Here is a 52,231-nt window from a genome sequence, read left to right on the forward strand (position 1 = left end):
TCCCCTTTGGGGGCCGTACGATCCTTTATCGACGTTCGTGTGCGGGATGGGGATCGCTCGACTCGTCTGTCGGCTAGTATCCGCAGATGCATGCTTGACGGTCCCTCCACCCTGGCTCCTACATACCGCGTAGGAGCCGGGAGGAACATACAAGCCATGCTCCACTGCTTTACGCGCCAGAGCAAAAGCAGCCGAGCATGGCTCGGCTCTACAACGGCCGCCTGTCGGCCAGCAGCAGCTCGATTTCCTCCACCTGCACCACCGGCACCTGCCACGGGTGATGCGGCACGATGCCCTGTTCGAAGATGCGCTGCAGCCGCTGCGGATTCCGAGGCAGGCAGAATTCCAGACGCACGCTGTCGACCACTTCGGTGCGGCCCGCCTCACCCTGCACGGGCGACGCACCCACGCGCGGGCGGAACTGCTCGAACCCCGGCGCCGACCACCACATCCCGTGCTCGTAGTCGCCGGCCGCCAGCGCGTCCACCGCGAGGATGCCCTGCTTCACTACATCCAGTGCTGCCGACGGCACGAACACCACCACACGGTACAGCGGCAGGCGTTGCATCAGGTTGCCTTACGGATACAGCAGGCGCTTGCTCCAGCGCCCTTCGGCACCGGCTTCATAGCACCAGCGTTCGTGCAGGCGGAACTGCGCGCCGTACCAGAACTCGATGCGGTCGGGTACCACGCGCAGGCCGCTCCAGCCGTCCGGGCGCGGCACGTCCTTGCCCTCGAAGCTGGCTTCGATCTCGGCCACGCGCGCGTCGAATTCCTCGCGCGTCGCCAGCGTCTTCGACTGCTGCGAGGCCCAGGCGCCGATCTGGCTCATGCGCGGGCGGCTGGCGAAGTAGGCGTCGGCTTCAGCATCGGCAACCTGCTCGACACGGCCTTCGATGCGCACCTGGATACCCGCCTCGCGCAGGCTGCGCCACAGGAACAACAGCGCGGCCTGCGGATTGGCCTGCAGCTCCTGGCCCTTGTGGCTGTCCAGGTGGGTGTAGAAGACGAAGCCACGCTCGTCGAAGGCCTTCAGCAGCACGGTACGCGCCGAGGGACGGCCCTGCGTATCGGCGGTGGCCACGGTCATCGCATTCGGCTCGACCTCGCGGCTCTGCCTGGCCTCGTCGAACAGGCCGGCAAACGTGGACAGGGCTTCGGCGTACAGGTCGCTCATGATTGCGTTCTTCTCACACGGATTGGGCTATTGTGGCTGCATGGCCGCTGCTGCGTATATGCCCCAGGTGAAAGGATTCCCCGAAACATTGGCCGAACAGACGCTGGATGATGCGCTGGGCAGCGGCGCAGCGGTTCCAGTATTGGCGATCAGCGGCCTGCAGGGGAGCGGCAAATCGACGCTGGCCGCGCAGGTGGTGGCGCGCGCCCAGGCACGCGGCCTGAACGCGGCCACGCTGTCGATCGATGACGTCTACCTCACCCGTGCGCAGCGCCAGCGACTGGCCCGCCAGGTGCATCCGCTGCTGATCACCCGCGGGCCGCCCGGCACCCACGACCTGCCGCTGGCCCACGCCGTGCTGGACGCGGTGGCCGCACGCCAGCCCTTCGCGATGCCACGATTCGACAAGCTGGCCGATGAACGCCTGCCCGAGGCTCAGTGGCCGCAGCTGCAGCAGCCATTGGACCTGCTGGTGTTCGAAGGCTGGTTCCTCGGCACACCGGCGCAGGATGACAACGCACTGGACAGCCCGCTGAACGCACTGGAGCGCGAGGCCGACGCCGATGGCCGTTGGCGTCGCTGGTGTAACCAGGCGCTGGCCCGCGACTACCCGGCACTGTGGCAGCGCTGCGACCGCCTGTGGTTCCTGCAGCCGCCGGATTTCTCGGTGGTGCCACGCTGGCGCTGGCAGCAGGAACAGAACCTGGAGGCCGCGCAGCCGGGCCGGCACGGCATGAGCCGGCCACAGCTGGAGCGTTTCGTGCAGTACTACGAGCGGGTCAGCCGGCAGGCGCTGCACGCCCTGCCCGCCCTCGCCGACCACGTGGTGGTGCTGGATGGCCAGCGCCAGGTGCAGGACGTGCGCTGAGCGCGCCTACTCCACCAGGAATGTCACCCGCAGGTTGACCCGCCATTCGGTGATCTCGCCGCTGCCGTTGGTGACCACCTTGGTCTCGTTCACCCAGGCGCCCTGGATGCCCTTGACCGTCTCGGAAACCTTCTTCAGCCCGCTGCGCACGGCGTCTTCCACGCTTTTGGGCGAGGAGGCGGTGATTTCGATGACCTTGGCGACCGTCATGGCCTGTACTCCGGTTGGCGCGGGAGACCCCGCAGGAACGCCTACCCTGACGTGAAGGACGTAAAGGCAAGGGCATGGAGGTGTTAGCATCGGAGGGCATGAATCCTGCTCCGAACCTGATCCTGATCGGCCCGATGGGCGCCGGCAAAACCTGCATCGGCCGCCGCCTGGCCGAGCGCTTCACGCTGGACTTCGTCGATGTCGACCAGGCCATCGTCGATGCCGCCGGCGCCAGCATCCCGACCATCTTCGAGCACTCGGGTGAAACCGGCTTCCGCAGCCATGAGCGCGAAGCCTTGGCCCGTGTGCTGGAAGGCCGCGGCCAGCTGGTCTCCACCGGTGGCGGCGCCGTACTGGATCCGGACAACCGTGCGCTGATCGCCCAGCGCGGCTTCGTGGTCTACCTGCGGGTCAGCGTTACCGCGCAGCTGGAACGCCTGGCCCGCGACAAAGGCAGGCCACTGCTGCAGCGCCCGGACCGCGAGCAGGTGCTGCACGATCTGGCTGCTCACCGCGACCCGCTGTACCGCGAACTGGCCGACCTCACCCTCGATACCGACCCGTACACCGCTGCCGACGCGACCGCCCACCTGGTGGTCAAGCTGGCCACGCAATGGCAGCGCCAGGACCTGACCGCATGACTTCCCCCGCCCTGTTGCAGGTCGCCGTTGGCGGCGACCGCCCCTACTCCATCACCATCGGCGCTGGTGCCCAGGCCGACGGCACCGCGCTGGCCTCGCATGTGCGCGGCCGCCACGTGCTGCTGCTCAGCGACAGCGAAGTGGCTCCGCGCTACCTGGCCGCGGTGAAGCAGACGCTGCTGGCCGCACGCCCCGACCTGATCGTCGGCGAGCACGTACTGGCCGCCGGCGAAGCTTCCAAGACCCTGGCCGAGTTCGGTCGTGCGATCGAAGCGCTGGCCGCACTCGGCGCCACCCGCGACGCCTGCGTGTTCGCCCTCGGCGGCGGCGTGGTCGGTGATCTCGCTGGTTTTGCCGCGGCCTGCTGGATGCGCGGCGTGGACTGCGTGCAGCTTCCGACCACCCTGTTGGCGATGGTCGATTCGTCGGTGGGCGGCAAGACCGCGGTCGACATTCCCGCCGGCAAGAACCTGGTCGGCGCGTTCCATCCGCCGCGCGCGGTGATCGCCGATACCCGCGTGCTGGCCACCCTGCCGCCGCGCGAGCTGCGCGCCGGCCTGGCCGAAGTGGTGAAGTACGGCGCGCTGGGCGATGCGGTGTTCTTCGAATGGCTGCAGCAACACGCCGGGGCGCTGCTGGCCGGCGAGGATGCGGTGCTGGCCGAGGCAATTGCACGCAGCTGCCGGCACAAAGCCGCCATCGTCGAACGCGATCCGTTCGAGAAGGGGGAGCGTGCCCTGCTCAACCTGGGACACACCTTCGGCCACGCCATCGAGACCGAACAGGGCTATTCCGCCCCGGGCCGCGATGCGCTGAACCATGGCGAGGCCGTAGCGGTGGGCATGGTGCTGGCGGCGAAGCTGTCCACCGACCTGAGCCTGGCCGACGATGCCGACCGCGTGCGCCTGCAGGCATTGCTGGAACGCCTCGGCCTGCCGGTGGCGATCCCCGCAGGACTGGCCCCGCAGGCCCTGCTCGGCCGCATGCGGCTGGACAAGAAGAACGTGGCCGGCCGCCTGCGCCTGGTGCTGTGGCGTGGCATGGGCCGCGCCGAAGTGGTGCCGGACGTGGATGAGGCGGCGGTGCTGAAGGTACTGTCGGGCCGGGGGTGGGGGGGGGGGGGGGGGGGGGGGCGCGCGCCACCGCGGGGGGCGGCCGCGGGCGGCGGGGCGCCCCCCCCCCCCCCCCCCCCCCCCCCGCCGCCCCCCCCCCCCCCCCCCCCCACTACCGGGCTGCGCGGCAGGATTGCCGGCGAGCGGCCGGCACCACCGCGTTGCGGCCGGGGTCACCCTGGCCCCGCTACAATCGGCGCCATGCACGTCTACCTGCAACATCCCGACGCCGGTGCGCAGGCACCGCGCTTCCTGCGCCTGAGCCTGCAGCCGGATCTGTTCGGCGGCTGGGAACTGCTGCGCGAGAGCGGTCGCGTCGGCAGCCGCTCGCAGCTGCGGCGCGAGCTGTTCCTGCAGGCCGACGAAGCCCGCCACGCCTTCGAGAAGGCCCGCGATGCCGAGCTGCATCGCGGTTTCCAGATCCTCTCGCACGGCGACTGACGCCGCTGCCAACTTTCGTCCAAGGAATGCCCATCGTGACCAGCCCTCTCCGCAACGATCGCCTGCTGCGCGCCCTGCGCCGCGAACCGGTGGACTGCACCCCCGTCTGGCTGATGCGCCAGGCCGGACGCTACCTGCCGGAATACCGCGCGACCCGGGCCAAGGCCGGCAGCTTCCTGGCCATGGCCAAGAATCCGGAGATTGCCTGCGAGGTCACCCTGCAGCCGCTGCGTCGCTTCCCGCTGGATGCGGCCATCCTGTTCTCGGACATCCTCACCATTCCCGATGCGATGGGCCTGGAGCTGTACTTCGTCGAAGGCGAAGGCCCGAAGTTCCGCCACCCGGTGCGTGATGAAGCGGCCATCGCCAGGCTGGCGGTGCCGGACATGGAACAGGACCTGGGCTACGTGATGGACGCGGTGCGCCTGATCCGCCGTGAGCTGGACGGCCAGGTGCCGCTGATCGGTTTCTCCGGCAGCCCGTGGACGCTGGCCTGCTACATGGTGGAAGGCGGCGGCAGCAAGGACTTCGCGCGGATCAAGGCGATGGCACTGAACCATCCGCAGGCCCTGCACCGCCTGCTGGAGGTCACCACCGAGGCGGTGATCGCCTATCTCGGCGCGCAGCGCGCGGCCGGTGCACAGGCGCTGCAGGTATTCGATACCTGGGGTGGCGTGCTGTCGCCGTCGATGTACCGCGAGTTCTCGCTGCGCTACCTGCAGCGGATTGCCGAGGGCCTGGAGCGCGGCGAAGGCAACGAGCGCACCCCGCTGATCCTGTTCGGCAAGGGCACCGGCCTGCATCTGGAAGCGCTGTCGCAGACCGGTGCCGATGCGCTGGGCCTGGACTGGACGCTGGATCTGGACGAGGCGATGCGCCGCACCGGCGGCCGCGTCGCCCTGCAGGGCAACCTCGACCCGACCACCCTGTACGCCTCGCCGGATGCGATCGCAGCAGCCGCAGCACGCGTGCTCGACACCTATGCCGCCGGCAACGGTGGTTCGCGCGAGGGCCATGTGTTCAACCTCGGCCACGGCATGTCGCCGGACATGGACCCGGCGCACGTGCAGGTGCTGGTCGACGCGGTGCACGCGCACAGCCAGCGCTGAGCATTGCGCATGCGGTTGCGGTTGCGGCGCGATGTTGATCGCGCCGTGACCCGCAGTGCGCGATCATGGCGTCCCCCACGCTGCACCGGCCACACCCCATGTCTACATCGCCATCGACCTACAACCGCCAGCGCCCCCTGCTGTGGCTGGTTTCGTTGGCGATCTTCATGCAGATGCTGGACTCGACCATCGTCAACACGGCCTTGCCGGCGATGGCGGCCAGCCTGGGAGAAAGCCCGCTGCAGATGCAGTCGGTGGTGTTCAGCTACGCGCTGGCGGTGGCCACTTTCATCCCTGCCTCCGGCTGGATTGCCGACCGTTACGGCACGCGTCGTACCTTCCTGGTAGCGATCATCCTGTTCACCCTCGGCTCGCTGGCCTGCGCGCTGGCCCAGCACCTGCACCAGCTGGTTGGGGCACGTGTGCTGCAGGGTATCGGCGGTGCGATGCTGCTGCCGGTCGGCCGCCTGGCAGTGATGCGTTCGGTGCCACGCGAGGATTTCCTGCGCGCGATGAGCTTCATCGCCATTCCGGCACTGGTCGGCCCGTTGATCGGCCCGACACTGGGCGGCTGGCTGGTCGAAATCGCCTCGTGGCACTGGGTGTTCCTGATCAACCTGCCGATCGGCGTGATCGGTTTCATCGCCGCGATGAAGATCATGCCCGACCACTACGCCAGCCATCGCACCCGTTTCGACCTGCGCGGCTACATCATGCTGGCCTTTGCGATGGTGGTGCTGTCGCTGGCGCTGGACGGCATCTCCGGGCTCGGAACGCCACATGCGCTGGTGATGCTGATGACCGTGGCCGGCCTGGCCGCACTGGTCGGTTACTGGCTGCATGCCGCCAACTCCACCGCGCCCTTGTTCTCGCTGGCGCTGTTCCGCGTGCCCAGCTACCGCATCGGCATCCTTGGCAACCTGTTCTCGCGCATCGGCAGCAGCGCCATGCCGATGCTGATCCCGCTGCTGCTGCAGGTCGGCCTGGGCCTTGGCCCGATGAACGCCGGCCTGATGATGGTGCCGGTGGCGGCGGCCGGCATGGTGTCGAAGAAGCTGGCGGTGAAGCTGGTCGAGCGCTACGGCTACCGCCGCGTGCTGATGGTCAACACCGTGCTGGTGGGCCTGGCGATGGCCAGCTTCATCCTGATGACGCCCGGCCAGCACCTGGCCTGGCGCCTGCTGCAGCTGGCGTTCTTCGGTGCGGTCAATTCACTGCAGTTCACCGTGATGAACACCGTGACGCTGCGGGATCTGGACCGCGAGTTCGCCAGTTCCGGCAACAGCCTGCTGTCGATGGTGATGATGCTCGCCGCCGGTTTCGGTGCCGCGGCGGCCGGCAGCCTGCTGGCCGCGTTCGGCAATCACCTGGACAGCAACAGCGCCACCGCCGCGCTGCATGCCACGTTCCTGTGCGTGGGCGCGATCACCCTGACCTCGACGATGATCTTCTGGCAGCTGCCCGATACCAAGCCGGAGCCACGGCAGGTCGAGCACGTCGCGGAGTGAGGGGGTTCGGCAGGGTTGCACCCTGCACCCGCTAGAAGCCGCAGCAACAGCAAAAACCGGCTCGGTGAATGCTGTGCGCTGGGCGGTGCGGTGTGGGGCTTCAGGACACGCCGTAAACCCATCCTTGGGGGCTCGATGGCGCCATCCATGGCGCCAACGGTCCTGCAGCCCCACACCGCCCCACCCCCGATAGTTTCCCGGTGACGGTAAGTAGATCCACGCCATGCGTGGATGAAACTTCATCGAAATCGAATATTTCGATATCGGAAAGATCTGAGCCGAGCATGGCTCGGCTCTACAGAAAGCAACTGTCGGCACCTCGCGAGAATCTGTCGAAGGCGGGGTGGGTTCGGTTGTGGGGGCGTGAGCCGCATGGGCCCGAGGCATGCCTCGGGCGAGTTGGGCAGGAGGCCCAACCCCGGTCTTGCCGTGTGCGCAGGACAGCGCACACGAGCAAGCGGCGACCGAGCTTACATGGGTGAAGGCGCTTTGCTTGCGAAGCACCGCTTCGCAAGCGCCCGCACGCACAGCCGCCAGCGGCTGGGCCGGGCCCCGGAGGGGGACTTGCAGCGTCCCCCGCAACCGGACCCACCCCGCCATCCCACGGATTGCGCGCTTTTGACGTTGACGTTGCTTCTGCAGGTGCAGGGCTGCAAGCCCTGCAATAAACCCTACCTTCCCATCACCCGGGCGATCGCTTCCACCAGCAGTTCCCCGGTCACCGGCTTGCGCAGGAAGCCACCGATGCCGGCCGCCTCCACCTGCTGCTGCAGGTCCGGGTCAGTACGCGCGGTCACCGCCAGCAGTGGCAGCATGTAGCCCTGGTTGCGCAGATGCTGGGCCAGCTCGAAACCGCTCAGGCCCGGCAGGTCGAGATCCAGCAGGCCGACGTCGAAATCACCGGCACTGATCTCACGCAGTGCCGCCAGCGCATGGCCCGCATGTACCACCTCGTGCCCGCGCGCACTCAGCAGCCCGCGCACCACATCGGCCACAGTCGCGTCGTCCTCCACCAGCAGTACCCGCAATGGCGGCATGTTGGCCGCGTCCTCGCGGTGCGTTTCACCATCTGCTTCGGCATCGGCATCGACCACCATCGGCAACGGCAACGTCACGCCGAAGCAGGTGCCGCGACCGAGCTGGCTCTCCACCTGGATCCGCCCCTGCATCGCATGCGCCAGTTCGCGGCAGATCGCCAGGCCCAGGCCACTGCCGCCGTACTGCGCCGCGGTACGTGCACCATCGGCCTGCTCGAAGCGGCGGAACAGGCGTTGCTGTTGCTCCTGGCTGATGCCGGGGCCGGTGTCGCGCACTTCGAAATGCAGCGATCGCAGCTCGGCGTCGCTGCGCGCGTGCAGGGTGATGGTGCCGCGGCTGGTGAACTTGACCGCATTCGAGAGCAGGTTCAGCAGGATCTGCCGTACCCGCATCGCGTCGCCGGTGGCCTGCAGGCCGGGCGGCAACTGGTTGTCGAGGGTGAAGCGCAGGCCCTTCTGTGCAGCCAACGGGCCCATCAGCGCCGCCAGGTCCTGCAGCAGGCAGCTCAGCGCGAACGGCTTGGACTGCAACTCCAGACGGCCCGATTCGATCCGCGCCAGGTCCAGCGCATCGTTGACCAGATGCAGCAGGTGCTCGCCGGCGTGGCGGATTGATTGTGTATAGCCGCGCTGCTGCGGATCCAGCGGTGAGGACAGCAGCAGCTCGCTCATGCCGAGCACACCGGTCATCGGCGTGCGGATCTCATGACCAAGGTTGGCCAGGAAGCGGGTCTTGGCCGCCGACGCCTGCTCGGCCAGCTCCTGCTTGTGCAGCGCCAGCTGATAGGCGTGGCGACGCTGCAGGCGGCGACGGTACAGCCAGGCGAACCAGCTGGTCAGCAGCAGCGCGAACGAGGCCAGCACCAGCAGGCCGGACAGGCTGCGCCACCACGGTGGCTGCACGCGGAATTCCAGACTCTGCACCCGTGACCAGACATGGTCGGCCGACCGCGCCTGCACTTCCAGCCGATAGCTGCCCGGTGCCAGCCGCGAGAACAGGCGCTCACCGGCCGGTCCCACTTCCACCCAGTCCGGGTCATAGCCGGCCAACCGGTAACGATAGGTATTGGACGCCGAATCGGCGAACGACAACAGGCGCGCGACGATGCGCAGATCGCGGTCGCCATCGGCGATCTGCAACGGCGTGTCGTGGGTGAGGTCCAGCACCTGCTCGTTGCGGCGCACCTCCACCCGCTCGATCACCAGCGGCGCACGCCGCATCGAGGGCCGCACCTGCTCCGGGTCGAACACCACCACACCGGCCGGCGTACCCGCCACCAGATGGCCGTCTCCCGACATCACCAGCGTGTGCTCGCGGAATTCCTGGCTCGGCAGGCCGTCATGCACGCCATACAGGCGCACGCTCTGGCCATCGGCGCCGATGCGCACCAGGCCACGCGCGCTGGTTGCCCACGCCACCCCCTGTGCATCGACCACCAGCCCCGAAGCGGAGATCGCCGGGTAGCCCTGCTCGGCACCGATCACGGCCTGCCGCTCCAGCCGGCCCTGGCTCCAGCGGTAGCGCGACAGGCGGCCATCCTCGGACAGCCAGACCTGGCCATCGCTGCCCACGTGCAGTGCATGGATCGCGGTCGCCGGTGCGCCCGGCACCGGCTGGAAGCGCTCGCTTTCCGGCAGCCACTGCAGCAGGCCTCGGCTGCTGGCCAGCCAGATATGGTCCTGCGGCCCGCATTCCACATCGAGATTGAGCTGGCCCTGCTGCAATCCGCGCTGGCCATTGTCCAGCTGGCGCCGCAGGCGCCCTTCCAGATCGCGCTGCTGAAGACCCGACGGCAGCATCAGCCAGAGGCTGTCACCATCACAGGTCATCATCGATTCGATGACCCCTTCCATGGTCGCGTCGGCGCCGGCATCCCGGCCCCAGCGGCGCAGATCACGCCGCTTCGGGTCGTAGCGTAGCAGCGCGTCGTTGGAGCCGATCCAGACCTGGCCGCGGCGATCCTCGCGCACCGAGGTCAGCCAGTGCATGCCGTTGACCCAGGTGCGGTGCTGTTCGATGCGGCCGGTCTTCGGATCGAAGCGGTCCAGCGCGCCGTGGCTGCCGACCGTCCAGATGCCGCCGTTGCTGGACGGGCTGGTACCCAGCACGAAGGCATTGCGCAGCGAGCGGGGGTCGTCCTCCAGCCGCGACAGCACCGAGAACTGCCACCAGCGCGGCAGCAGGTGCCACAGGCCGGCGTTGGTGCTGGCCAGCCAGATGCCCCCCTCGCGATCCTCGTAGGCGCCGGTCCAGTTCGGGCGTACCGGGCCACGCGCCACCGCGCTGTACAGCGGCACGGCCTGGTACTGGCCATCGACCGCGCGGCCAAGGCCGGTGCGGGTGTCCAGCCAGTGCCCGCCCTGCTCGTCGCGCAGCATCATGCCCAGCACCTGTTCGCCTTCGGGCAGCTTCCAGGACGGTGCCTCGAAACGACCATCTGGACGACGCACGATGGCACCGGCCATCGTGCTGATCCAGAGGCTGCCATCGGGCTCGGCCGTCAGGCCATTGATCAGCAGGCTGGGAACGATGCCGGCACCAACCCGTTCAAAGTCCGTGCCGGTCCAGCGCGCGACACCATGCTTGGTGCCGATCCACAGGCTGCCATCGGCCAGGGTTGCCAGATAAGGCACCGATGCGGCCGGCAGGCTGCGTGGGTTGTTCGCTTCGGGCAGGAAGCGCTGCAGCCGGTCCTGGTTGTCCAGGCGGTACAGACCACCTTCGTGGGTGCCGAACCAGACCGAACCATCCGGCGTGGTGGCCAGGCTCCAGACCGTGTTGGTGCCCATCAACGGCTGGCTGCTGCGGTCGTAGAAATGCAGCTGGCGGCGATCGGCCGACATCCGTACCAGGCCCGCGTTCTCGGTGCCGATCCAGAGCTGGTTGCGGGCATCGACCAGCACCGTCCAGATGCGGTTGTCGCGCAGGCCGTCTTCCGAGCGCCAGATCCGGTAGTTGCGCCCGTCGTAGCGGGCCAGACCGTCGTTGGTGGCGATCCAGAGGTAACCGTAACGATCCTCGGCCATGCGGTTCACGGTATTGGACGGCAAGCCGTCGAACACCGTCACCTGGCGCGGGCTCGGTGGCACCGGCTGCGCCGCAGCGGGCGACAGGCAGCACAGGAGGACCAGCAGCAGCATCGCCGCCCGCAGATACACCACCGATTGCCTCCTCACGCTGCTTCTGATGATTCCCGCTCTACGGGCGTCGGCATGGTAAACCGAAAGTCGCGCCGTTCACGCCCGGCGCTGGCGCATTCAAAGGGCGGTTTGTCGTTTTGCGCGCGCCTGGGCAATGGCAGTCACCAGCATGTCACCGGTCACCGGCTTTCGCAGGAAGCCATCGAACCCGGCCGCCAGGACCTGGGTCTCGGCGTAGGCATCGGAGCGCGCGGTGACCGCCACCAGGGGGAGTTCATAGCCCATGGTACGCAGCTGGCGAGCGATGGCGGTGCCGTCCAGCGCGGGCAGATCGAGATCGAGCAGGCCCACGTCAAAACCATCGGTGGCAATCTCCGAAAGCGCGCCCAGGCCATGCAGCACGTGCACCACGTCGTGGCCACGGCCACGCAGCAGGCCGGCGATGACCTCGGCCACGGTCGCGTCATCTTCCACCAGCAGGATGCGCAGCGGCGGCAGCACCGGCAGCACCGGCGACTCGCCCGGCGCATTGGCGGCCTGCCGGATCCAGGGCAGCGGCAACCACACCCGGAATCGCGCGCCCTTGCCCGGCTGGCTGTCCACTTCGATGCGTCCGTTCATGGCCACGGCCAGCTCCTGGCAGATCGCCAGGCCCAACCCGCTGCCGCCATAGCGCGACGCGGTGCGCGGGCCGTCCGCCTGTTCGAAGCGATGGAACAGCCGGTCCTGCTGCTCGGCGTTGATGCCCGGGCCGGTGTCATGCACTTCGAAGCAGAGTCCGCCACCGTTCTCTTCCAGGCGCACGGCCAGGCCGACGTGCCCGCGCTCGGTGAACTTGATTGCATTGCCCAGCAGGTTGAGCAGGATCTGCCGCACGCGCATCTCGTCGCCGCTGACGCTGATCGGCCCCGGCGGATCGCCCCCACGCTGGAACTCCAGGTTGCGCTGCTTCGCCATCGGCTCCATCAACGCCTGCACCTGGTCCAGCAGGCCAGCCAGATCGAACGGGCGCAGGTCCAGCTCCAGCCGGCCGGCCTCGATGCGGGCCAGATCCAGCGCGTCATTGACCAGCCGCAGCAGGTGGCTGCCAGCCTGCTGGATCGAGCCTGCATAGCTGCGCTGCACCGCATCCAGCGGGGTGGCCAGCAGCAACTCGCTCATGCCGAGCACACCGGTCATCGGCGTGCGCACCTCATGGCCCAGCGTGGCCAGGAACCGGCTCTTGGCCTGGGAGGCCTGCTCTGCCAGTTGCTGCTTGTGCACGGTCAACTGCCATTGCTGGCGGCGGCGCAGGCGCGCACGGATCGACCACACCAGGATAAGCAGCAGCAGCGAGCCGATCAGCAGGTAGCCGAAGATTGCCATGCCGCTGCGCCACCAGGGTGGCAACACCTTCACCTGCAACCGCTGTGAAGGCGTCCACGTGCCACTGGCCGTTGCCGCCTGGACTTCAATGACGTAGCTGCCGGTCGGCAGCCGCGACAACGTGCGCTGGCCGTCACCGCCCTGCTCCACCCAGTTCTGGTCGTAGCCCTGCACCCGGAAGCGGTAACGGTTGCCCTGAGGATTGGCATAGGAAAGCAGTCGCGCATCGATCTGCAGATCACGATCATCCGGCCCCAGCAACAGCGTGCCGGTGGTCGGCAGCGGTTGCCAGCCGCGGGCATCATCACGCCGCACGCGGACCTCGGCGATCACCAGCGACGACGGCGGCAGCACCGCATCGGCAGCATTCACATCGAACACGACCAGGCCGGTCTGGGCCACCGCGAGCACGCGACCATCGGCATTCACCGCCGGCGGCCTGCTGGTGAACTCGGCGTCGGGCAGGCCATCGCGTTCGTTGAACTGCTGCAGGCGGCGCGTCTTCGGGTCCCACCGCAGCAGGCCACGTGGCGTGGTCGCCCACAGGCGGCCGTCTTCGGCCAGCGCCAGTCCGCCCATGCTGACCGAGGGTACGCCAGCACTGCCATCGATGCGCTGGATCAGGCGCAGGCTCATGCCATCCCATTGGTAGCGTTCCAGCGCCCCCTGCCGGGCCAGCCACAGCTGCTGCGGATCCACCCACACCAGATCGTAGATCAGCCCGCGCGAAACGCCCGGCACCGCTTCGAAGCGCCCGGCCTGTTCACGCCAGATCCCCATGTCGCCCATCACCCAGGCCTTGCCCTGGGCATCAAAGCGGATCTGCTCAACAGGTGAATCGGCGGTCTTGCGGAGATCCTCCAGCGGGTAACTACGCAGCACGCGGCCATCGGCGCTGCGCTGCTGCAGGCCCAGGTTCATCACCGACAGCCAGACCGTGCCATCGGGGGCCTGCCGCATCAGATCGATGCGCTGGCGCAGATCGGCTCCCCCATCGATATGCCAATCGTGCAGCGCGCGGGTGGCCGGGTCGTACACGCTGATGCGGCCGGCACGCCCCAGCCACAGGCGCCCGTCCGGCCGCGGCAGCACCGACCACACCGCCCCGCTGCCGATCTCGCGATCGCTGGCCAACAACTTCAGTACTCCCTGCGCGTCCAGCTGGTACACGCCATGCGCTGAGCCGACGTAGTAATTCCGGCCATCACTGGCTGCACTCAGCAGGTACTGGCTGTCCAGCGGCTTGCCGTCAAGCTGGTTCCAGATCGAAAACCGGCGCCAGTCCGGCGGCAGGTAGGCCAGGCCCTGGGTCAGCAGCGCCACCCACAATCCGCCCTCATGGTCCTGCATCAGATCAAGCACACCGCTCTGGGCAGTGAGGAAGCCACTGCCGCGGTCGCCGTCGAGCCGCCGCAGCATGCTGGCATCTCCACGCAACAGGCCATCGGAGGTGCCCGCCCAGTAACCGCCCTGGCGATCGGCCAGCACCAGTGCCGAACGCAGGCGCGCACTGTCGGCCCAGCGCGGACGGCTGACCCGGTCCTGCGCGTCGATACGGTAGAGGCCGTCATTCTGGCTGCCGGCCCAGATCGAGCCATCGGGGTCGCGGCTCAGGCGCAACACACTCAGCGCCCCCAGTTCGCGCGGCGCGACAGCCTCGAATCCAGTCCCGTTCCAGCGCGCAATGCCCGCCTCGGTGCCGATCCACAGTCGCCCCTGCGCGTCGACCAGGCTGCTGTAGATGGTATTGCTGGGCAACCCGCCGGGACGGGCCGGATCATGCTCGAAGAAGCGCAGGCTGCCGTCTTCACCGAAACGGCAGACGCCATGGCCACTGGTGCCGATCCACAGTGCATCCTCGGCGTAGGCCAGCGTCCAGAACTGGCTCATGCAGGGGCCGTTGACCGCATCGAAGGTCTTGAAGCGTTCGCGGTCGGCATCCAGCCGGGCCACGCCCTTGCCATTGATGCCGACCCAGACGCGGTCCAGGGGATCGACCAGCAGGGTCTCGATCTCGTTGCCGGGCAGCGAGCCCGGCTGCTCCGGATCATGTTCCCAGACCCGCAGGTTGCCGCCGTCATAGCGCACCAGGCCGCCATCGGTGGCCGCCCAGATATGGCCCTGGCGGTCTTCGGCCAGCGCCAGCACCATGCGCGAGGGCATGCCTTCAGCTGCACCGAAACGGCGCAGGCGCGGTGTTTCCGCCATGTCGAGGGCCGTGGCCGCCGTGGCGAACGCCATCAGCAGCAGCCCCATTCCCGCGATGCCTCGGCACCACAGGCGCCAACCGCTCGTCATCCTGAACCCCCTGTCCTGTCCCGATTGTCACACAGGGCCGGGTTCATGGCTGCAACAGCCTGTTTCCACCGGTGGACCCACCACGAACTGTTGCAGCCATGCACGCAACGTTGGCAGGGGGCTGTGCGTATGATCGCAACGTCCCCTTCCGGAGCCCGCCATCGATGCGTCCCTGCCTGGCCCTGCTGCCGATGCTGCTCGCCACCGCCCCCGCCTGGGCGGATGCAGACACCTATCGCCTCGATCCAGTGCATACGCGTGTGCTGTTCACCATCGACCACGCGGGTTACTCGCAGGCGATGGGTACGGTCTCCGGCAGTGAGGGCCGCCTGCAGTTCGATCCCGACAACTGGCGCGAGGCCACACTGGATGTCGAGGTCCCCGTGTCGCGATTGGACCTTGGTGATGCCAAATGGAACCAGGCCACGCTGGCCCGCAGCCTGCTCGACGGCGAGCGTTTCCCCAGCGCGCGCTTCGTCTCCAGCCGGGTCGAACCGATCGATGCCAGGCGCGCCCACGTGATCGGTACCCTGACCCTGCGCGGCGTCAGCCAGGAAGTCACCCTGGACGTGACCCTCAACGCCATCAAGCGCTACCCCCTCCCCCCGTTCCGACGCACCGCCGGTTTTTCCGCCAGCACCACGCTGAGCCGGCGCGCGTTCGGCATCACCGCCTGGCCGGGCGTCATCGGTGATGCAGTACAGCTGAGGATCGAGGCTGAAGCCACCCTCGACCGCAGCGACGCCCCGGGAACTCCCGCTCCCGTTCCGCACTCCGACCCCAAGACGGCCCGCTAGAGGACCTTTCATGACCGCCAAGAACACCCCCGCCGCCTGGGGGAGTGTCAGCCAGATCCTGCATTGGTTGATCGCACTGCTGATCCTCGCCCTGGGCGTGGTCGGCCTGACCATGGGCGAACTGCCCAAGACGCCCAAGTACTTCTGGGTCTACACCGCACACAAGTCGATCGGCATCACCGTACTGGCGCTGGTGCTGTTCCGCCTCGGCTGGCGCCTGTACGCCGGCGCCCCCAAGCCGGTGCCGGGCGTGCCCAGCTGGCAGGAGCGCATCGCCAGCGCCACCCACGTACTGTTGTATGTGCTGATGTTCGCCATCCCGCTGTCGGGCTGGCTGTACGACTCGGCCAGTGGCCTGCGCCCGTTCCGCTGGTTCGGCCTGGTTGATGTGCCCAAGCTGAGTGGCCCGGATCCGCAGGTCGTCGCGGTGTCCCACGCCATCCACGAATACGGCTTCTGGCTGTTGATCGCGGTGGTGCTGGCCCATGCCGGCGCTGCCTTCTACCACCACATGTTCCAGCGCGATGCAACGCTGTCCCGCATGTTGCCGCGCGGCTGGCTCGCCTCCCCTCAGAAGGACTGACCGATGAACCTGAAACTGACCACTCCGGCCGCCGTGGCCGCCGCCCTGGCCGGCATGCTGGCCACCGCCCCGGCGCTCGCCGCGGACTACGCGCAGGCCCCCGGTGCCGGCTCGATCCTGGTGTTCGCCACCAAGTACGACGGCGAAGTGTTCACCGGCAGCTTCCCGGGCTTTGCCACCAAGCTCAGCTTCGACCCGGCCAACCCGGCCGCCGGTTCGCTGGACGTGGTGATTCCGCTGGCCGGTGCCAAGAGCGGCAACAGCGACCGCGACTCGACCCTGCAGACCGCCGACTTCTTCAACGTCGGCAAGTTCGCCACTGCGCGTTACACCGCCAAGGGCTTCCGTGCGGTGGGCAACGACCAGTTCGCCGCCGACGGCACGCTGGAGCTGCGCGGCGTCAGCAAGCCGGTCACCCTCACCTTCACCTGGAAGCCGGGCACCCAGCCGGTGCTGACCGGCAAGGCCACCGTCAAGCGCCTGGACTTCGGCGTCGGCAGCGGTGACTGGGCCGACACCAAGACCATCCCGGACGAAACCGCGATCAGCACGATCGTGAAGTTCAACGCGAAATGATCAACGGGCCGGGGCACCGCCCCGGCCATCATCTCCGGTGGTGGCGGGGGGGGGGGGGGGGGCCCCCCCCCGCGGGGGCGGGGGGGGGGGGCGGCCCCGGCCCCCCCCCCCCCCGCCCCCCCCCCCCCCCCCCCGCCGCTGGCCGGCAACCTCACCGATGCGGGCAGGTGCCGGCCAGCGGCCGGCACTACCGATCGACGGCCAGCCACGCCCGAACCGTGGCCGCGTCGAACGGCCAGTCCAGCTCACGGTCGCCGCGCTCGTCGCGCAGCACCGGCACCCGCGCGCCGTAGCGCGATTCCAGCGCTGGCTGGTCATCCAGGAACACCGATTCGAATTCCGGCGCCCTGGCCTTGGCCAGCTCGGCCAGCGCCATGTCGCACAGGTGGCAGTCGTCACGCTGGAACAGAGTCAACACCGGCAGGGTCCCCTTGGTGGAAATGCTGCGCCGCAGCCATTGAAGTGCGGCGTGAACCGCTAGAATAGCGGTCTCTTCCGGTACCCGCAGTACGGCAACCATGGCTGTCAGCACGTTCGACGTTTTCAAGATCGGCATTGGCCCGAGCTCCTCGCACACCGTCGGGCCGATGAAGGCCGCCGAGCGATTCATCCACCGCTGGCTGCTCGACCCGGGCCGCCTGCACGAGGTCGCGCGCATCCGCGCCGATGTCTATGGCTCGCTGGCGCTGACCGGCCGCGGCCATGGTACCGACAAGGCGATCCTGCTCGGCCTGGAAGGGCAGCGGCCGAACCTGATCGACCCGGACATCATCCCGGCCACGCTGGAGCGCATCCGCAGCAGCAAGCGCATCCAGCTGATGGGCCAGCACGAGATCGCCTTCGACGAAAAGCGCGACCTCGGCATGAACAAGCGCCAGAAGCTGCCGTACCACACCAACGGCATGCGCTTCACCGCGTACAACGCCGAGGACGAAGTAATTGCCACCCGCGATTACTACTCGGTCGGTGGCGGCTTCGTGGTCAACCAGGACGACGCGGCCGATGACCGCATCGTGCCCGACGAGACCCCGCTGCCCTACCCGTTCAAGAGCGGCGACGAGCTGCTGGCGCAGACCGCACGCAGCGGCCTGAGCATTGCCCAGTTGATGTTCGAGAACGAGAAGTGCTGGCGCAGCGAAGACGAGATCCGCGCCAACCTGCGCGAGATCTGGAGCGCGATGCAGTCGTGCGTCGCGCGTGGCATCCGCGAGGAAGGCGTGCTGCCGGGTGGCCTGAAGGTCGGCCGTCGTGCACCGGCGCTGTACCGCGAGCTGTCGTCGAAGCCGGAAGCGGCGATGCGCGATCCGCTGACCACGCTGGACTGGGTCAACTTGTACGCACTGGCGGTGAACGAAGAAAACGCCGCCGGTGGTCGCGTCGTGACCGCGCCGACCAACGGTGCAGCCGGCGTGCTGCCCGCCGTGCTGCATTACTTCGACCGTTTCTGCCCCGGCGCCAACGAGCAGCGCGTGTTCGACTTCCTGCTGACCTCGGCGGCGATCGGCATCCTGTACAAGGAAAACGCTTCGATTTCCGGTGCCGAAGTGGGTTGCCAGGGTGAAGTAGGCGTGGCCTGCTCGATGGCGGCCGGCGGCCTGGTCGCGGCGCTGGGCGGCAACCCGAGCCAGATCGAGAATGCTGCGGAAATCGGCATGGAACACAACCTGGGCCTGACCTGCGACCCGATTGGTGGACTGGTGCAGATTCCGTGCATCGAGCGCAATGCGATGGGTGCGGTGAAGGCGATCAATGCCTCGCGCATGGCGATGCGCGGCGACGGCAAGCACAAGGTGTCGCTGGACAAGGTAATCAAGACCATGCGCGATACCGGCCGCGACATGCAGGACAAGTACAAGGAAACCAGCCGCGGTGGCCTGGCGGTGAACGTCATCGAGTGCTGATGGCCGCAGCCAGGCATGGCCTGGCTCTACCCTGCAGCCGGGCATGGGCCCGGCTCAACATCGGACGACGTCGTCACCGCGTTCCGGTTAGGCTCGGGGCTCCCCTGCCCCGGATTGGCCCCATGCGCGTGATCGCTGCTGCCCTGCTTGCCTGCCTGCCGCTGCCTGCCTTGGCCGCGCCCACCTACGGGCCGCGGCTGGAGGGTTTCGACTACGGCTATCCGGTGAAGATCTTCGCACTGGAGTCGCAGCGGCAGCCACTGGAAATGGCCTATCTGGATGTCCTGCCCAAACGCCGCGCCATCGGCGTGGTGGTTCTGCTGCACGGCAAGAATTTCTGCGCAGCCACCTGGCAGCAGACCATCGCGCCGCTGCTGAACGCCGGCTACCGGGTGATCGCCCCGGACCAGGTGGGCTTCTGCAAATCCAGCAAGCCCGAACGCTACCAGTATTCGTTCGCGCAGCTGGCCGCCAACACCCATGCCCTGCTGCAACAGCTGCAGCTGGGTGATGTACCGGTGCACCTGGTCGGTCATTCGATGGGCGGCATGCTGGCGGTGCGCTACGCGCTGATGTTCCCGCAGGACCTGCGCAGCCTGTCACTGGTCAATCCAATCGGGCTGGAAGACTGGAAGGCGCTGGGTGTTCCCTGGCGCAGCGTGGACACGTGGTACGCCGGCGAAATGAACATCAGCTATGACAGCATCCGCCGCTACCAGCTGGACGTGTACTACGACGGCAAGTGGAAGCCGGCGTATGAACCGTGGGCGCGGATGCAGTCGGGCATGTATGAAGGCCCGGGCAAGCAGGTCGTTGCATGGAGCCAGGCACTGGCATCGGACATGGTGTTCAACCAGCCGGTGGTCTACGAACTGAAGAATCTGCAGGTGCCGACCACGTTGTTCATCGGCCAGAAGGACCGCACCGCGATCGGCCGTGACCTGGCGCCGCCTGCGGTGAAGGCGACGCTCGGCAATTATCCGGAGCTGGGCAGAGCAGCGGCCGCGGCCATTCCGGGCGCGACGCTGGTCGAGTTCGCCGAACTGGGCCATTCGCCGCAGGTGCAGGACCCGAAGCAGTTCAATGCGGCATTGTTGAAGGCGTTGAGGTCGCGTTGAGATTGCGGGCCCGCCGGGCATGGCCCGGCGAGCGCAGCAGCACGGACATCAACCCACGATCCGCAGCACGTCATCCAGCAACGCGGCCGCAGTGACTTCCGCACCCGCGCCCGGCCCCTGGATCAATAACGGCTGGCGGTGATAGCGATCGCTGTGGATGGCCACGCGGTTGTCGGTGCCTGCACCCTGCGCCAAGGGGTGATCGGCCGGCAACTCGCGCAGGCCTACCTGCGCACCCTCGCCATCAACGCGGCCGACGAAACGCAGCACACGACCATTGTCGCGTGCCTGCTGCCAGCGCGCCTGCAGCGGCGCATCCAGCTGCTCAAGCGCAGCCACCGCATCCTCCAGCGGCAGCGCTGCCAGCGCTTCAGGCACCAGTGAATCCACCTGCACCTGCGAAGCATCCAGCGCCAGCCCGCTGCTGCGCGCCAGGATCAGCAGCTTGCGGCGCACGTCCTCGCCGGACAGATCCAGACGCGGGTCCGGTTCGGTATAACCGGCCGCCAGCGCCTCGCGCACCGCCGCCGAGAACGGCGATTGGCCGTCATAGCGATGGAACAGCCACGCCAGCGAGCCGGACAGCACGCCCTCGATAGCGTGGATGTGGTCGCCACCGGCTACCAGCGCGCGCAGGCTGCTCAGCAACGGCAGGCCGGCACCGACGGTGGCGCTGTCGCCATAGCGTGCGCCACTGTCTGCGCAGCTCTCGGCGATGGCCGTGGCACGTGCCAGCTGCGCACCGCGGCCCAGCTTGTTGGCGGTGACCACGTGCACGCCACGCGCCAGCCACTGCACGTGACGTGCGGCCACATCTTCGCTGGCAGTGGCATCGACCACCACGTCACCCCGTTCCAGCCCTTCGGCGCTCGCCCATGGCGGTGAGCTGAGACCGTCACGCGGTGCGCGTCGTGCCAGCTCCAGCGGCAACGCCAGATCACGGTCGATCGCCAGTGCGGTGCGCGAATTGGCCAGCCACTGCACGCTGGGCAGTTCCAACCCGCGTGCCTGCAACGCCTGGTAGCGCTGCACGAAGGCAGAGCCCACCGTGCCGGTGCCGAGCAGCGCCAGGCGTCCCACGCCCAGCGCAGGAATGTCAGCGGCGAGCGCGCTCATGCATCCACCACCTGTTTGCGGCGCGCAGCCGCATCGATCACGGCTTCGGCGCGCTGCAGCGCTGCGCCGAGATCAGCCAGCAGGTCACGCTCGGCCTCGATGCCGACCGACAGGCGCAGCAGGCCTTCGCTGATGCCGGCGGCCGCGCGCGCTTCAGCGGTCATCGCCGCATGGGTCATGGTGGCCGGGTGCGCGATCAGGCTTTCGACGCCACCCAGCGATTCGGCCAGGGTGAAGCAGCGCAGGCCATCGACGAAGGCACGCACTGCGGCATGCGGATCATCGCCTTCGCAGTCGGCCAGTTCGAACGACAGCATCGCGCCGAAGCCGCTTTGCTGGCGCGCGGCGATGGCGTGGCCCGGGTGATCGGCCAGGCCCGGGTAGTACACCGTGCCGACCGCCGGATGCTGGTCCAGCAGGGCAACGATCGACGCGGTGTTCTCCTGGTGCACCCGCAGGCGCGCATCCAGCGTGCGCAGGCCGCGCAGGGTCAGGAACGCATCGAACGGCGAGCCGGTCAGGCCCAGCGCGTTGCCCCACCACACCAGCTGCTCGTGCAGCGCCGGATCGCGCGCGACCACCGCACCACCGACCACATCGCTGTGGCCATTGATGTACTTGGTGGTGGAATGCAGCACCAGGTCCGCGCCGAACGACAGCGGCTGCTGCAGGGCCGGCGACAGGAAGGTGTTGTCGACTACCACCAGTGCACCGGCCTTGTGCGCGGTCTCGATGACGAAGCGCAGGTCGGTGATGCGCAGCAGCGGGTTGGACGGGGTTTCCACCAGCACCAGCTTCGGCTGCGTGGCCAGCGCCTGCGCCAGTGCGCGCGGATCGGTCAGGTCGGCGGTGACCAGCTCGAAGTGGCCCTTCTTCGCCAGCGCATTGAACAGGCGCCAGCTGCCGCCGTATGCATCATGCGGCACCACCAGGGTGTCGCCCGGCTGCAGCAATGCGTTCAACACCAGGTTGATCGCACCCATGCCGGTGGCGGTGATGACGCCGCCGGCGCCGCCCTCCAGTTCCGCCAGCGCCTCGCCGAGCAGGTCACGGGTCGGGTTGCCACTGCGCGTGTAGTCGTACTGGCGCTTGTTGCCGAAGCCTTCAAAGCTGAAGTTCGACGACAGCACGATCGGCGGCGTGACCGCACCATGCGCGGTGTCCCGATCGATGCCGGCACGGACGGCGGCAGTGGTGCGACTACAGGACGGCTCGTTTGCGTGCAGGCTCATGCGGACTCTCCAGAAGTGCGGAAGGCGGTGGCGAGGATCGCGTCGATGCGATCGGTTTCTTTGAGGAAGGCGTCGTGGCCGTAGGGCGAGCGCAGCACGCGCAGACTGCCGCGCGGGCCCAGCCCTTCGACCAGACCGACCAGGTCGGCCAGCGGCACCAGGCGGTCACCCTCCACCGCGACAACTACGGTGGGCGGCAGGATCGCGGTGGGGTCGACGCGGTGCAGGTCGATCGATTCGGACAGGCGCAGGTAAGCGGTCACCGGCGTGCGCGCGACGTACTGCGCACCGGCCGCATCGAGATAATCTTCGGCGGCCACGCGCACACGGCCATTGATCACTTCCGGTGCGGCGTCGAAGCGCTCGCCGAACTCTTCCGGGGTGCGGTAGCTGAGCATGGCGAACTGCCGGGCCAACGCCAGACCGTGGTCTTCGCCGCACTGCAGCTGGCCCAGCGCGACCGCGCGGCGCTGCAATGCGCGCCAGGCGGCGGCATACGGATGCGGGCGATGCGCGCCACTGGCCAGCACCAGCTGGCGCACGCGTGCACGGTGGCGGATCGCGAACTGCTGGCCGACCAGCGCCCCGTAGGAGTAGCCCACGAACGCCTTCAGCGTGCGGATGCCGAGATGGTCCAGCAGCAGCGCCAGTGCATCGGCCTGGTCGGCGGTATCGATCGGCACATCCAGTGCACCGTCGGCGCCGATGAAGTCGAAGGCCAGTACACGCAGCTGCTGCGGATCCAGCGCGCGCCCGCTGCCGACCAGGTCTTCGGCCCAGCCCTTCTCGCTGAACTGTGCATTGGACGCCACGTGGCGATGGGCGGAAATGCCACCGGCCAGCACCACCACCGGCGCATTGGCCGGGCCGACCCACTCATAGCGCAGGCGCACCGGGCTGGGGCCGGCGTGACGCATCGACAGCACCGCGGCGAACTCACCGCGCTCGGCATGCACGCGGTCTTCGACCGGCACGCTGACGGGGACAAAGGGTTCGGGGCGAATGGCGGTACTGGCGGCGAAGCTCATGGCGGGATCCGGTTGGGGAATCGGCCATCGAGCCTTCGCGGGGCCCGCGTTCGAGATGCACGTGGGGTGCATGGTTCGAACCATCTTTCGGTGGACGCCACGGTCCCCGCAGGATTTGGCACCTACGCAGACGCTTGCGCGCCTGCGGGCTGCCCCGGCTTCAAAGGGCCTGTCCCTCTGCCGGTCTCGATGGTGGAGCCACGATGCCAGCCCTTTTCCGCACTGTCAATCCCTTCATACGGATAAAGCGATGAATATTTTCAGGAACACTATGCGAAGGCCGTCGCGGTCGTCCCGTTCAGGATCAGCTACAGTCCCGGCGGTCCTTTTCGCTGGAAACGCCGATGCCGCGCCTGCCCCTGTCCTGCCTGCTGTTGACTCTGCTGGCGAGCGCGACCGCACACGCCGGCGACTGGCGCCAGGGGTGGGGACTGGTTCCCTCGCCTGTCCCGGCCACCCGCGCAGCCAGCGCTGAGGTCACCGCCCCCATGGCCCGGTTGCGCCTGCAGCCGGTCGGTGGGCAGTGGCAGGCCCGCATCGACAACGGGCTGGCGGGGCCGCTGCAGATCCAGCTGCGCGCCGCCCCTGGGCACCCGGTTGAAGGCCTCCCGGTCGAGTCGCTGATCCAGGGCGACAGCAGCCTGGTGGTCGGCCACCTGCCCGCCCCGATCGATGGCCGCATGCTCGATCTGCGCCTGCAGTCGGTGCCGGGCAACCCGGCCGCACAGGCCGAAGATGTCGCCTACCGCCTGCCGTTCGACGCGGCCCGCCTGCGCGTGGACCAGGCGCCGCAGGGACGCTTCAGCCATGACGATGAGGAGAACCGCGACGCGGTCGACTTCGCGCTGCCGGAGGGCACCCTGGTGCTGGCCGCGCGCGAGGGCACGGTGATGCAGATCCAGGATGGCTTCCGTGGCAACGGCCAGGACCGCGAACGTGATGGTGCCCGCGCCAACTTCATCCGCGTGCTGCACAGCGACGGCAGCATGGCCCTGTACGGCCACCTGCAGGCCGGCGGCATGCGTGTGCGTCGCGGCCAGGCGATAGGGGCCGGGCAGCCGATCGGTCTGTCCGGCAACAGCGGCTACAGCAGCGCGCCGCACCTGCACTTCGTGGTGCAGGTCAACCGGGGCATGAACCTGCGCTCGGTGCCGGTGCGCATCTTCGCCGAACAGGGCCAACTGCAGTTCGCCCGCCAGGGCGAGGCCGAGGGCGGCACCGGGCGCTGACCGCCCCCGGCCGGTATAATCGGGCGCTTATCTCTTTGAAAAGCGCCCCGGGCGGGCGCCACTGCCATGTCCGAAGTCGCCAACGAAGCGTCGCGTCGCCGCACCTTCGCCATCATTTCCCATCCTGACGCCGGCAAGACCACGCTGACCGAAAAGCTGCTGCTGTTCGGAGGCGCGATCCAGATGGCCGGTTCGGTCAAGGGCCGCAAGGCCGCCCGCCACGCCACCTCCGACTGGATGGCGCTGGAAAAGGAGCGCGGCATCTCCGTCACCTCCTCGGTGATGCAGTTCCCGTACGAAGGCAAGATCGTCAACCTGCTCGACACCCCCGGCCACGCCGACTTCGGCGAGGACACCTACCGCGTGCTGACCGCGGTGGACTCGGCGCTGATGGTGATCGACGTGGCCAAGGGCGTGGAAGAGCGCACCATCAAGCTGATGGAAGTCTGCCGCCTGCGCGACACCCCGATCATGACCTTCATCAACAAGCTCGACCGCGAGGGCAAGGACCCGATCGAGCTGCTGGATGAAGTGGAAACCGTGCTGGGCATCCAGTGCGCGCCGGTGACCTGGCCGATCGGCATGGGCCAGCGCCTGAAGGGCGTGGTCCACCTGCTGACCGGCGAAGTGCACCTGTACGAACCGGGCCGCAACTTCACCCGCCAGGACTCGACCATCTTCCCGTCCATCGATGCGCCCGGCCTGGCCGAGAAGATCGGTGCACAGATGCTGGCCGACCTGCGCGACGAACTGGAACTGGTGCAGGGCGCCAGCCATCCGTTCGACCTGGACGCCTACCGCGCGGGCAAGCAGACCCCGGTGTTCTTCGGCTCCGGCGTGAACAACTTCGGTGTGCAGCCGCTGCTGGACTTCTTCGTCGAACATGCCCCGTCGCCGCAGGCGCGTTCCACCACCGGCCGCGAGATCGCCCCGGAAGAGAACAAGCTGACCGGCTTCGTGTTCAAGATCCAGGCCAACATGGACCCGCAGCACCGTGACCGCGTGGCGTTCATGCGGGTCTGCTCGGGCCGCTTCAGCGCCGGCATGAAGACCTTCCACGTGCGCACCGGCAAGGAAATGAAGCTGGCCAACGCGCTGACCTTCATGGCCAGCGACCGCGAGATCGCCGCCGAGGCGTGGCCGGGCGATGTGATCGGCATCCACAACCACGGCACCATTTCCATCGGCGATACCTTCACCGAAGGCGAAGCAGTCACCTTCACCGGCATCCCCAACTTCGCCCCGGAACTGTTCCGCCGCGCCCGCCTGCGCGATCCGCTCAAGCTCAAGCAGCTGCAGAAGGGCTTGGCCCAGCTGTCCGAGGAAGGTGCGACCCAGTTCTTCCGCCCGCTGACCAGCAACGACCTGATCCTGGGTGCGGTCGGCGTGCTGCAGTTCGACGTGGCCGCCTACCGCCTGAAGGACGAGTACGGCGTGGAAGCCACCTTCGAGCCGGTCAGCGTGACCACTGCGCGTTGGGTCCACTGCAGCAACGAGAAGAAGCTGGAAGAGTTCCGCGAGAAGAATGCGCTGAACCTGGCGCTGGATGCAGCCGGCCACCTGGTCTACCTGGCACCGACCCGGGTCAACCTGCAGCTGGCCCAGGAACGCTCGCCGGACGTGCGCTTCTCGGCCACCCGCGAAGCGGCGCATACGGTTTCGGTGGGCTGATGCCAGCGGGTCGGATCCCTTTCCGCAGGGAAAGGGCTCTGCCCCCGGCCGTCGCGGGTGGTTCATCCACGCATGGCGTGGATCTACCGCTCACGGATTCATCGGCGCAACGCAGGGATTCACCCACCATACGGTGACGGGCGTGCACACGGCGGCCATCGCGGCGATGATAAGGGGACGCGGGTCCCCCTCCCCGTGAACGATGCCCATGCCCATGTCCACGACGTCCATTGCTTCGATCCGTGAAGAAATCGCCAGCGCCCTGACCCATGGCTTGGGCGCGGTATTCGCCTTGGCCGCCAGCGCGGTGTTGATCACCCTGGCTGCGATCTATGGCGACGGCTGGCAGTTGGCCAGCGCGATCGTGTTCGGTATCGCGCTGTTGCTGCTGTATACCGCCTCCACCCTGTATCACGCCATCCAGCATCCGGTCGCCAAGGGCCGCTTGAAGGTGTTCGACCACTGCGCGATCTATGTGCTGATCGCGGGCACCTATACCCCGTTCACCCTGATCGGCCTGCGCGGCCCGTGGGGCTGGGGCCTGTTCACCGCGATCTGGGCGCTGGCGCTGGGCGGCGTGGTGTTCAAGCTGTTCTACACCGGCCGCTTCAAGGTGCTCTCAACGGTGATCTACATCGCCATGGGCTGGCTGGTGATCGTGGCGATCAAGCCGATGTGGGCTTCGATCGACGGCGGCACCCTCACCTGGCTGTTCGCCGGCGGCCTGTCGTACACGCTGGGGACCTACTTCTACCATCGTGAATCGATCCCGTACTCGCACGCGATCTGGCACCTGTTCGTGATCGGTGGCAGCGTCTGCCACTTCGTCGCGGTCACCATGCAGGTGCTGTAAACCAGCGTTCGAACGCGGCGTGTGCACACCACGCACATGGACGCTTCGCGCCCTGTCCACGAAGAGGGGGCAACCATGGCGGCGTGAATGCTGCCACCTCCCCTGCCACAAAGCGCACGACCCGCTGGCGCCTCCGCCGCCCCGGCCCACGAGGCCGGCGCTGGCTCACGATCCTGATCTTCCTGCTGGCGGCACTCCTGCTGTTGATCGCGCTGTGGGACTGGAACTGGTTCAAGGGGCCGGTTGAGCGTGCGGTGCAGGCACGCACCGGCCGTGCGCTGCACATCGGGAACCTTGATGTCGACCTCGGCCGCACCAGTACGATCCGTGCCGATGCGATCACCTTCGCCAATGCAAGCTGGGCGAAGCAACCCGATATGGCCACCGCAGACCGCGTCGAGATCGACGTGCGGGTGTGGCCGCTGCTGCGCGGCAGCGTGCAGCTGCCCGAAGTACGCCTGACCCGGCCGGACGTGCTGCTGGAAACAGCGCCGCGCAAGGGCGACCCGGGCAATTGGGATTTCCTCGGTGGCAGCGCCGGTGGGACCAGCCCGCAGCTCAAACGGTTGCGCATCGATGACGGTCGCCTGCAGTTCCTCGACGCGCTCGGCCGTACCGATATCCGCGTGGACGTGCGCAGCGGCCAGCCGAAACAGGCCGATGCGGCGCCACCGCTGCTGGTACAGGGCAAGGGACACTGGCAGGGCAATCCGTTCACCCTGCGTGGCGGCACGGAATCACCGCTGGAGCTGACCGACAGCGACCATCCGTTCCGCATCCATCTCGATGGCCGAGCAGGCGCCACCCACGCGGTAGCCAGTGGCACGCTGACCAATCCCTTCCAGCTGCGCGTGTTCGATCTGCAGTTTGCGCTCAGCGGCCAGGACCTCGCCGACCTCTATCCGCTGCTCGGCATTGCCATTCCGCCGTCGCCACCCTATGCGTTGAACGGCCGGCTCAAGCGTGACCACAACGTCTGGCGCTACGACGCCTTCACCGGCAAGGTCGGCGACAGCGATCTCGGTGGCAATCTGCAGTTCGAAGTGGGCGGTGCGCGGCCGCGGCTGACCGCCACGCTGGAATCCAAGCGCCTGGACTTCGATGACCTTGCCGGCTTCGTCGGTGCCCCACCGAAAACCGGCGGCGGCGAAACCGCCAACGCTGAACAGAAGGCCGAGGCCGCACGGGTTGCCGCCCGCGCACGCGTGCTGCCCGACACGCCCTACAACCTCGGCAAGCTGCGCGCGATGGATGCCGACGTGCGCTGGAAGGCCCACCGCATCAACGCGCCATCACTGCCGCTGGACGACATGGACGCGCACCTGTTGCTGGATGACGGCGTACTGCGGCTGGACCCGCTGAACTTCGGCGTGGCCGGAGGCGATATCCGCAGCACGATCCGCATGGACGCGCGCCGTCCGCAGATCAGCACCGCCCTGAAGGCCAGTGTGCGCGGCGTGCAGCTCGGCCAGCTGTTTCCGGACGCGAAACTGGCCGAGCAGGCCAAGGGCGGCATCGGCGGCGAGGTGGACCTGAGCGGCCGCGGCAACTCGATCGCCGCAATGCTCGGCAGCAGCGACGGCAAGGTCGGCCTGGCGATGGGCCGCGGCCATGTCGGCAACCTGGTGATGGAACTGGCAGGGCTGGACATCACCGAATCACTGAAATTCCTGGTGACCGGCGACAAACAGATTCCCCTGCGCTGCGCCTTCGCCGACTTCGGCGTGCGCGACGGCCTGATGACCAGCCAGGCGCTGGCGGTGGACACCACCGATACGATCCTCATCGGCGAAGGCACGGTCAGCCTGCGCGACGAGACCCTGGACCTGCTGCTGAAACCGCGCCCGAAGGACAAGAGCATCCTGGTACTGCGCTCTCCACTGCACATCAGTGGCACGTTCAAGGACCCGTCGTTCCGCCCGGACTTCAAGGCGTTGGGGATTCGTGGCGCGGTAGCCCTGGCGCTGGGCAGCATCGCGCCGCCAGCGGCATTGCTGGCGACCATCGAACTGGGGCCGGGGAAGGATGCCGACTGCGGGGGGCAGTATGCGAAGTAGGGTTACAGCGTTGTTCGCGGCGCCTCTTTTCCCGCGCGTAGAGCCGGAGCAAGGCGACAGGCAGGACACGCCGTAAATACGTCCCTGTAGGCTCGGTCGGCGCATCCATGCGCCTCACGGTCCTGCCTGCCGCCTTGCTCCGGCTCCGGACAGGTTCCTGCGCGCGCGGAACGAGAGCGAAATTCAAAGTCAAAAGAAGAAAGCAAAGTCAAAAGCTGTTGCCAACCAAGGTTGGCAGCTACCAAAGGCGAGCCACCGCGCATGTATGCACCGCGCTCGCAGGAACGTGTCCAAGGGCGGAGGGCATGGGCGTGCAGGACCGTTGGCGCCATGGATGGCGCCATCGAGCCCCCCATGGGTGAGGACGCTTTGCTTGCGAAGCACTGCTTCGCAAGCGCCCGAACGCACAGCCGCCAGCGGCTGGGCCGGACCGCGGAGCGGGGTTTACGGCGTGTCCTGCACGCCCATGCCCTCAGCCTCCCGGCGTACCAGGAAGGCGCTGCCCTCAGCTCTGGCTCTGGCTTCGAAAAGCGGGCCGGCGGGCCGCAGGCCCGCCAGCGAACAACTCACCCTGCCACGATGTACTGCTGCAGCTGATCCAGCTCGCGCCGCTGCGCATCGATCACCGACTTCACCAGGTCGCCGATGGAAATCACCCCCAGCACCTGTGCGCCCTCCACCACCGGCAGGTGGCGGATGCGGTAGTCGGTCACCAGCTGCAGGCAATGCTCCACCTGCTCGCCCGGCGAGACCGTCACCACCTTCGCCGTCATGATCTCGGCCACCGCCGTATCCCGCGACGAACGATCACGCAGCACGATCTTGCGCGCGTAGTCGCGCTCCGAAAGGATCCCGACCAGCCGCGGACCATCCATCACCAGCACCGCGCCAATGCCCTTTTCCGCCATCAACCGGATCGCATCGATCACCGCCGCATCCGGCGCGACCGCATGTACTTCAGGAGACTTGCCGTCCAACAGTTGCCGTACCGTGGTCATCTGCCTGCCCTCCGAGGGTGGGTTGCAGGGCCGAGTCTGCCACGGCGGATGCTAGCCAGGCGTCAACCAGGTACAACGGGCGCTGCTTGGATTCCTCGTACAGCCGTCCCAGGTACTCGCCGATCAGGCCCAGCGCGATCAACTGCACCCCGCCCAGGAACAGGATCACCGCCATCATCGTCGGCCAACCCGCCACCCGGTCACCGTACAGGGCCGCCTTGGCAATCACCCACACGCCGAATACGAAGGCCACCGCCGCCGTTGCCAGGCCCATGTAGGTCGCCGCCCGCAGGGGAACGGTCGAGAACCCGGTGATGCCCTCCAAGGCGAAATTCCACAGCCGCCACAGGCTGAACTTGCTGGATCCGGCCACCCGCGCGTGACGGTGGTAGGGCACAGCAATACGCTTGAATCCGACCCAGCTGAAAAGGCCCTTCATGAAGCGGTGGCGTTCACGCATCTCGCGCAGCGCACTCAGCGCGCGTGGCGACAACAGGCGGAAGTCACCGGTGTCGGCAGGGATCGGCGTGCGTGACAGGCGACCGATCACCCGATAGAACGCCGCCGCCGTGGCGCGCTTGATCCAGGCTTCGCCATCGCGGGCCATGCGCGTGCCATAGACGTTGTCATGGCCCTCGCGCCAGCGCGCAACGAACTGCGGCACCAGTTCCGGCGGGTCCTGGCCATCGGCATCCAGGATCATCGCCGCGCCGTCGCGCACCAGGTCCAGGCCGGCAGTCAGCGCAGCCTCCTTGCCGAAATTGCGCGACAGCTTCAACGCCGATACGCGCGCGTCGTCCTGCGCCAATCCTGCGATCACCTGCCAGGTACCATCGTGGCTGCCATCGTCCACATACAGGATGTGGCCATCGATATCGGGCATTCCGTCCAGCACCGCACACAGGCGGGGATGCAGGCACGGCAGCGCCTGCTCCTCGTTGTAGGCGGCGATGACGAAAGTAAGGCGTTCGCGGTTCATGCCCGGATTGTACGTTGCCTGCAGGTGCATGGCCTGCCGCCCCAAGGGCAGGTGTCCTCAGTCTTCCGACAGGTAAGCCGCGCCGCCCAGCTGCCGTGCCTGGCGCTGGATCCATGCCACGCGCCGCTGCACGTACGGCCCTGGCTTTGCAGCGTTGTAGCGCCGCGGTGCCGGCAACACCGCCGCCAGCCGTGCACTCTCGGCCGGACTCAACCGGGACGCATCCTTGCCCCAGAACGTCTGCGCCGCCGCCTGCGCGCCATAGACGCCGTCGCCGAACTCGGCGATGTTGGCGTACATCTCCAGGATGCGCTCCTTCGGCCACAGTGCTTCGATCAGCACCGTGTACCAGACTTCCAGGCCTTTGCGGATCCAGCTGCGGCCCTGCCAGAGGAACAGATTCTTGGCGACCTGCTGGCTGATCGTGCTGGCCCCCCGCAGGCGTCCGCCCTTGGCGTTGTGGTCGCGGGCCTTCTCGATGGCCTGCAGGTCGAAGCCATTGTGGTCGGGGAAGCGCTGGTCCTCCGCGGCCACCAGCGAGATCGGCAGGCTCGCTGCCATCTGGTCCAGGTCGCGCCACTGGTAATGCAGGCGATAGGACCAGTCGGCCTCCCCCAATGCCTCGCCATAGCGCCACAGCATAACCGTGGATACCGGCGGGTCGATGAACCGCAGCACCAGTACCTGCAGGCAGCTGAAAGCGGCCAGCAGCAGCGGCAGCCAGAGCAGCCGTTTCCAGCGCCAGCGCCTGCGGCGCGGGACTTCCGCGATGGCCTCCACCTTGTGCTGCTCTCCCCCTGCCCCCATTACTGGTGCATCCTTCTTCTATCCGGTTGTCGGCGCATTATCCGGCAACCGCCCTCGTTTACGCGCGATGTGAGCCGATGACCGCCAACCCCGATTCCCTGATCCGCTTCCTGCTTCCCGACGCTGGCGTCCGTGGCGTCCACGTGCGCCTGCAGGCGACCTGGCAGGAGATCCTGTCCCACGCCGAGTACCCGGATACCGCCGCCGAACTGCTCGGCGAGGCCTGCGTGGCCTCGGCGCTGTTCACCGGCCACACCAAGATCGATGGCCGCCTCTCGATCCAGCTGCGCAGCAGCACCGCGCTGCGCACCCTGTTTGCCGAGTGCACCGCTGCCGGTACCCTGCGCGGCATCGCCCAGCTCAGCGAGGGCACCGATGCGCCGCGCGACCTGTCCAGCCTGGGTGATGACGCCCTGCTCGCGATCACCATTGAGAACCCGGGCCTGGACCCGCGCGAGCCGCAGCGCTACCAGAGCCTGGTCGCGCTGACCGCACCGGAGCTGGACGAGGCCTTCGAGGACTACTTCCGCCAGTCCGAACAACTGCCGACCCGCCTGCTGCTGGCCGCCGACCGCAACGGCGCCGCCGGCCTGCTGCTGCAGAAGCTGCCGGGCGACGAGGGTGACGAGGACGGCTGGGCGCGTGCCAGCGCCCTGTTCGAGACCCTGGGCAAGGCCGAGCTGCTGGCGACCCCGGCCGAGCAGCTGCTGCACCGCCTGTTCCACGAAGAGAAGCCGGAACTGATGGGCGGCAAGCCGCTGTCCTTCGCCTGCTCCTGTTCCCGCGAGCGGGTCGCGTCGATGCTGCAGTCGCTGGGCGAGGACGAGGCCCGTGCCGCAGCCGCAGACACCGGCGCCGTCGAGGTCCGTTGCGAATTCTGCGGGCGGGAGTATCACTTTCCTTTGACGGAGTTCGGCATACTGTTCCACGGTGCCGAGGGGACTGTACCGGCGCCTGAACGGCTTCAGTAAACGGCTTGTCTTGCATCTGGGGGGATCAAGGCTTGTTAAGAATTCATAAACACCCTAGGATCAAGTTCCCGTCTCCGCGGGAACTTCCGTTGTCCGTCCCTGTCTGAACTGGTCCGATGCGTACCTTCCTGCGTCTACCGCTGGCCCTGCTGATCGCCCTTGGCGCGATCACGGGCGTGCACGCGCAGAGCAAGGACACCCGGACCGTGCTGCCGGTATGGAACAAGGGCAGCGGCAAGGTCGAGGCCCTGCTTTACCTGGAGCCCACCGGTGAACAGGCCGCCGGCGCCCGCTGGCACTTCGGCCGCAACTCGCTGGATGCGGCCTTCGGCCTGTCCTCCGGCGATTCGCTGGGCCTGCTCTGCAACAGCAGCAGCGGGACCAGCATGAGCGGCCTGGCCAGTCACTGCATGCTGGCCAGCCTGGGTGACGACGACGACCTCAACAGCCGCCGCTTCACCGGTACCGCCGCGCTGAACCGCGGCAGCAGCCGTCTCGGCATCACCGCCGGCACCGGCCGTGAAACGCTGCCGGCGTGGCTGTCCGGCCCGAACAAGACCCCCTCGCTGCGCGCCGAGCAGAACGACCTGACCGTATTCGCGCAGAAGAACATCGGCCGCGAGGGTTTTGTCTCGATCGCCGGTACCTACGCCAAGGCCCGCCTGGTACCGCTGGCCGACGCCGCACCGTCCATCGTCGACCGCTGGGACAGCAAGAGCCTGAGCATCGGCGCCGGCTACGGCAACTTCACCGGCAGCATCATCGGCCGCGTGATCGACGTGCCGGGCAAGCCCGGCAAGTGGGAGGGCCTGGGCATCGGCCTGACCTGGCGTACCCCGTGGTCTGGCCAGCTTACCGTTGGCGCCGAAAACGTGATCAGCCGCGGCAAGAATCCGTTCTCCCCGCGCAATGAAAGCAATGACGACGGCACCGTGCCGTATGTGCGTTACGAACAGGATCTCTGACCCCACCTCCTGGGTCTTCCTGAAGTGACTTCTCCCGGGCGCCGAAAGGCGCCCGTTGCGTATGCGCGTTCGTGATACACGCAGAGCGCTTTTCGACGAATTGGATACCGCGCAATTCACGTCGACACACTGCGATACACATCAACGGAAACTTTTTTCGTCACTTTGCGCTAACAAACGAGACGGAGTGATGTCACCTGCGATTCAACCCCTTGATTTCGTGCATCAATTTTCATTTTTACCAAAATCATAGACTTGATTAACGCAGCTTTAATTCTTGGCGAACGCCCGCTACTATCGGCTCAGCCTCGCGATTTGGGAGCGCTTTTCGCTCCCCCGCCGGGCATTAACCCAGCCAAGATTTCTTGGAGAGAGAGAGCCAATGAATTTCCAGTCCAACAAGCTGCGCGATGCCGTTCTGGTCGCGCTCGTTGCCGGTGTGGCGTCCACTGCCACCGCCCAGGCCCAGGAAGCGACCAACCTTGACCGCATCTCGGTCACCGGTTCGCGCATCAAGAGCACCGACATCGAAACCTCGCAGCCGGTCCTGAGCCTGACCCGCGCCGACATCGACAAGCAGGGCGTGACTTCGGTCGCCGACATCCTGCAGCGCGTTGCCGCCAACGGCGCCGCCCTGAACCGTACCTACAACAACGGCGGTGACGGTTCGGCCGGCGTCAGCCTGCGCAACCTGGGTTCCGAGCGCACCCTGGTACTGGTCAATGGCCGTCGCTGGACCACCGGCCTGGATGGCAGCGTCGACCTGAACACCATTCCTACCGCGATGATCGAGCGCATCGACGTCCTGAAGGACGGCGCATCGACCATCTACGGTTCGGACGCGATCGCCGGCGTGGTGAACATCATCACCAAGCAGAACTTCGACGGCGCTGAAGTCAATGCCTATAAGGGCCAGTACAGCGCCGGCGACGGTGAGCGTGAAGCGTACGACTTCACTCTGGGTACCGTCACCGACCGCGCTTCGATTACCGTCGGTGCGTCCTACGTCAACGAAAAGTCCGTGATGGCCGGTGACCGCAAGATCTCCGCCGGCGGCCCGCCGTTCTACAGCGGTCAGAGCGCGACCGGCATCCCCGGCAACTACACGCGCAACGACGAGCAGTACATCATCCTCAACGGTGTTGAAACCCCGTTTGATCCGAACATCCATGGCTACAACACCGCGCCGGACAACTACCTGCTGACCCCGAATGAGCGCACCTCGCTGTTCGTGCTGGGTTCGTACAACCTGACTGACAACATCACCTTCCGCACCGAGGCGATGTACAACGAGCGCAAGTCCGAGCAGCTGCTGGCCGCCATGCCGGTCACTGGCATGGACCTGAGCGCGGACAGCATGTACAACCCGTATGGCGTCGAACTGGAGGGCGTCAATCGTCGCTTCAATGAATCCGGTGGCCGTTCGTTCAACCAGAACGTCAAGAACTGGCACTTCTACGGTGGTTTCGAAGGCTTCTTCGAGTTCGCCGGCCGCAACTTCGACTGGGATGTCGGCTACCGCTACGACAAGACCGACCAGAACGATCTGACCTACGGTCTGTTCAATGTGCAGCGCCTGGAAGAAGCCTACGGTCCGTCGGCACTGCGCGATGGCAAGCCCGCATGCTTGAACTCGGCGGGTGCCGTCATCGCCGGGTGCGTGCCGATCAATGCGCTGGGTGGTCTGGGTTCGGTCTCGCAGGAAGCGCTGGACTACGTGTCCTTCACCGCACATGACTCAGCGAGCCTTGTGTCGAAGGGTTACTACGCCAACATCTCCGGTGAGATCGTGCAGCTACCGGCCGGTGCGCTGGGCTTCGCTGCCGGCTACGAGTACCGCAAGGAAACCGGTCAGTTTGATCCGGACGCCTTTATTGCCTCGGGCCTGAGCACCGGCAACGGTGCTGCACCGACCAAGGGTGCCTACGACCTGAACGAGTTCTTCGTGGAACTGTCGATCCCGGTGCTGGCCGATCTGCCGGGCGCGAAGCTGCTGGACTTCAGCGTGGCATCGCGCTACTCCGACTACAGCAACTTCGGCAACACCACCAACAACAAGTTCGGCTTCCGCTGGAAGCCGATCGACGACCTGATGATCCGCGGTAACTACTCGGAAGGCTTCCGCGCCCCGAGCATCAACAACCTGTATCGCGGCGATGCTGACTCGTTCGAGAGCTACATCGATCCCTGCTCCTCCAACGCAGGCCTGCGTACCGGTGCGGTTGCTGCGCAATGTGCCGCACAGGGTGTTCCAGCTGGCTTCGTGCAGCCTGGCGCCGGTGCGGGCCGCAAGCAGACGGTTGTGCCGTTCACCTGGCAGGCCAATCCGAACCTGAAGCCTGAGACGTCGACCAGCAAGACGCTGGGTCTGGTATGGAGCCCGAGCTTCGTCACCGGCCTGAACGTCACTCTGGACTGGTGGCAGATCGAGGTTGAAGACGCCATCACCCGTCCGGCGATCCAGGACATCATGAGCAACTGCTACGGCGGCACACCTCAGCAGCAGGCGGCCTACTGCGGCCTGATCACCCGCGATCCAAACTACGGCAGCACCAACCAGCGTTACACCATCACCAACGTCAACATGCCGCTGCAGAACCTGGCGTCGTACAAGGTGGAAGGTTGGGATCTGGGCATCCTGTACAAGTTGCCGGAAACTTCGATCGGCCAGTTCACCATCACTCTGGACGGCACCTACCTGTCCAAGTGGGACACCAAATCGACCCCGGATTCCCCGGTTGATGGTCGTCAGGGTCGCTACCGCGATCAGGACCCTTACTGGCGCATCCGTTCCAATCTGTATGTCGACTGGTCCTACGGGGACTTCGGGGTCAACTACGGCATTCGTTACAAGTCCGGCATGACCGAACCGTGCCCGTTTGATCCAGTCAAGGAACCGGAAACCTTCGCATACTGCTCTGATGGCGCGAAGGGAACGAACCACATTGGTGCCACGACCTACCACGACATCCAGTTCCGCTACAACACGCCGTGGAAGGGCACCATCATGGTCGGCCTGAACAACGCGTGGGACAAGGGCCCGCCGGTTTCGTACTACACCTCGTACAACATGTTCGACCCGCAGTACGACCTGCCGGGCCGCTACATGTACATGCAGTACAAGCAGAAGTTCTGATCGATCCACTGATCAGCTGATGCAGCAACGGCCCCGCAAGGGGCCGTTGTTCTTTGTGCCTCCGGCAATACGTGTGGCACGCAAGAAAAAAGGTTCTTCTCCCATCTGAGGGGAGAGGCTCACGGCCGACCCGCTAGATTGTGGTTGTCGAGACTACAAACTGGGGCCGGCCGTGGCCAAGCTGGATTGTATGCCGTTGTTGGGGGACTGGGCGGGGTATCGCCTGGATGGTTGGAGACGCGAGGTTCGTCATGGGGTCTCGTGGCTGGTACTTTCGCTGCTTCCCGATGGACGCCGCAGGCACCGCTGCAGCGGCTGTTCCAAGTGGGTTACCTCCATCCACGACCATGTGATCCGGCGTATCCGTGATCTGCCTGTTTTCGATGAGCCGGTCGAGCTGGAGGTGCAGCGGCAGCGCGTGGCCTGCCCTCGTTGCGGGCCGAAGCTGGAGCATCTGGACTGGCTGGATCGGCACTGCCGGGTCACGCAACGACTCGCAAAGAGCGTTGCACAGATGTGTGCTACCACGTCGATCCATGCCACAGCCAGATGGCACGGACTGGACTGGAAAACCGTCAAGGCGCTTGATTTCAGGCACTTGCAGCAGACGTTGGGACCGGTGGACCTCTCCGGAATCCATATTCTTGCAATGGACGAATTCGCGATCCAGAAGGGCCATCGCTACGCCACGGTGATAGTAGAGCCGTCCCGCAAACGAGTGCTATGGGTTGGGCGTGGTCGTAGCCGAGCGGATGTTCGCCCCTTTTTCGAGCTGTTGGGCCGGGAGGGCTGCGAACGTATCCAAGCGGTCGCCATGGACATGAATTCGGCATTCGACCTAGAAGTGAAAGCCCAATGCCCAAATGCCGAAGTGGTCTACGACCTGTTCCATGTGGTGGCCAAATACGGCCGGGAGGTCATCGACAGGGTCCGCGTGGATGAAGCCAACAGGCTGCGCCAGGACAAACCTGCTCGGCGTGTGGTGAAGACCTCTCGCTGGCTCTTGCTGCGCAACCGGCAGAATGTCCCGGCGGATCAACGAGTGAAGCTCAAGGAGCTGCTGGCTGCCAACAAGGCACTACTGACGGCCTATGTGCTGAAAGACGACTTGAAGCAGCTCTGGCGCTACCGCAGCCAGGCTTGGGCAGCAAAAGCGTGGAAGAGCTGGCGACAGCGCGCATTGCGTAGCCGCCTGGAGCCCCTGCGAACGTTTGTCCGTCGCCTACAGCCCTATCTGGCAGGCATTCTGGCTCATTGCCGGTGGCCCCTCGGAACGAATCTGGTCGAGGGGATCAACAACAAGATAAAGGTCATAAAGCGCGTCGCCTACGGATACCGGGACGACGCCTATTTCTTCCTCAAAATCCGAGCCGCCTTCCCCGGAGTTGGGTGAAGAACCAGAAAAAAGCCGCGGCAATGCCGCGGCTTTCTCGTGACCAGTACGGCGATCTTCAACCGTTCGGAATCAGCGTCTCGATGAGATGCTCGACATAGGCCTCGAAATCCTCGCGCGCCTGCTTGGGCTGCTGCAGCTGCAGCGACAGCTGCAGGAAGCCGACATAGGCGGCGTAGGCCAGGCGTGCGCGGTGGCGCGCATCGGTCGAGCTGAGCCCTGCCTGGCGGAACGAGGCGATCAGATAGTCGAGGCGGCGCTGCGACACGCGGTCGATCACCGGACGCACCATCGGATGGTCCAGTGCCTTCAGCAGCTCGCTGTAGATGATGTGCGGCTGCACTTCATGCGCCACCATCTGGAACAGCTGGCGCAGGCGCACGCGCGGGTCCGGCACGTCTTCCAGGCTGCCGAACACCTGTTCCTGTTCGAACAGTTCCCAGCGTTCCAGCGCGGCCTGCAGCAAGGCGTCACGCGAGGGGAAATGCCAATAGAAACTGCCCTTGGTCACGCCGAGGCGCCGCGCCAGCGGTTCCACCGCAACGGCGCCTACGCCTTGTTCAGCAATCAGGTCGAGGGCCGCCTGGGCCCAGTCTTCGGCACTCAGGCGGCTGTTGCGGCCGGCGCGCGGTTCGCCGGCGGAAGCGTCAGGTTGATTCATGGGCTGATTTAACCATACGCCGGGGTTCGTTGCAGTACGCCGTTGCGGGCGAAACCGTCAAAGGGCTCACCTGCAGGGCTGCCGCACCGCACCATACGATGCAGTATTGACTTCCCTCACAAGCGATCCATACTAGCAAGTATGGTTACGTCCCCTACTCCCGCTGCGTTCCATGACCTGCACCTGGAGGCGGCCCATGGTGCCCGCCTCGCCGCCACTGCCAGCGACCACGGTCGTCGTGGCCGGGTGCTGTTCGCGCACGGTTTCGGCCAGACCCGTCACGCCTGGAATGCCACCGCGCGTGCCCTGTCTGCAGCCGGCCTGCAGACGCTGGCTTATGACGCACGTGGTCACGGCGATTCGGACTGGAATGCCGCCGACCTGCCCTATCACGGCGAACAGTTCGCCGATGACCTGATCGTGCTGGCCGGTGAACAGCCGCGCCCGCCGGTGCTGGTTGCGGCCTCGATGGGGGGCCTGTTCGGCCTGCTGGCCGAGTCGCGCTGGCCGGGCCTGTTCTCGGCGATGGTGCTGGTCGACATCACCCCGCGCTGGGATACTGCCGGTGTCGAGCGCATCCTCGCCTTCATGACCGCCCATCCCGACGGATTCGCCTCGCTGAGCCAGGCTGCCGACGTGATCTCGGCCTACATGCCGCACCGTCCGCGCAAATCCGAGCAGTCGCTGCGCGCGCTGCTGCGCGAAGACGGTCACGGCCGCTGGCGCTGGCACTGGGACCCGCGCCTGGTGGCCGAACTGGCCCGCGACAGCGAACAGCACCAGGACGCACTGGCCGAAGCCGCGCGCCAGGTGAAGTGCCCGCTGCTGCTGGTGAGTGGCGGTCGCAGCGATCTGGTCACGCCGCAGACCGTGGCCGAATTCCTGGCGTTGGCGCCGCACGCGCGCCATGTACAGCTGCCGCAGGCCACGCACATGGTCGCCGGCGATGACAACGACGCCTTTACCGCTACTGTGTTGGACTATCTGGACGTGTTGCCCGCAGCAGACGCTGAGGCTTCGTCCGCCACAAACGAGCACGTCACCGGAGCACGCTCATGAGCATCGTTCTTCCCTTCCTCGCCCTGCTGCTGGCAGGCGCGTTCGTCGCCTACCACCGCATGCGGCTGGTTACCTGGACGCTGATCAGCGTGGCCCTGCTGGCCGCCTGCTGGTTCATTCCCTACGTCAACCAGACCGCCACGATCGTCGCAGCCGCTGTATTGGCCGTCATCGCCGTGCCGCTGCTGCTGCCGTTCATCCGCAAGCCGCTGCTGACCGGCCCGATGATGAAGGTGTTCCGCAAGGTGCTGCCACCACTGTCGCAGACCGAGCGCATCGCGCTGGAAACCGGCTCGGTCGGTTTCGAGGGAGAACTGTTCACCGGTGATCCGGACTGGAACATCCTGCTCAACTATCCCAAGCCGCAGCTGACCGCCGAAGAACAGGCCTTCCTCGATGGCCCGGTGGAAGAGCTGTGCACCATGGTCAACGACTGGGAAATCACCCACGTCCACGCTGACCTGCCGCCGGAACTGTGGGCCTTCATCAAGAAGAACAAGTTCTTCGGCATGATCATCCCGAAGGAATACGGCGGCCTGGGCTTCTCCGCGCTGGCCCACCACAAGGTGATCCAGAAGCTGGCGTCGGTGTCTTCGGTGGTCAGCTCCACCGTCGGCGTGCCCAACTCGCTGGGCCCGGGTGAACTGCTGGTGCATTACGGCACCCAGGAGCAGAAGGACCAGTACCTGCCGCGCCTGGCCGATGGCCGCGAAGTGCCCTGCTTCGGCCTGACCGGCCCGTTCGCCGGCTCCGACGCCACCTCCATTCCGGACTACGGCATCGTCTGCAAGGGCGAGTGGAACGGCGAGCAGGTGCTCGGCGTCAAGCTGACCTTCGACAAGCGTTACATCACCCTGGCCCCGGTTGCCTCGCTGATCGGCCTGGCCTTCCGCATGTACGACCCGGATGGCCTGATCGGTGAAACCCGCGACATCGGCATCACCCTGGGCCTGTTGCCGCGTGATACCGCCGGCGTTGAAATCGGTCGCCGCCACTTCCCGCTGAACTCGACCTTCCAGAACGGCCCGATCCGCGGCAAGGACGTATTCATTCCGCTGACCCAGCTGATCGGTGGCGCTGCCATGGCCGGCAAGGGCTGGAACATGCTCAACGAGTGCTTGGCCGTGGGCCGCTCGATCACCCTGCCGTCCACCGCCAGTGGTGGTGCCAAGGCCGGTGCCGCGGTGACCGGCGCCTATGCGCGCATCCGCAAGCAGTTCGGCCTGTCGGTCGGCCGCTTCGAAGGCGTGGAAGAAGCGCTGGCCCGCATCGGCGGCAAGGCCTACAAGATCAGTGCGCTGTCGCAGGCCACCGCCGCGGCGGTTGACCGTGGTGACGTGCCGTCGGTGCCGTCGGCGATCGCCAAGTACCACTGCACCAACATGAGCCGCGAAGTGATCTCGGACATGATGGACGTGATCGGCGGCAAGGGCATCATCCTGGGGCCGCGCAACTTCGCCGGCCGCAGCTGGCAGGCCGCGCCGATCGCGATCACCGTGGAAGGCGCCAACATCATGACCCGCAGCCTGCTGATCTTCGGCCAGGGTGCGATCCTCTGCCACCCGTGGGTGCTGAAGGAAATGAAGGCCGCGCAGGATCCGGATACCCGTGCCGGCCTGCAGGAGTTCGATCGCAGCCTGTTCGGCCACATCCGCTATGGCCTCTCCAATGCCGTGCGTTCGTTCTGGTTCGGCCTGACCGGTGCACGCTTCGGTGCAGCCCCGGGTGACGCCTACACCCGCCGCTACTTCCGCAAGCTGGACCGTTACTCGGCCAACCTGGCGCTGATGGCCGACATCTCGATGATGACCCTCGGCGGCAAGCTGAAGTTCAAGGAATCGCTGTCCGGCCGCCTGGGCGATGTGCTGAGCCACGTCTACATGACCAGCGCCATGCTCAAGCGCTACCACGACGAAGGCGCACCGCAGGCCGACCAGCCGCTGCTGGCCTGGGCCTTCCATGACAGCGTGCACAAGATCGAAGAATCGCTGTCGGCCGCGCTGCGCAACTTCCCGATCCGTCCGATCGGTTGGCTGATGTGGGCGTTGATCTTCCCGCTGGGCCGTCGTGCCGAGGCCCCCGGCGACCGCCTGAGCCGCCGTGTTGCCGCTCTGCTGATGGCACCGAACGAAGCCCGCGACCGTCTGGCCAGCGGCGTGTTCCTGACCCCGTGCGAGAACAACCCGGGCGGCCGTATCAACAGCTACCTGAGCAAGGCGATCATGGCCGAGCCGGTGGAGCGCAAGTTCCTGAAGGCGCTGAAGAGCAAGGGCATCGAAGCGCTGGACTTCAAGAGCCAGCTGGACGAGGCCGTGGCCGAAGGCGTGATCACCCAGGACGAGCGCAGCCTGCTGGAAGAACTGCGTACGCTGACCCTGGACACCATCACCGTGGACGACTTCGACACCCACGAACTGCGCGCGGCCAGCTACTACGACCGCCAGCACAAGGACCCGCATTCGCAGGCGGCCTGATCGCCCGCGACACGCGTTGCCACGACGGCGGGCCTCGGCCCGCCGTCGCTTTATCCGCCGACCGGAACATCAACCATGTCCACGCCCCTGCTCTCGCTTTACCACCGCCTGCAGCGCTGGCCTGCCGGCAACTGGCTGTTCTCGCGCGCGGTGTGCTTCAAGGCGCCCTACTTCGCCAGCATCGCACCCACCATCACCGCACTGGAGCCAGGCCGCTGCGAAGGCGTGATCCGCCAGCACCGCCGCATCAACAACCACATCGGCACGGTACATGCGATCGCGATGTGCAACCTGGCCGAGCTGGTCGGCGGGGTGATGGTGGACGCCAGCCTGCCGGCAGACATGCGCTGGATCCCCAAGGGCATGGAAGTGAAATACCAGGCCAAGGCCTTGGGCACGTTGAAGGCCGTGGCGACGCCAGTGTTGTCCATCGTCAGTGCTGCGGACGGCTACGACCTGCCCGTGAAGGTCAGCGTGACCGATGCGGCAGGGACCGAGGTGTTCCATGCGACCATCGCAATGTGGGTATCGCCGCGCCCTCCGCGCACAGGCTGATCAACCATGACGACCGCTGAACTGCTTGTGCGCCTGGCAGGCATTCACAGCCTGGGGTTTGCCGCCTTCCATCTGGCGTTCTGGCGGCTGTTCGGCTGGAAACGCGAGTTCGCCCAGCTCGGCACGGTCAACCGCGCGATCATGCAGATCCTCAATCTGCGCGTGATCTATGTGTTCCTGGGAATGGGGCTGATCGCGCTGATCTTTGCCCCGGACCTGGTCGGCACTCGTCTGGGGTTGGTCCTGCTGGGTTTCATGGCGGTGTTCTGGGTGGGCCGCGCGCTTGAACAATTCGTCTTCCTGCGTATCAACGACTGGCGCGTACACCTGCTGACGGGCCTGTTCGTGCTGGGTGCGGCGCTGCATGCCGTGCCAATGTGGCTGGGCTTCATGCGCGCCATCAGCCGCTGAGCGGCGGCGCCTGCCAGCACGCGCCCACGTCAGAGCGCTCGCGACACCAGCGCCAGAATGGCCGGTACGGCCTGGATCATGAAAATGCGCCGGCTCACGCTGTACGCGCCATAGCACCCGGCCACCACCACGCAGACCAGCGAGAACGTCACCAGCACCGGCTGATCGATCACCAGCCCCACCACGATGCCCGCCGCCAGGAAGCCGTTGTACAGGCCCTGGTTGGCCGCCAGCACGCGCGTGGTCTCTGCCTTCTCGGGCGTGTTGCGGAAGGTCTTCAGGCCCAGCGGGCGCGTCCACAGGAACATTTCCAGCACCAGGAAATAGACGTGCAGCAGGGCGACCAGCAGGGTCAGGGCGAGGGCGATCCAGTACATGGGCGGTTCCTTGGATAGATGGATGGGGTGATGGGGTCAGAGCCCTCTCCGTGGGAGAGGGAGCCGACCCCGCGCGGCTCAGCGGTCGCGCGGCAGCTTCTTTTCTTCGCGCAGCACACCGAATGCGGCGGCGGTCATGCACGCGGCAACCACCACGCCGCCGATGAACACCACGTGTGAACCAAACAGCGACAAGCCCTTGTGCACCCAGGTGAAGCTCAGGTCGGCACCACGGTAGACCACCGTGTCGATGGCCGCACCGGCCTTGTAGCGCCATTGGCGGTCCACCCGGGTGTAGATGGTTTCGCGTGCCGGCTTGAAGAGCGAGAATTCACTGGCCCGGGTCAGCACCTGCACCACCGCCACCATCATCGGCAGCGGCGATGCGGCCAGCACCGAGAAGCCGATCAGGATGGCGAACGCGGGAATCAGCAGGGCCGGGGCTATGCCGTGGCGCGACAACAGCCAGCGAGTCAGACTCAACTGCAACAGAAGCGTCAGCGCGTTCACCGCCAGGTCGATGCGCGAGAAGAACGCGGTGCTGGCAGCCGGGTCGTTGAAGGCCGCGCGCACGATGCTGGCCTGCTGGTTGTACAACAGGGTGCCCACGCCCACGCCGAACACCACCAGCACCGCCAGCCAGCGCAGCAGCGGCTCGCGTGCGATCAGCTTCAGGCCGTCAAGCACGCTGCCGCCCATCGGCTTCTCGCCCGAGACCAGCTGCTGCTCGCGTTCGCGCAGCACCGCCCAGTGCCGCAACCGCCAGATGCATAGCAAGCAGACAATCAGGAAACCCGCAGACACCAGCATCAGGTTGGCGATGCCCACACGCTGTGCCAGCGCGCTGGTGATGAGCGGGCCCAGGAACGCGCCGACGGTGCCAGCCGCGCCGATGTAGCCGTAATACGCCCGCGCCTGCGCGTTGGAGAACACATCGGCCATGAAACTCCAGAACACGGCCACTGCGAACAGGTTGAACACCATCACCCAGAGGAAGAAGGCCATGCCGCGCCCCGGCACGTTGCTGTCGAACAGCGCGTAGAAACCCAGCAAGGTGACGATGAAGAACCCATACACCGCCGGCAGGAACACCCGCCGTGGGAAGCGGCTGACCAGCCAGCCATACACCGGCTGCAGCACCAGCATGATCACGAACACGCAGGAGAACAGGAACTGCAGGACGAAATCCTTCAGCGCGATGCCATGACTGGCGAACCAGGCGATCAGCATCGACGGGAACACCGTTTCCAGGTCGGCCGAGGCGGCCATCGCCTCCCGCACCGGGCGCAGCACGTAGTAGCCGCTGAGCAGGCAGAAGAAGTACAGGAACGACCACCACAGCGCCGGCGACTCACGCAGTGCCGCCGTCAGCCCACGCAACGGCCCCTTGCCCTTCACCGCGCTCACGCGGTGTCCCTCGCCAGAAGACGGCGGTTGGACAGCGGCATGGCAGGCTCCGGGGCGGTGAAGCGCGTACGTTAGCCAATGCACTGCAACATCGCCAGCAGCAGCCTCGCAGAAGGCCGCAACGCAGTGTCACGGCCCCGCCCGGACGACACGTTCCGACACATGCTTTCGGGGCGTCAAAATTCCAACTTTTTCAACGAGATGCGCATTCATCTTCGCTTTGTTTGTGCACAAGGGAAAAGCGGCGCTAGAATCGCCATCAGCAGTCGCGCACGGGTCTCCACGATGAAAAAGAACAGCCTGCGTCGTCCGATCCGTTCGGCGGCCACCGGTTTGCTGGGCATGTTGATGCCCGTTGCCTTGTCCACCACCGCGCAGACCCCGCCGCCATTGCCGCCGATGCCGGCCAACATCGAATCCGCCGCCACCGCCGTCGCCCACACCCAGCCCGCCGCTTACCGCACCGGCCTGGTGCCGCAGGTGCAGCTGCCGGCGGCCGGCTTCAACGTGGCCAACATCGAATCGATGGCGCAGCAACTCACCTATGGCGAGCGTGTGCCCGGCATGGCCGTGGCCATCGTGCAGGGTGGCCGCGTACTCAGCGCGCGTGGTTATGGGGTTACCGACGTCAACAACCCGCTGCCGGTCGACGCCCACACTGTGTTCCGCCTGGCATCGCTGTCCAAGGCCTTCGCCGGCACCATGGCCGGACTGCTGGTCAACGATGGCACGCTGCGCTGGGACAGCAAGGTCACCGACTACGTGCCGGGCTTCCGCCTGAACTCTCCGGAAGCGACCGATCGCCTGACCGTGGCCGACGTGCTCAGCCACCGCGTCGGCCTGCCGTACAACGCCTACGACCGCGACATCGAAGGCAACGCCGAGTACTACGCACTCACCCAGAAGCTGGCCAATACCAGCCTGAAGTGCCTGCCGGGCGACTGCTACGCCTACCAGAACGTGGCCTTCAGCCTGATCGGCGACGTCGTCTATGCCGCCTCGGGGAGCTTCTACGAGCAGTCGGTCGAGCGCCGCATCTTCAAGCCGCTGGGCATGAACGATGCCAGCCTCGGCCTGGCCGGCATCCAGGCCAGCTCGCGCTGGGCGCGTCCGCACGTGCGCAGCCGCAATGGCTGGGTGTCGCTGACACCGAAGCCGACCTACTACCGCGTCGCCCCGGCCGCCGGCGTCAACGCCAGCGCCAGCGACATGGCGCAGTGGCTGCTGGCCCACACCGGCCATCGCCCGGACGTGCTGCCGGCACCACTGCTGGCCACCCTGCATTCGAGCCTGATCAACACCCCGGGCGAAATGCGTTCGGGCTGGCGCCGCGAGCGCCTGCATTCGGCCGGCTACGCACTGGGCTGGCGCACCTTCGACTACGCCGGCCACGATGTGGTGTTCCATGCCGGTGCCGTGCAGGGCTATCGCGGCCTGGTCGCGCTGGTACCGGAACGCGATCTCGGCATCGCCATCATGTGGAACGGCGAAAGCGGCCTGCCCAGCGGCCTGCTGCCGACGGTGCTCGATTCCGCGCTGGGCCTGCCGACGCAGCGCTGGCTGGACGTGGACACCGACTTCGGCAGCGACAACCTGATGGCCGAAGGCGCGAGCCCGGCGCAGCAGGACAAGCGCAAGGGCAAGGGTGCTTCGAGCAACCGTGCGGTGGCCTCGCCGCGCTGAGTTGGCGGGCTTCACCGTGTGTGCGAAGGGCGGCCTGCGGGTCGCCCTTTTTATTGGCAGTCGTAGAGTCGAGCCGTGCTCGACTGTTCGGGCAAAGCAGTCGAGCATGGCTCGACTCTACAAACGGAAGGCTAATGCGCGAAGTAGTGCATGCCGCCATCCACCGGAATCACCGCGCCGGTGATGTAGCCGGCCAAGGGCGAGGCAAGAAAGGCCACCAGCGGCGCTACCTCCTCCGGATCACCAAAACGCCCGATCGGAATGTTGCGTTCGATGAACTCACGCCGGCTTTCTTCGGTGGGATGCAGCCGGTCCCGGATCTGAGCACTGTTGATGCGTCCCGGCGCGATTGCATTGACCGTGATGCCCTGTGAGGCCAGCGCCGACGACAGCCCTTTGCTCCACAGATGCAACGCCGCCTTCGCCGCCGTGGCAGCATTCACCGCGCGCGGTTCCATTGAACCGCTGAGGTTGATCACCCGCCCCCAGCCCTGCGCCTGCATCGCGGGCAGCAGTGCCTGGGTCAGGCGTCGTGCCGAAGAGAAGTTCAAGGCCATGGCTTCCTCCCAGACATCGTCCCCCGCATCCACCGTGGTCGGCCGGCCTCCTCCAGCCGCATTGACGAGGATGTCGACACGCGTCAGTGCCGCCGAGGCTGCATCCGCAATGTGGCGTACCTGCTCCGCATCGGTGAGGTCGCCCAGCAGGACGATCGGTGCCGGCGCGCCTGCAGATTCGATCTCCGCCGCCAGTGCATGCAGCGGCTCGGCACGCCGTGCACTGATCGCAATGCGTACTCCCTGTGCCGCCAGCAGCCTGGCCACACCGGCACCGATGCCACTGCCCGCCCCGGTGATCAGCGCGGTACGCCCTTCAAGCCCCAGATCCATGATGTTCTCCCAATCCGCCAGCCGGTACATCCGGCCCGTGCAGTACATGCTGTTTGATCACCCCTGATTGATAAACTCCGCGCAGGTTTCAGCATTCAACACCCGGGGTGTCAGATGAATCTGCTGGAGAGCATGCAGGTCTACGTGCTGATCGTGGACAAGGGCAGCCTCAGCGCTGCGGCGGCGGCGATGGATATCTCGGCGACGATGGCCGGCAAGCACCTGCGTGCGCTGGAAGCACGGCTGGGGATGCAGCTGTTGAGCCGTACCACCCGGCGCCAGCACATGACGCCCTTCGGCGAGGACTACTACACCCGCTGCCGGGAGATCCTGCGGCTGGTGGAAGAAACGGACGCACAGGCGCAGCACCAGCAGCTGGCACCGGCGGGCACGTTGCGCATCAGTGCGCCGGTGATCTTCGGCACGCACGCACTGGTACCGGCACTGGCCGAATACATGGCGCGCCATCCGGATGTCCGGGTCGAAGTCACGCTGAGCGACCGCGTGGTCGACCTCGCCGAGGAGGGTTTCGAAGCGGCGCTGCGCATCGGCACGCTGGCCGACAGCAGCATGCTGGTGGCGCGTGCGCTGGCACCGTATCGCTTGATGATGTGCGCATCACCGGCGTACCTGGCCAGGCATGGCACGCCTCGCAGCCTGCAGGACCTCGCCCTGCATCAGTGCCTGTCCTTCGAACCGAGCGCACTCGCACAGTGGCTGCAGGCCAATGCTGGCGAACTCGAGCGTGTGCCCGGCGGCCGGCTGCAGATCAACAACGGCGAAGCGCTGCGCACGGCAGCGCTGCACGGGCTGGGCATCGTGCTGCAGTCGGCACTGCTGCTGGCTGCCGACATCGACACCGGACGCCTGGTGCAGCTGTTCCCTGAGTTCGGCCAGACCGGTCGGCCGATGCACGTGGTCTACGCCCACGATCGCTACCACTCGACCCGCCTGCGCAGCTTCCTGGACTTCCTGGTGGAGCGCTTTCCACCGGCGCCGTACCGCTAGCGTCGACCGTCAGAAAAGCAGTCGAGCACGGCTCGACCCTGCAAACGGCCCATAAAAAAACCCCCTCCCCGCTGGGCAGTCAGGGAAGGGGGTTTCAGGATGCGGCTATCGGGAAGTACTTAGATCAGCGGCGCCGGGGTTGCCGGCAGAGCGACCGGAGCAGCCTTCTTCTTGCGGGCGGCCGGCTTGCGCTTGGCAACCTTCTTCGCTGCCTTCTTCGGGGCAGCCTTCTTGGTCGCCTTCTTCGCGGTCTTCTTTACTGCCTTCTTGGCGGTCTTCTTGACGGCCTTCTTGGCAGTTGCCTTCTTCGCGACCTTCTTGGCCGGCTTGCGGGCCGTTGCCTTCTTCGCAGTCTTCTTGGTGGCCTTCTTGGCTACCTTCTTGACGGCCTTCTTCGCGGTCTTCTTGACGGCCTTCTTGGCAGTGGACTTCTTGGCTACCTTCTTCGCCGCCTTCTTCACTGCCTTCTTCGCAGTGGTCTTCTTGGCGACCTTCTTCGCAGCCTTCTTCGCAGCCTTCTTCACTGCCTTCTTGGCGGTCGCCTTCTTCGCGACCTTCTTCACTGCCTTCTTGGCAGCGGCCTTCTTCGCGACCTTCTTCACCGCTTTCTTGGCGGCGGGCTTCTTCTTCGCAGCTTTCTTGGTTGCCATGGGATGGCTCCTCGTCAGTGATAGGGAGTTGAAACGCCCAGGTGGATCAAACCCGCGGATGCTGCGTGCGGGGACCGCCGGCGCGTCAGGCGCGCCGTTACGGATGCGGCAATGCCCGCCTCGATCGGCGGAGCGGACATCGGAACGGGAGTTGCCTTGCATTTCTCCGGGGGAAGCGGGGCCATGTCCACCGTCATCAGGGTCGCGGTGGTCTTGAAGGGGCTGCTTCGCATCGGACGATTGATTCTGCGCACTCGGTTGGGCAGGCAAGGTCTGCTGAGGCGAAACCTAATCACGGTTTTTTTTACTGTCAACAACCCCCGCGAAAAATTTTCACATCCGCGCCATCCCGGACGCCGCCCTCGCCACCGCCGTGCGCGCCCTGCAACGACCATTGAAGCGGCGCGCACGCGCGCCGCATACGACGAAGTCGATGCGCTCTCTGAACAAAAAACACTTGAAATAAGCACTCTGCGCAGATAGGCACATGTTCCGGACAACAGCGCGCGTGCATCGCCGATGGTCACCCGCACCGTCGCCAACGCCAGCACAACGGGGCCGCAACGGGGGGCGAAAAGTTTTCACATTCGATCGCTTCGGCGCGGGGCGGAAACGCGGATTTGCGCAAAACTGCGCACGCTGATCGGCACCGTTCGTCTGTCGGCTGATGCCACGCCGAGGGTGCAGAGCGAACCCGCCGTCATGAGTCCGACGCACTCGCCAAAACAAAAACGGCCACCCGAAGGTGGCCGTTCCAGAACCCGGAAGTGACGACTCAGTGGTCGTCGTTTTCCAGGGCTTCGGCATACGCGTCCGGATCCAGCAGTTCGTTGACCTCTTCAGCGTTGGTCAGTTCGACCACGAACATCCAGCCTTCGCCGTAGGCATCTTCATTGATGGTTTCCGGCTTGTCGGACAGCGCCGAGTTGACCTCGACGACCTTGCCGCTGATCGGGCTGTAGACGTCCGAGGCGGCCTTCACCGACTCGACAACGGCGATCTGCTCGCCAGCCTTTGCGTCGGCGCCGACTTCCGGCAGTTCGACGTAGACCAGGTCACCCAGCAGGCCCTGGGCGTGGTCGGAAATACCGACGGTGACACGGCCATTGCCTTCGACACGGGCCCACTCATGGGACTTGAGGAACTTGAGGTCGCCGGGGATCTCGCTCATGGGACTGCTCCAGAGATATGCAGGGGTGGAAAAAACGGGGCTAGTGTAACCAACCGGCCGCCACTGCTGTCAGTGACGATCGGCAGTTTCGGATCAGGCGTCGGCGAGCACGCCGGGCTGGGCCTGGCCTTCGCGCACGAACGGGAACTTGACCACGCGCACCGGCACCTGCCGGCCACGGATGTCGACGGTGACCTCGCCCAGTTCACCGGCCGGTACACGGGCGAAGGCGATGCCCTTGGCCAGGGTCGGCGAGAAGGTGCCGGACAGGATCTCGCCCTGGCCGCCGGCGGTGGTCACCGCCTGACCATGGCGCAGCACGCCCTTCTCGTCCATCACCAGACCGATCATCTGGCGGGCGGTGCCGGCAGCCTTCTGCGCTTCCAGCACCTCGCGGCCGATGAAGTCGCGGCCTTCGTCCAGCGACACGGTCCAGGCCAGCGCCGCTTCGTACGGGCTGATCTCTTCGTCCATGTCCTGGCCGTACAGGTTCATGCCGGCTTCCAGGCGCAGCGTGTCGCGTGCGCCGAGGCCCGCCGGCTTCACGCCCGCCGCCAGCAGGCGGTTCCAGAACGCGACCACGGCGTCCTGCGGCAGCAGGATTTCGAAGCCGTCTTCGCCGGTGTAACCGGTACGGGCGACAAACAGTTCGACGCCGTCATCGGACTGCACCTGCAGGGCGGCGAAACGGCCCAGCTTGGCCAGCGCTGCGCGATCGCTTTCGCGGGCCAGGCCGATGACGATGTCGCGCGCCTGCGGGCCCTGCACGGCGAGGATGGCCAGGTCCGGGCGCTGCTCGACGGTGACGCCGAACGGTGCAGCCTGCTCGCGCAGCCAGGCCAGGTCCTTCTCGCGGGTGGAGGCATTGACCACCATGCGGAAGAAATCGTCGCCCAGGTAGTAGACGATCAGGTCGTCGATAACGCCGCCGCGCGGATTCAGCATGCACGAGTACAGTGCCTTGCCGGTCACCTTCAGCTTGTCGACCGAGTTGGCCAGCAGGCGGCGCAGGAACGGCTTGACCTGGTCACCGCGCAGGTCGACCACGGTCATGTGGCTGACGTCGAACATACCCGACTCGCGACGAACCAAGTGGTGCTCGTCGAGCTGCGAGCCGTAGTGGATGGGCATGTCCCAACCCCCGAAATCGACCATCTTGGCGCCAAGGGCGCGGTGGGTATCGTTGAGCAGCGTCTTCTGGGTCATGACCGGGTCCGGCAGCAGAGGAAACAAGAATCCCCATTATCCCAGATCGGTCGCCCGCAGGTCGCGCCGCAGCGCAGCGGGGTGTTTGGCCGGCCTGCGGCCGGCGCCGCTTTCTACAGCTGGAGCGCAAAGCCTGAGTTCATCGGCTCTGGATTGACTCGGCCTGGGCGGGTCGGAGCGAGTGCTTTTGCTCTTTGCTCTTTTTCTTTTTCCGTGGGCTGGACGCGCACGGAAACTGTCGGGGGGGGGGGGGGGGGGGGGGGGGGGGGGGGGGGGGGGGGGGGGGGGGGGGGGGGGGGGGGGGGGGGGGGGGGGGGGGGGGGGGGGGGGGGGGGGGGGGGGGGGGGGGAGGGGGGGGGGGG

General features: G+C 66.6%; 44 protein-coding genes, 1 pseudogene and 1 riboswitch. Of the genes and pseudogenes, 26 read left to right on the top strand and 19 right to left on the bottom strand.

Annotation, left to right across the window (positions count from 1 at the left end; translation table 11 throughout):
- Positions 1–208: 208 nt before the first annotated feature.
- Positions 209–568, bottom strand: a complete 360-nt coding sequence (locus tag V3B25_RS16935) for a hypothetical protein (protein ID WP_329811036.1) — start codon at positions 566–568, stop codon at positions 209–211.
- A gap of 9 nt (positions 569–577) precedes the next feature.
- A complete protein-coding gene (gene pdxH, locus V3B25_RS16940) occupies positions 578–1,177 on the bottom strand; it encodes a pyridoxamine 5'-phosphate oxidase (protein ID WP_329811037.1) in 600 nt (199 codons plus the stop codon).
- A 40-nt stretch (positions 1,178–1,217) separates the two neighbouring features.
- Here pdxH and V3B25_RS16945 point away from each other — a divergent pair, with 40 nt between their 5' ends.
- Positions 1,218–2,045, top strand: coding sequence for a kinase (locus tag V3B25_RS16945; RefSeq protein WP_329811038.1), 828 nt, complete (start codon positions 1,218–1,220; stop codon positions 2,043–2,045).
- A 6-nt stretch (positions 2,046–2,051) separates the two neighbouring features.
- Here the strand turns inward: V3B25_RS16945 and V3B25_RS16950 are convergent, their stop codons facing one another.
- On the bottom strand, positions 2,052–2,255 hold the full coding sequence (locus tag V3B25_RS16950) for a dodecin family protein (RefSeq protein ID WP_005410663.1): 204 nt from the start codon (positions 2,253–2,255) through the stop codon (positions 2,052–2,054).
- Between the two features lie 98 nt (positions 2,256–2,353).
- Here V3B25_RS16950 and V3B25_RS16955 point away from each other — a divergent pair, with 98 nt between their 5' ends.
- The 5 genes and pseudogenes from V3B25_RS16955 to mdtD all read left to right on the top strand — a co-directional run bounded on the left by V3B25_RS16955 (position 2,354) and on the right by mdtD (position 7,066).
- Positions 2,354–2,896, top strand: a complete 543-nt coding sequence (locus tag V3B25_RS16955) for a shikimate kinase (protein ID WP_049421214.1) — start codon at positions 2,354–2,356, stop codon at positions 2,894–2,896.
- Positions 2,893–3,999 (top strand): annotated as a pseudogene (gene aroB / locus V3B25_RS16960) (3-dehydroquinate synthase); the annotation flags it as partial. The gene V3B25_RS16955 and the pseudogene aroB, both read left to right, overlap by 4 nt.
- Positions 4,000–4,209: 210 nt before the next feature.
- Positions 4,210–4,449 carry a WGR domain-containing protein gene (locus tag V3B25_RS16965; protein ID WP_032127800.1) on the top strand — a complete coding sequence of 80 codons (240 nt, stop codon included), beginning with the start codon at positions 4,210–4,212 and terminating at the stop codon, positions 4,447–4,449.
- Between the two features lie 26 nt (positions 4,450–4,475).
- Positions 4,476–5,558: a uroporphyrinogen decarboxylase gene (gene hemE, locus V3B25_RS16970; protein WP_032127799.1), complete on the top strand. Its 1,083-nt coding sequence runs from the start codon at positions 4,476–4,478 to the stop codon at positions 5,556–5,558.
- A gap of 98 nt (positions 5,559–5,656) precedes the next feature.
- A complete protein-coding gene (gene mdtD / locus V3B25_RS16975) occupies positions 5,657–7,066 on the top strand; it encodes a multidrug transporter subunit MdtD (protein WP_010482759.1) in 1,410 nt (469 codons plus the stop codon).
- Between the two features lie 671 nt (positions 7,067–7,737).
- On the opposite strand, the gene V3B25_RS16980 is transcribed toward mdtD, so the two are convergent.
- The gene (locus V3B25_RS16980) at positions 7,738–11,265 is read right to left on the bottom strand and encodes a hybrid sensor histidine kinase/response regulator (RefSeq protein WP_154264195.1); all 3,528 of its coding nucleotides are present in this window, start codon (positions 11,263–11,265) and stop codon (positions 7,738–7,740) included.
- A gap of 96 nt (positions 11,266–11,361) precedes the next feature.
- On the bottom strand, positions 11,362–14,907 hold the full coding sequence (locus tag V3B25_RS16985) for an ATP-binding protein (RefSeq protein ID WP_049420947.1): 3,546 nt from the start codon (positions 14,905–14,907) through the stop codon (positions 11,362–11,364).
- A gap of 164 nt (positions 14,908–15,071) precedes the next feature.
- Between V3B25_RS16985 and V3B25_RS16990 the strand changes: the two genes are divergently transcribed.
- The 3 genes from V3B25_RS16990 to V3B25_RS17000 are packed head-to-tail and all read left to right on the top strand — an operon-like array spanning position 15,072 to position 16,863.
- A complete protein-coding gene (locus V3B25_RS16990; protein WP_049420948.1) occupies positions 15,072–15,704 on the top strand; it encodes a YceI family protein in 633 nt (210 codons plus the stop codon).
- Positions 15,705–15,714: 10 nt separating this feature from the next.
- The gene (locus tag V3B25_RS16995) at positions 15,715–16,287 is read left to right on the top strand and encodes a cytochrome b (protein ID WP_329811039.1); all 573 of its coding nucleotides are present in this window, start codon (positions 15,715–15,717) and stop codon (positions 16,285–16,287) included.
- A gap of 3 nt (positions 16,288–16,290) precedes the next feature.
- A complete protein-coding gene (locus V3B25_RS17000) occupies positions 16,291–16,863 on the top strand; it encodes a YceI family protein (protein WP_049420950.1) in 573 nt (190 codons plus the stop codon).
- A gap of 187 nt (positions 16,864–17,050) precedes the next feature.
- Here the strand turns inward: V3B25_RS17000 and V3B25_RS17005 are convergent, their stop codons facing one another.
- Positions 17,051–17,281, bottom strand: coding sequence for a glutaredoxin family protein (locus V3B25_RS17005; RefSeq protein ID WP_049420967.1), 231 nt, complete (start codon positions 17,279–17,281; stop codon positions 17,051–17,053).
- A gap of 100 nt (positions 17,282–17,381) precedes the next feature.
- Here V3B25_RS17005 and V3B25_RS17010 point away from each other — a divergent pair, with 100 nt between their 5' ends.
- A complete protein-coding gene (locus tag V3B25_RS17010) occupies positions 17,382–18,764 on the top strand; it encodes an L-serine ammonia-lyase (protein WP_024956918.1) in 1,383 nt (460 codons plus the stop codon).
- 122 nt (positions 18,765–18,886) lie between these two features.
- Positions 18,887–19,882, top strand: a complete 996-nt coding sequence (locus V3B25_RS17015) for an alpha/beta hydrolase (RefSeq protein WP_201117088.1) — start codon at positions 18,887–18,889, stop codon at positions 19,880–19,882.
- Positions 19,883–19,930: 48 nt separating this feature from the next.
- Here the strand turns inward: V3B25_RS17015 and V3B25_RS17020 are convergent, their stop codons facing one another.
- The 3 genes from V3B25_RS17020 to V3B25_RS17030 are packed head-to-tail and all read right to left on the bottom strand — an operon-like array spanning position 19,931 to position 23,258.
- Positions 19,931–20,998, bottom strand: coding sequence for a homoserine dehydrogenase (locus V3B25_RS17020; protein WP_049420952.1), 1,068 nt, complete (start codon positions 20,996–20,998; stop codon positions 19,931–19,933).
- Positions 20,995–22,230 carry an O-succinylhomoserine (thiol)-lyase gene (locus V3B25_RS17025; RefSeq protein ID WP_049420953.1) on the bottom strand — a complete coding sequence of 412 codons (1,236 nt, stop codon included), beginning with the start codon at positions 22,228–22,230 and terminating at the stop codon, positions 20,995–20,997. Before V3B25_RS17025 ends, V3B25_RS17020 begins: the two co-directional genes overlap by 4 nt.
- Positions 22,227–23,258, bottom strand: coding sequence for a homoserine O-succinyltransferase (locus tag V3B25_RS17030; RefSeq protein ID WP_032127791.1), 1,032 nt, complete (start codon positions 23,256–23,258; stop codon positions 22,227–22,229). The genes V3B25_RS17025 and V3B25_RS17030 overlap by 4 nt, the downstream gene beginning before the upstream one ends.
- A gap of 77 nt (positions 23,259–23,335) precedes the next feature.
- A riboswitch (SAM riboswitch) is annotated at positions 23,336–23,454 on the bottom strand.
- 148 nt (positions 23,455–23,602) lie between these two features.
- Here V3B25_RS17030 and V3B25_RS17035 point away from each other — a divergent pair.
- The 4 genes from V3B25_RS17035 to V3B25_RS17050 all read left to right on the top strand — a co-directional run bounded on the left by V3B25_RS17035 (position 23,603) and on the right by V3B25_RS17050 (position 29,068).
- The gene (locus V3B25_RS17035; protein ID WP_201117092.1) at positions 23,603–24,487 is read left to right on the top strand and encodes a M23 family metallopeptidase; all 885 of its coding nucleotides are present in this window, start codon (positions 23,603–23,605) and stop codon (positions 24,485–24,487) included.
- A gap of 66 nt (positions 24,488–24,553) precedes the next feature.
- A complete protein-coding gene (locus V3B25_RS17040) occupies positions 24,554–26,158 on the top strand; it encodes a peptide chain release factor 3 (RefSeq protein ID WP_014038155.1) in 1,605 nt (534 codons plus the stop codon).
- Between the two features lie 214 nt (positions 26,159–26,372).
- The gene (locus V3B25_RS17045) at positions 26,373–27,011 is read left to right on the top strand and encodes a hemolysin III family protein (protein ID WP_049420955.1); all 639 of its coding nucleotides are present in this window, start codon (positions 26,373–26,375) and stop codon (positions 27,009–27,011) included.
- A gap of 83 nt (positions 27,012–27,094) precedes the next feature.
- Positions 27,095–29,068 (top strand): AsmA family protein, encoded by a 1,974-nt coding sequence (locus tag V3B25_RS17050; protein WP_329811040.1) that lies wholly within the window; start codon positions 27,095–27,097, stop codon positions 29,066–29,068.
- A gap of 566 nt (positions 29,069–29,634) precedes the next feature.
- On the opposite strand, the gene V3B25_RS17055 is transcribed toward V3B25_RS17050, so the two are convergent.
- From V3B25_RS17055 to mtgA, 3 genes are read right to left on the bottom strand one after another with little or no spacing between them, the layout of a single operon-like run.
- Entirely contained in the window at positions 29,635–30,066 is a 432-nt protein-coding gene (locus V3B25_RS17055) for a CBS domain-containing protein (RefSeq protein WP_019336409.1), read from the bottom strand.
- On the bottom strand, positions 30,026–31,045 hold the full coding sequence (locus tag V3B25_RS17060) for a glycosyltransferase family 2 protein (protein WP_049401430.1): 1,020 nt from the start codon (positions 31,043–31,045) through the stop codon (positions 30,026–30,028). The genes V3B25_RS17055 and V3B25_RS17060 overlap by 41 nt, the downstream gene beginning before the upstream one ends.
- Positions 31,046–31,102: 57 nt before the next feature.
- Entirely contained in the window at positions 31,103–31,852 is a 750-nt protein-coding gene (gene mtgA / locus V3B25_RS17065) for a monofunctional biosynthetic peptidoglycan transglycosylase (RefSeq protein ID WP_329811041.1), read from the bottom strand.
- Positions 31,853–31,929: 77 nt separating this feature from the next.
- On the opposite strand from mtgA, the gene V3B25_RS17070 reads away from it, so the two are divergent.
- From V3B25_RS17070 to V3B25_RS17085, 4 genes are all read left to right on the top strand, one after another.
- Entirely contained in the window at positions 31,930–32,823 is an 894-nt protein-coding gene (locus V3B25_RS17070; RefSeq protein ID WP_071228203.1) for an Hsp33 family molecular chaperone HslO, read from the top strand.
- Positions 32,824–32,939: 116 nt separating this feature from the next.
- A complete protein-coding gene (locus tag V3B25_RS17075) occupies positions 32,940–33,788 on the top strand; it encodes a hypothetical protein (RefSeq protein ID WP_049420960.1) in 849 nt (282 codons plus the stop codon).
- 382 nt (positions 33,789–34,170) lie between these two features.
- Positions 34,171–36,924, top strand: a complete 2,754-nt coding sequence (locus V3B25_RS17080) for a TonB-dependent receptor (protein ID WP_049420961.1) — start codon at positions 34,171–34,173, stop codon at positions 36,922–36,924.
- Between the two features lie 172 nt (positions 36,925–37,096).
- Positions 37,097–38,317, top strand: a complete 1,221-nt coding sequence (locus V3B25_RS17085; RefSeq protein ID WP_201117162.1) for an ISL3 family transposase — start codon at positions 37,097–37,099, stop codon at positions 38,315–38,317.
- Positions 38,318–38,375: 58 nt separating this feature from the next.
- On the opposite strand, the gene V3B25_RS17090 is transcribed toward V3B25_RS17085, so the two are convergent.
- A complete protein-coding gene (locus tag V3B25_RS17090) occupies positions 38,376–38,978 on the bottom strand; it encodes a TetR/AcrR family transcriptional regulator (protein WP_006464233.1) in 603 nt (200 codons plus the stop codon).
- 141 nt (positions 38,979–39,119) lie between these two features.
- On the opposite strand from V3B25_RS17090, the gene V3B25_RS17095 reads away from it, so the two are divergent.
- The 4 genes from V3B25_RS17095 to V3B25_RS17110 all read left to right on the top strand — a co-directional run bounded on the left by V3B25_RS17095 (position 39,120) and on the right by V3B25_RS17110 (position 43,477).
- Entirely contained in the window at positions 39,120–40,037 is a 918-nt protein-coding gene (locus tag V3B25_RS17095) for an alpha/beta hydrolase (RefSeq protein WP_329811042.1), read from the top strand.
- Positions 40,034–42,511 carry an acyl-CoA dehydrogenase gene (locus V3B25_RS17100; RefSeq protein WP_329811043.1) on the top strand — a complete coding sequence of 826 codons (2,478 nt, stop codon included), beginning with the start codon at positions 40,034–40,036 and terminating at the stop codon, positions 42,509–42,511. The genes V3B25_RS17095 and V3B25_RS17100 overlap by 4 nt, the downstream gene beginning before the upstream one ends.
- Positions 42,512–42,586: 75 nt before the next feature.
- Positions 42,587–43,066 carry a hotdog fold domain-containing protein gene (locus V3B25_RS17105; protein WP_180845387.1) on the top strand — a complete coding sequence of 160 codons (480 nt, stop codon included), beginning with the start codon at positions 42,587–42,589 and terminating at the stop codon, positions 43,064–43,066.
- A gap of 27 nt (positions 43,067–43,093) precedes the next feature.
- On the top strand, positions 43,094–43,477 hold the full coding sequence (locus V3B25_RS17110; protein WP_329811044.1) for a hypothetical protein: 384 nt from the start codon (positions 43,094–43,096) through the stop codon (positions 43,475–43,477).
- A gap of 29 nt (positions 43,478–43,506) precedes the next feature.
- Here V3B25_RS17110 and V3B25_RS17115 read toward each other — a convergent pair whose 3' ends face one another.
- Both V3B25_RS17115 and V3B25_RS17120 read right to left on the bottom strand, forming a co-directional pair.
- Positions 43,507–43,854, bottom strand: a complete 348-nt coding sequence (locus tag V3B25_RS17115) for a DUF1304 domain-containing protein (RefSeq protein WP_049420964.1) — start codon at positions 43,852–43,854, stop codon at positions 43,507–43,509.
- A gap of 78 nt (positions 43,855–43,932) precedes the next feature.
- The gene (locus tag V3B25_RS17120) at positions 43,933–45,261 is read right to left on the bottom strand and encodes an MFS transporter (protein WP_049420965.1); all 1,329 of its coding nucleotides are present in this window, start codon (positions 45,259–45,261) and stop codon (positions 43,933–43,935) included.
- Between the two features lie 285 nt (positions 45,262–45,546).
- Between V3B25_RS17120 and V3B25_RS17125 the strand changes: the two genes are divergently transcribed.
- Positions 45,547–46,944 carry a serine hydrolase domain-containing protein gene (locus tag V3B25_RS17125; protein WP_032130059.1) on the top strand — a complete coding sequence of 466 codons (1,398 nt, stop codon included), beginning with the start codon at positions 45,547–45,549 and terminating at the stop codon, positions 46,942–46,944.
- A gap of 131 nt (positions 46,945–47,075) precedes the next feature.
- Here the strand turns inward: V3B25_RS17125 and V3B25_RS17130 are convergent, their stop codons facing one another.
- Entirely contained in the window at positions 47,076–47,834 is a 759-nt protein-coding gene (locus V3B25_RS17130; RefSeq protein WP_032130070.1) for an SDR family oxidoreductase, read from the bottom strand.
- Positions 47,835–47,948: 114 nt separating this feature from the next.
- Between V3B25_RS17130 and V3B25_RS17135 the strand changes: the two genes are divergently transcribed.
- Complete coding sequence (locus tag V3B25_RS17135) at positions 47,949–48,842, top strand: LysR family transcriptional regulator (RefSeq protein ID WP_154264208.1); 894 nt, start codon at positions 47,949–47,951, stop codon at positions 48,840–48,842.
- Between the two features lie 119 nt (positions 48,843–48,961).
- Here the strand turns inward: V3B25_RS17135 and V3B25_RS17140 are convergent, their stop codons facing one another.
- Entirely contained in the window at positions 48,962–49,492 is a 531-nt protein-coding gene (locus tag V3B25_RS17140) for a hypothetical protein (protein WP_329811045.1), read from the bottom strand.
- 183 nt (positions 49,493–49,675) lie between these two features.
- On the opposite strand from V3B25_RS17140, the gene V3B25_RS17145 reads away from it, so the two are divergent.
- The gene (locus tag V3B25_RS17145) at positions 49,676–49,975 is read left to right on the top strand and encodes a hypothetical protein (protein WP_125895567.1); all 300 of its coding nucleotides are present in this window, start codon (positions 49,676–49,678) and stop codon (positions 49,973–49,975) included.
- Between the two features lie 292 nt (positions 49,976–50,267).
- On the opposite strand, the gene gcvH is transcribed toward V3B25_RS17145, so the two are convergent.
- Together gcvH and gcvT are read right to left on the bottom strand one after the other, a co-directional pair.
- Positions 50,268–50,663 carry a glycine cleavage system protein GcvH gene (gene gcvH, locus V3B25_RS17150; RefSeq protein ID WP_005410701.1) on the bottom strand — a complete coding sequence of 132 codons (396 nt, stop codon included), beginning with the start codon at positions 50,661–50,663 and terminating at the stop codon, positions 50,268–50,270.
- A gap of 93 nt (positions 50,664–50,756) precedes the next feature.
- A complete protein-coding gene (gene gcvT / locus V3B25_RS17155; RefSeq protein WP_329811046.1) occupies positions 50,757–51,869 on the bottom strand; it encodes a glycine cleavage system aminomethyltransferase GcvT in 1,113 nt (370 codons plus the stop codon).
- Between the last annotated feature and the right edge of the window lie 362 nt (positions 51,870–52,231).

Source organism: Stenotrophomonas sp. SMYL8 (genome assembly GCF_036320065.1).
Taxonomy (GTDB): Bacteria; Pseudomonadota; Gammaproteobacteria; order Xanthomonadales; family Xanthomonadaceae; genus Stenotrophomonas; species Stenotrophomonas maltophilia_A.

Coding starts and splice junctions, on each gene's coding strand:
- V3B25_RS16935 (WP_329811036.1), bottom strand. CDS start 568: ATGCAACGCCTGCCGCTGTACCGTGTGGTGGTGTTCGTGCCGTCGGCA.
- pdxH (WP_329811037.1), bottom strand. CDS start 1,177: ATGAGCGACCTGTACGCCGAAGCCCTGTCCACGTTTGCCGGCCTGTTC.
- V3B25_RS16945 (WP_329811038.1), top strand. CDS start 1,218: ATGGCCGCTGCTGCGTATATGCCCCAGGTGAAAGGATTCCCCGAAACA.
- V3B25_RS16950 (WP_005410663.1), bottom strand. CDS start 2,255: ATGACGGTCGCCAAGGTCATCGAAATCACCGCCTCCTCGCCCAAAAGC.
- V3B25_RS16955 (WP_049421214.1), top strand. CDS start 2,354: ATGAATCCTGCTCCGAACCTGATCCTGATCGGCCCGATGGGCGCCGGC.
- V3B25_RS16965 (WP_032127800.1), top strand. CDS start 4,210: ATGCACGTCTACCTGCAACATCCCGACGCCGGTGCGCAGGCACCGCGC.
- hemE (WP_032127799.1), top strand. CDS start 4,476: ATGCCCATCGTGACCAGCCCTCTCCGCAACGATCGCCTGCTGCGCGCC.
- mdtD (WP_010482759.1), top strand. CDS start 5,657: ATGTCTACATCGCCATCGACCTACAACCGCCAGCGCCCCCTGCTGTGG.
- V3B25_RS16985 (WP_049420947.1), bottom strand. CDS start 14,907: ATGACGAGCGGTTGGCGCCTGTGGTGCCGAGGCATCGCGGGAATGGGG.
- V3B25_RS16990 (WP_049420948.1), top strand. CDS start 15,072: ATGCGTCCCTGCCTGGCCCTGCTGCCGATGCTGCTCGCCACCGCCCCC.
- V3B25_RS16995 (WP_329811039.1), top strand. CDS start 15,715: ATGACCGCCAAGAACACCCCCGCCGCCTGGGGGAGTGTCAGCCAGATC.
- V3B25_RS17000 (WP_049420950.1), top strand. CDS start 16,291: ATGAACCTGAAACTGACCACTCCGGCCGCCGTGGCCGCCGCCCTGGCC.
- V3B25_RS17010 (WP_024956918.1), top strand. CDS start 17,382: ATGGCTGTCAGCACGTTCGACGTTTTCAAGATCGGCATTGGCCCGAGC.
- V3B25_RS17015 (WP_201117088.1), top strand. CDS start 18,887: ATGCGCGTGATCGCTGCTGCCCTGCTTGCCTGCCTGCCGCTGCCTGCC.
- V3B25_RS17020 (WP_049420952.1), bottom strand. CDS start 20,998: ATGAGCGCGCTCGCCGCTGACATTCCTGCGCTGGGCGTGGGACGCCTG.
- V3B25_RS17025 (WP_049420953.1), bottom strand. CDS start 22,230: ATGAGCCTGCACGCAAACGAGCCGTCCTGTAGTCGCACCACTGCCGCC.
- V3B25_RS17030 (WP_032127791.1), bottom strand. CDS start 23,258: ATGAGCTTCGCCGCCAGTACCGCCATTCGCCCCGAACCCTTTGTCCCC.
- V3B25_RS17035 (WP_201117092.1), top strand. CDS start 23,603: ATGCCGCGCCTGCCCCTGTCCTGCCTGCTGTTGACTCTGCTGGCGAGC.
- V3B25_RS17040 (WP_014038155.1), top strand. CDS start 24,554: ATGTCCGAAGTCGCCAACGAAGCGTCGCGTCGCCGCACCTTCGCCATC.
- V3B25_RS17045 (WP_049420955.1), top strand. CDS start 26,373: ATGTCCACGACGTCCATTGCTTCGATCCGTGAAGAAATCGCCAGCGCC.
- V3B25_RS17055 (WP_019336409.1), bottom strand. CDS start 30,066: ATGACCACGGTACGGCAACTGTTGGACGGCAAGTCTCCTGAAGTACAT.
- V3B25_RS17060 (WP_049401430.1), bottom strand. CDS start 31,045: ATGAACCGCGAACGCCTTACTTTCGTCATCGCCGCCTACAACGAGGAG.
- mtgA (WP_329811041.1), bottom strand. CDS start 31,852: ATGGGGGCAGGGGGAGAGCAGCACAAGGTGGAGGCCATCGCGGAAGTC.
- V3B25_RS17070 (WP_071228203.1), top strand. CDS start 31,930: ATGACCGCCAACCCCGATTCCCTGATCCGCTTCCTGCTTCCCGACGCT.
- V3B25_RS17075 (WP_049420960.1), top strand. CDS start 32,940: ATGCGTACCTTCCTGCGTCTACCGCTGGCCCTGCTGATCGCCCTTGGC.
- V3B25_RS17080 (WP_049420961.1), top strand. CDS start 34,171: ATGAATTTCCAGTCCAACAAGCTGCGCGATGCCGTTCTGGTCGCGCTC.
- V3B25_RS17090 (WP_006464233.1), bottom strand. CDS start 38,978: ATGAATCAACCTGACGCTTCCGCCGGCGAACCGCGCGCCGGCCGCAAC.
- V3B25_RS17095 (WP_329811042.1), top strand. CDS start 39,120: ATGGTTACGTCCCCTACTCCCGCTGCGTTCCATGACCTGCACCTGGAG.
- V3B25_RS17100 (WP_329811043.1), top strand. CDS start 40,034: ATGAGCATCGTTCTTCCCTTCCTCGCCCTGCTGCTGGCAGGCGCGTTC.
- V3B25_RS17105 (WP_180845387.1), top strand. CDS start 42,587: ATGTCCACGCCCCTGCTCTCGCTTTACCACCGCCTGCAGCGCTGGCCT.
- V3B25_RS17115 (WP_049420964.1), bottom strand. CDS start 43,854: ATGTACTGGATCGCCCTCGCCCTGACCCTGCTGGTCGCCCTGCTGCAC.
- V3B25_RS17125 (WP_032130059.1), top strand. CDS start 45,547: ATGAAAAAGAACAGCCTGCGTCGTCCGATCCGTTCGGCGGCCACCGGT.
- V3B25_RS17130 (WP_032130070.1), bottom strand. CDS start 47,834: ATGGATCTGGGGCTTGAAGGGCGTACCGCGCTGATCACCGGGGCGGGC.
- V3B25_RS17135 (WP_154264208.1), top strand. CDS start 47,949: ATGAATCTGCTGGAGAGCATGCAGGTCTACGTGCTGATCGTGGACAAG.
- V3B25_RS17140 (WP_329811045.1), bottom strand. CDS start 49,492: ATGGCAACCAAGAAAGCTGCGAAGAAGAAGCCCGCCGCCAAGAAAGCG.
- V3B25_RS17145 (WP_125895567.1), top strand. CDS start 49,676: ATGTCCACCGTCATCAGGGTCGCGGTGGTCTTGAAGGGGCTGCTTCGC.
- gcvH (WP_005410701.1), bottom strand. CDS start 50,663: ATGAGCGAGATCCCCGGCGACCTCAAGTTCCTCAAGTCCCATGAGTGG.
- gcvT (WP_329811046.1), bottom strand. CDS start 51,869: ATGACCCAGAAGACGCTGCTCAACGATACCCACCGCGCCCTTGGCGCC.